Here is a 57,671-nt window from a genome sequence, read left to right on the forward strand (position 1 = left end):
TCGGGTGCGAGCACCAATAGACGGCCGCCGAGAGGTGCACCTGGAAAGGGTGCCCTGGCGAGGGGTGGGGTGAGAGTAGCAAATAGGGTGGCCGCCGGCGTCGTTGTTGTGGTCCGCACCCCGTAACGCCGATCGCACCCGTAACCGCTGGTGCATTTTGCGGCTAGGGGTGCGAAGCCAACGCCGAAGGGGTGCGCTTGGCGGAATCGGGTGCGAGCACCAATAGACGGCCGCCGAGAGGTGCACCTGGAAAGGGTGCCCTGGCGAGGGGTGGGGTGAGAGTAGCAAATAGGGTGGCCGCTGGCGTCGTTGTTGTGGTCCGCACCCCGTAACGCCGATCGCACCCGTAACCGCTGGTGCATTTCGCGGCTAGGGGTGCGCAGCCAACGCCGAAGGGGTGCGCTTGGCGGAATCGGGTGCGAGCACCAATAGGGCCCGGAAGGTGCATCGGAAAGGGTGCGTCTGGCGAGGGGCGGGGTGAGAGCGGCAAATAGGGTGGCCGCCGGCGTCGTTGTTGTGGTCCGCACCCCGTAACGCCGATCGCACCAGTAACCGCTGGTGCATTTCGCGGCAAGGGGTGCGCAGCCAACGCCGAAGGGGTGCGCTTGGCGGAATCGGGTGCGAGCACCGGTAGAGGCCCGCCGAGGGGTGGACCTGGAAAGGGTGCCCTGGCGAGGGGGCGGGGTGAGAGTGGCAAATAGGGTGGGTGCCGGCGTCGTTGTTGTGGTCCGCACCCCGTAACGCCGATCGCACCGGTAATCGCTGGTGTATTTTGCGGCAAGGGGTGCGCAGCCAACGCCGAAGGGGTGCGCTTGGCGGAATCGGGTGCGAGCACCGCGCCAAAGGGCGCAAACCCCGCCGGACAAAGCTTGGTAGGAACGCCAAAGGCCGGGCGCCCTGCGGTGTGCGTCCGAGCAATGAAGGAGCAGCAAGCCGAGGTGCCCGGCCGTGGGCGCTCAAGCGGACTAACCCAGCAACGCCCTTCGCAGCACATCCAGGCCTACCGAGCCTATGTTCAGGGCTTTGCTGTGGAAGGACTTGAGATCGAATTCCCCCCGCCCCTCCAGGTCCGTCCTGATCTGTTCCCAGAGACGTTGGCCTACTTTGTAGGAAGGGGCCTGTCCCGGCCAGCCGAGGTAGCGGGCGAATTCGAACTGAAGTTGGCCCTCGCTGATATCCAGGTTGGCCTTGAGGAAGTCGAAGCCCTTCTCCGGGGTCCAAGTGCCGGAGCCCCAGCGTTCGGGAACCGGCAGCTCCAGGTGGACGCCGATGTCGAACACCACGCGTGCCGCGCGCATGCGCTGGCCGTCCAGCATGCCCATGTGGTCGCCCGGGTCCTTGAGGTAGCCCAGCTCGAGCATGAGTTGTTCGGCGTACAGCGCCCAACCTTCACCGTGGCCCGAGACCCAGCAGACGTTGCGGCGCCAGTTGTTCAGCAGCTCGCGGCGGTACGTTGCCGTTGCCACCTGCAGGTGGTGTCCCGGGACTCCTTCGTGGAACACCGTGGTGGTTTCGGACCACGTAGTAAAGGTGTCTTCGCCTGCGGGAACGGACCACCACATCCGGCCTGGCCGGGAGAAGTCGTCCGAGGGGCCGGTGTAGTAGATGCCGCCGTCATCGGTGGGGGCGATCATGCATTCAAGGGTCTTCATGACGTCCGGGATGTCGAAGTGTACGTCCGCCAGTTCGGACACGGCGCGATCTGAAAGTTCCTGCATCCAGGCTTTGAGGGCATCGGTGCCCTTGATTTGCCGGGCGGGATCGTTGTTCAGGATGCTCTTGGCTTCCTCGATCGACGCACCCGGCTTGATCTGCCCGGCAACCTTTTCCTGTTCACCGATGAGCCGGTCCAATTCCTGTACACCCCAGGCGTACGTTTCTTCCAGGTCCACCGCTGCACCCAGGAATGACCGGGAGGCAAGGGCGTAACGTTCGCGTCCAACGGCGTCCTTTTCCGGGGCCATCGGGAGGAGTTCGTTCCGCAGGAAGGCGCCCAGCGAACTGTACGCCGAACGCGCGGCGGCTGTTCCGGCGTCGAGCTTGTCCTGAACGTCGGCGGGCAACGGGGCGTCGCCAATCCGGGCATTGGCGGCCAATTTGGCAAAGAATCCGTCATCGGCGGCGTAACGGCTGGTCTGCTCGATGACGATGCGGACCTGCCGGGCGGCGGAGACCTTCCCGGAGGCAGCGGCTGCCCGAAGCGATGAAATGTAGCCCTCGATCGCGCCCGGCACGTTGGCCGCGCGGCCGGCGATGTGCCCCCACTGTTCCGCCGTGTCGGTGGGCATGAGGTCGAAAATGGCGCGGATGTCCTGGGCCGGGGATGCGATGTTGTTCAGGTCCGCCGCGTCCCAGCCGGAGGCGTGGATCTCCAGATCCAGGCCGAGACGCTCGCGCATCGCATCAAGCGTTACGGCATCGGTTTCGTCAGCGGGCTCAAGTGCAGCCAAGGAGTCCAAGGCCTCCCGTGCAGCCTGGGCGTGGGCAGCCGCCCCGGCCGGCGAATAGTCCTGGTACTCCGTCTCGTGGCCGGGCAGCCCAAGCGTGGTGGCGAAGCTGGGATTGAGTTCGATCAGCTTTTCTGTGTACGCGTCAGCGACGGCGTCGATGGCAGACTTCGGGCGTACGGGGGTGTTTGCAGTAGTCACCCACAGAGCCTAACCGTGACGAACGCCACGTGAAAGGGTTGTTGAACTTATTTGCAACGTGCCGCGGGGAATCAGCCCCGGCTGCGCCGCCACGCGCCCGGACCCGGTGTTGGGTCAAGGCGCAACTGCTGGCGGCGCACCCAGTGCCTGACGTTCGGCTTGGACGGCTCCGCTTCCTGTGGAGCGCCAAGGGAAACCACGACGGCGGCAATCGCCGCGAGCTCTTCGGCCGTCGGTTCGCCCTTGACCACCGAGAACAGGGGCTGCGCGGGCTCCTCGGCCGGCGAAGGGGTCTGTGCGGTGGTCACAGCGGGATGTTTCCGTGCTTCTTGGTGGGCAGGCTCGCACGCTTGTCACGCAGGGCGCGCAAGCCACGAATAATCTGCAGGCGGGTATCCGAAGGTGCAATGACAGCGTCAACATAACCAAGCTCAGCGGCCTGGTACGGGTTGAGGAGTTCTTCCTCGTAGCCCTGGATGATCTCTGCACGGCGGGCCTCGACGTCTCCTCCGGCCTCGGCCACGGCTGCGAGATCGCGGCGGTACAGGATGTTCACCGCGCCCTGGGCGCCCATGACTCCGATTTGGGCGGTGGGCCAGGCAAGGTTGAGGTCGGCGCCGAGCTTCTTGGAACCCATCACGATGTACGCTCCGCCGTACGCCTTGCGGGTGATGACGGTGAGCTTGGGAACAGTAGCCTCCGCGTAGGCATAGAGGAGCTTGGCGCCGCGGCGGATGATGCCCTGGAACTCCTGGTCCTTGCCGGGGAGGAAGCCCGGGACGTCCACGAGGGTGATGATGGGGATGTTGAAAGCGTCGCAGTGGCGGACAAAGCGGGCGGCTTTTTCCGAAGCCGAGATGTCCAGCGTTCCTGCGAACTGCATGGGCTGGTTGGCCACGATGCCAACAGTGTGGCCTTCAACGCGGCCGTAGCCAATGATGACGTTGGGGGCGTACAGCGACTGCATCTCCAGGAAGTGTGCGTCGTCCACGATCTGCTCAATGACCTTGCGCATGTCATAGGGCTGGTTGGCCGAATCCGGAATCAGCGTGTCCAGGGCGAGGTCGGCGTCGTCGAGTTCCAACTCCTGGTCGTGCTCAACGACCGGAGCCTCGGAGAGGTTGTTGGAGGGCAGGAAGTCCAGGAGTTCACGGACGAACTCGATCGCATCGGCTTCATCGGATGCCAGGTATGTGGACGTGCCGGTAGTGGCGTTGTGCTGCCGGGCACCGCCCAGGGTTTCCATGTCCACGTCTTCGCCGGTGACGGTCTTGATGACGTCCGGGCCGGTGATGAACATGTGGGAGGTCTTGTCCACCATCACCACGTAGTCGGTCAGGGCAGGGGAATAGGCCGCGCCGCCGGCGCACGGACCCATGATGAGGGAGATCTGGGGGACCACGCCTGAGGCGTGGACGTTGTTGCGGAAGATGTCCGCGAACATGGCCAGGGAGGCGACGCCTTCCTGGATGCGTGCGCCGCCGCCGTCGTTGATGCCGACAACCGGGCAGCCGTTGCGGAGGGCGAATTCCTGGACCTTGACGATCTTTTCGCCGTTGACCTGGCTGAGGGAGCCGCCGTAGACGCTGAAGTCCTGGCTGTAGATGGCAACCAGGCGGCCATCCACGGTGCCGTATCCGGAGACGACGCCATCGCCCAGGGGCTTCTTCTTTTCCATGCCGAAGGCGGTGGAGCGGTGGACGGCCAAGGCGTCGAACTCGACGAACGATTCGGGGTCGACCAGGAGGTCGATGCGCTCACGGGCGGTGTTCTTTCCGCGTGCGTGTTGCTTCTCGATTGCTTCCGGGCCGGAAGGCTGCTCTGCCCGTGCCTGGCGGTCGCGGAAGTCGGCAATCTTTCCCGCTGTCGTTGTCAGATCGTGGCTCATCAAGTGTCTCCGGCTCTGTAGCTGATATTCGCTGGCGCAGTCCTGAGTGCGGACAAGTAGCTGACTTAAGTAGCTTCCGTACAAAGAACAGGCCCCGCAGGCCAGTCTAGTGACGCGTTTGCCGCGAACCGCTGTAGAAACCCTACAATTTTCCGCGTCGTAGCCAAATCCATCACTATGTTACCCGCCGGTAACATAGTTGGGCTAGAGTGTCCCCATGACTTCAAGCAACGATGCTTCCAGCACACTTTCCCAGAGTGGCAGCCCCTACGTCGCCACGGGTTCGCTCAAAGGCAGGACCATCCTGATGTCAGGCGGCAGCCGCGGCATCGGCCTGGCCATCGCCACCCGTGCCGCACGCGATGGCGCCAACATCGTCCTCATGGCCAAGACCGGCGATCCGCACCCGAAGCTCGAGGGGACGGTCTTTACCGCTGCAGAGCAGCTGGTCGCCGCTGGCGGACAGGCCCTGCCGCTGGTCGGGGACGTCCGCAATGATGACGACGTCGCCGCCGCGGTTGCCGCCGCCGTCGAGCGTTTCGGGGGCATCGACGTCGTGGTCAACAACGCTTCCGCCATTGACCTGTCCCGCACCGATGCCGTCGACATGAAGCGGTACGACCTCATGCAGGACATCAATGTCCGCGGCACGTTCCTGTTGTCGAAGTTGTCGTTGCCGGCGCTCAAGGAGTCGGGCAACGGCCACATCCTGACGCTTTCCCCGCCGCTGAACCTCGACCCCAAATGGGCGGGCATGCACCTGGCCTACACCATGGCCAAGTACGGTATGAGCCTCACCACCTTGGGGCTCGCCGAAGAGTTGAAGAACGACGGCGTGTCGGTCAACTCGCTGTGGCCGTGCACCTTGATCGACACCGCTGCGATCCGGAACATGCCCGGTGGCCGGCAAATGGTGCAGGCGGCCCGCGGGCCGGAGATCATGGCCGACGCAGCGCACGCGGTACTGACGGGCCCGGAAGCTACAGGGAACTTCTACACCGATGAGGAAGTCCTGCGCGCCGCCGGCGTCTCGGATTTTGCGCCCTACAGCCTCGGTGCCCCCGAAGACCGCCTGGTGCCGGACATCTTCCTCTAAGCCGATTTACAGGTTCTTTTCAGGGCATCAGGCCTTCCCGGCCGGTGCAACTGGATAGGATTCAGCTATGGATGCCGAACAGCCCAACAGCAGCGAACCGCACGTGCCCTCCAGGGGCGTGGAACGGCCCGCGCTGGATCGCGAAGCGCTGCAACAACCAGACTTCCTGTCCGCCACTGGCATCTCACAGTTGAATATTGTCGACTCGACGGGCTCCACCAACGCGGACCTCGTGCGGGCAGTGAGCGTGGAGCCGAAAAAGTGGGGCGACCTCGCTGTATTGACGGCCGAACACCAGACAGCGGCCCGCGGACGCCTGGACCGGCACTGGGAAGCTCCCGAGCGCTCTGCGGTGTCCGTCTCCATCGTGCTGCGGCCCGTCACGTCCCAAGGCATGCCGGTTCCGACGCAAAGCTACTCGTGGTTGTCACTGCTGGCAGCCGTCGCCCTGCGTGAAGCGCTGCAGGAAACCGCCGGAGTCACTGCCGAGATCAAGTGGCCCAACGATGTCCTGGTCAAGGGCCGGAAGATCGCCGGTATCCTTGCCCAGATGACCGGGCTCGGGGACGGCTCCGTCCCGGCGGTGGTCCTGGGCGTCGGGCTGAACGTATCCCTCGCCGAGGACGAGCTGCCGGTTCCCACCGCGACGTCCCTCGCCGTCGAAAGGGCCACGACGACGGACCGCACCGCACTGCTGAAAAGCTACCTATCGCGTTTTGCCAAGCTCTACCGCAGCTTCTGCAACTCCGAAGGGGACCCTGCGGCCGGTTTGGCCGGCGGAGCGTCGCTGCATAAGCGGGTTGAATCGGCCATGGTCACCCTGGGGCGGGAAGTCCGGGCACATCTGCCCGGAGATCTCGAACTGGTGGGGCACGCATCCCGCCTGGACGAGCACGGTTCCTTGCTGGTGGTTGACCATGGTGGCCGGGAACATGTCATCACTGCAGGCGATGTGGTGCACCTGCGTGCCACAGAAAGCGGTTATGCGTAAAGAGTTGCTTCCGGGGGAGCAGGTCATCACCATTACGCGTCAACAGGCCCGCTCCCTTTTCTTTCCCGCGCTGGCCTTCATCGTTGTTCCCGCACTCGCCGCGTACGCCTGTGCATGGATCGTCAAAGGCAACGCACAGCGCCTGGTTCCCTTCATCACAGTGGATTGGACGCCCTGGCTCATGGGTGCCTGCGTTCTGCTGGCCGCGTGGGTCCTGGCGGCGTACAGCCTCAAGCGCGTCCTGAAGTGGCGATCCATCCGGTACATCCTGACCAGCAGACGCATACTTGCCAGATTCGGAATGTTCCGCCGGAATGATTGGCAGGTTTCCCTGGCCTCGATTCGCAACGTGGGCGTCCATCAAAGCCTCATCCAACGGACATTGCACTCGGGGAATATATCCTTGGATACCGGGCACTCCGGAGCAGCGTTGCTGACCGATGTTCCTGAGGCCGGCAAATTCAGGGGCTTCATTCTTGACGCGATGGACGAACTCCCGAAAGGTGAGGTTGTTGAGGGTGAACTGCTGGACGACTATGAAGAATTGCCGTGGGAATTGAGAGAAGGTGGATGGGATGAGCGTTGAGGATCAGCAGTCCGGCGAGGACCTCGACCAGGAGTTCGACGCCGTACCCGGACCTTCGGACGCAGGACCGGAACCTGACGTGGACGACGACGCTGAACCCGGCTCCTCGCCTGCGCCAGTACCCACGGGTCCGCCGACCGGCGTGATGTCGGCAGAACGGCTCGCCATCAAAGCACTGGAATCGAAGCTGCTTGGTGGTGAACGCAAGCTCCGGCGTCGTGAAGTGGCGGCCGGCGCGGGCGTATCCATCCTGTCTGCGCGCAAGGTGTGGCGGGCGTTGGGATTCCCGAACTTCAACGATGAGGACGTAGCGTTCACTGAGCGCGACCAAGCTGCCCTGTCCCGCATCCTGGACCTTGTTCGGGCAGGTCTCCTGACTGAAGAAGCTGCCATCTCCGTGACCCGGTCCATCGGCCAGATGACGGACCGCATGGTGGTCTGGCAGATCGAGGCCCTGGTGGAAGACATGGTCTCGGAGCAGGGCATTCCGGATGCGGTGGCCCGTAAGCAGTTGGTGGGCCGTTTGCCATCCTTGGTGGACTCCCTCGAAGAGATCCTGGTCTACTCCTACCGCCGCCAGCTCAACGCCGGCATTCAGCGGTTGGCTGTGCGGGCCGAAGCCGGGTTGCAGGCCAGCGAGGAAGGCCGCGAAGGGGACGAGGACGACTCCCCGTTGCCCTTGGCGCGCGCCGTCGGGTTCGCCGACCTCGTCTCCTACACCAGCCTCTCCCGGCGAATGAACGAAAAAACCCTGGCCCAGCTGGTGCAGCGCTTCGAGAACAAATGTGCCGAAATCATCTCCGTTGGGGGTGGGCGACTGGTCAAGACCGTGGGCGACGAAGTCCTCTACATTGCCGAGACGCCGGCTGCCGGGGCCGAGATTTCCCTCGCCTTGGCACAGGCCTTCACCGAAGATGAAATCCTGCCCCAATGCCGCGTGTCCATGGTGTGGGGGCGGATCCTGTCCCGGCTCGGCGATATCTACGGACCCACGGTGAATCTGGCCGCGCGCCTCACGACGCTGGCCCAACCCGGAACTGTACTGGTGGATGCCATGACCGCTGCGGCCCTGGGCCAGGATGATCGCTTTGTGCTGGTGCCCCAAAAGTCGGAGAACGTGCGCGGCTTTGGTGAGATCCACCCGGTCATGCTGGCCAGGGGACGCGGCAAGGGCCTCGTCTTGGATTAAAGGGCCGGTTACAACACGGGAACTGTTGCGCGCGTCCTGCTCCATGTTTCGAAGCCTTGGCTAATCGATGGATTAACCCGCTACTCTTAGCTTGTTTGTGTCGTGATGGCCGGAGTTCGGTGCTGGCTGCCTAAAAGTGGGGAATGTGGATGGCTCTGACCGATGGGTCCGGGAATCGCCGTGTCAAAATTCGACGGCGGCGGGTTATCACAGCTACCGCCTTCACAGCCGCGGCCGCAGTCCTGGTGACCGGCGCGATCCTCTATCCCGGATTCAAGACCACCGAGGTGGACCTTAACGACGGCGGCGTCTGGGTCATCAGCAAGTCCAAGGGTGCCGCCGGGCGGCTCAACTATCCGTCCAAGTCCCTGGACGGCGCCGTTACCCCGGCCAGCAAGGACTTCGACATTCTGCAGCAGGCCAGCGACGTTTTCATCGACGACGTTGATGGCGCCACCATCAACCCGGTCAGCGCGGCCAACATGCGGTTGGGCGGCGACCAGAAGCTTCCCGGTTCGGCCGACGTGAGCTTCGGCAACCGGGTCCTGGCCGTCACCGACCCTTCCAAGGGCAAAGTCTGGGCACTCACGGCGGGGTCAGTGGGTGGATTCAGTGACGAATCCGAGCCCGTGCTGGAGCAGTCCACCGGCATCGTGTCCGTTGTCGGCAAAGACGACACCATCCATACCGTGGACCCGGAAACCGGCAGCGTGACGGACACCAAAGTCGATGCCAACGGCCAGTCCGTGGACTCGCAGGTCCGCAAGGATGACGCCCTGAAGGCCCCGGGAGACCTCCAGCTGACCGCCGTGGGAGACAAGGCGGTTGTCCTCAACGAGGCCACAGGAAACCTCGTCCTGCCCGGCGGAGCCACGGTGCACTTGGACGACGCCCGTGACGCAAAGCTGCAGCAAAGCGGAACCTCTGCGGATTTCGTGGCCATTGCCACCACCAAAGCACTGTTGCTGCAGCCGCTCGATGGAAGCACTGCCAAGACCATACCGGCCGACGGACAGGGCGTTCCGGCAGCGCCTGTCCACCTGGGCAGTTGCACCTACGCGGCCTGGTCCGGAGCCAACAAGTACCTCCGCGAATGCACCAACCAGGCTGACAGCCGCCGCGCCGACGTGCCCAAGGCGAGTGCGTCGCCGTCGTACGTTTTCCGGGTCAACCGCGATCTCGTGGTCCTGAACGATGTCAACTCGGGCAACGTCTGGATGGTCAACCAAAACATGCAGTTGGTCAACAACTGGGACGACGTCATCCCGCCGGAGCAAACCTCGGACGACGCCGATAAGGACTCTGCTGACGAAGTCCAGCAGACGGTCCTTCCGGACCGCAGCAAACCGAACACCCCGCCGGTGGCGAAACCCGACGCTTACGGCGTGCGGGCCGGCAAGACAACCCTCCTGCCTGTGCTTGACAACGACGCCGACTCCGACGGCGATGTCCTGACCGTTTCGGCTGACCAAGCACTTAAATCCGGGGCGCTGGCGCCGGTCTACGGTGGGACGGGCTTCCAGATCACTGTTCCCGCCGGGCAGTCCGGTTCGGAGTCGTTCAAGTATTCCGTGGACGATGGCCGCGGCGGCACCGCATCCACGAACGTGGACCTCAGGATCGTTCCACCGGGAGAAAATGCTGCCCCCCAGCAAAAACCAAACAGGAATAATGCGTTGGTGGTGCAGGCCGGCAAGATCGCCAACCAATACATCCTCAGTGACTGGATCGACCCCGACGGAGACGACCTCTTTGCGGTGTCTGCCGCCAGCAGTGATCCCGCCGACCAGGTCCGGATCAGGCCGGACGGGCTGCTGACGTTCCAGGACTCGGGTGCGGGGCCAGGGAAGAAGACGATCTCCGTTACGGTCTCGGACGGAACACTGAGCACCGATGGGCGCATCAGCGTTGATGTCCGGGCCCCGGGAGCCCTGCCACCCATCGCGAATGCCGACCACGTGGTGGCGGTCGCCGGCCAGGACACGGTGATCGCTCCACTCAAGAACGATTCCGACCCCCAGGGCGGCACCCTGCGCCTTGCCCAAGCACAGCCGGACGACCAAGCCACGGCAGTGATTGGTCCGGACCAGCAGACGTTCACGTTCAACTCGACCAGCGTCGGCCCGCACTATGTCACCTACATGGTCACCAACGGGCCAGCGAGTGCCCAGCAGCTGGTGCGCGTCGACGTCGTGTCCGGCAGCAACGACGGCGCTCCTGTCGCGGTCCGGGACATCGCCCTGCTGCCCAGCGGTGGCAGCACGGTGGTGGACGTGCTGGGCAATGACTCCGACCCCGCCGGTGGGGTACTGGTTGTCCAGTCCGTGACGGCAGCGGATGGTCTTCCTGTCTCGGTGGCGGTCCTGGACCACTCTGTCGTCAAGATCACCGATATCCATGCGACGGGCCAGCTGTCCCTGAAGTACACGATTTCGAACGGCAAGGCCTCGGCAACGGGCGACATCTCCGTGCAGGTCGTCCCGGCCCCCAGCAAGCTCCAGGCGCCGCAAGCCAAGCCTGATGAAGTGTCTGTGCGGGTAGGCGATGTTGTCACCATCCCTGTGTTGGAAAACGATTCCGATCCCAACGGTGGCGAACTGAAGCTCGACGCCGTCCTGGCGCAGCAGCCGGACGTGGCGGACGGACGGATGTTCGTCGCGGGCAACTACCTGCGCTTCATCGCGGGCGAGGTTCCCAAGACGGTGTACGCGATCTACAAGGTCAGCAATTCCTCCGGCCAGACCGACTCCCAGCAGGTGACTATCCGCATCCGCGCCAGGGATGACGCCACCAACACCCGTCCCGAACCACGCAACCTGACGGCGCGGGTTGTGGCAGGCATGACCGTCAAGATACCGGTTCCGCTGGACGGCATCGATGCCGACGGCGACTCCGTGCAGCTCATCGGCGTGGACAAAGCACCGGCCATGGGCACCGCAGTGGTGCGGGACGGCTACATCGAGTTCACGGCCGGGGGAAAGTCCGCCGGTACGGACACCTTCAGCTACCGGGTCCGCGACCGGATTGGCGCCGAAAACACGGGGACGGTGATTGTGGGCATCGCTCCGGCTGAGGCAAACAACCAAAAGCCGATCGCCGTCGACGACGCCGTTGATGTCCGTCCCGGCCGCCGCATCGCGGTGGATGCCTTGAAGAACGACTCCGATCCCGACGGCGACCCCATCGCCCTGGTAAATTCCTTCGAAGCCAACCCCGGCCTTCAAGTGGAGGCCGCCTCGGGCAAGGTCCTGCTGACCGCGCCCGGCGCAGCCGGTACCGAGAGCATCAGCTACCGGATCCAGGACGACAAGAAGGCCGAAGCCAGCGCTGTGGTCCGCGTCCAGACAAGCCCGACGGCGCCCCTGCACGTGCCGATTGCCGTGGACGACCGCGTCACACTGGCGGAGACGCTGGGCAAGACAGCGGTCGACGTTCCGGTCCTGAAGAACGACTCGGATCCCGACGGCGTAGCTGAGGATCTCACCATCACGTTGCCGGACGGGAATCCGAATGCACGCGTCGGTACCTCGGGGAACGTCGTGGTGACTCTCGTCCCGCAGGACCAGCTCATCCCATACACCGTCACCGATATCGACGGCCAGTCCGCTACGGCCGTGATGTGGATCCCGGGCCAGGGCCTCCAATACCCGACCCTGGCCAAGACTGATCCCGTGGAAGTCATGTCCGGCAAGGACGTCACGTTGTCCCTGCAGGAGTACGTCCGCGTCCGGGAAGGCCGCCAAGCGCGCATCACGGTGGCTGACAAGATCCGCGTCCAAGGCGGAGATCCCAGCAACGTCATCTCGGGCGACGGAAACGCATTGCGCTATGCGGCACAAGCCGACTACGTCGGTCCTGGTTCCATCACCTTTGAGGTTACGGACGGCTCTGGCCCGGATGACTCCCAGGGCCTGAAGTCCACACTGACCATCATGACCAAGGTCATTCCGGACCCCAACGCCAACCACCCGCCTACCTTCAGTGGCGCTTCGGTGGAGGCGCCCAAGGGTGAGACCACCGACGTCGAGCTGGCCAACCTTGCCAAGGACGTGGACGAGCGCGACCAAGGCAACCTGAAGTTCGAGCTCGACGGGGAACAACCGACTGGTTTCCAAGCCAAGGTTGAAGGAACCGTCCTCAAGATCAGCCCCGACCTTTCCCTCAATCCGGGCGCTGTAGGTACTTTCCCGCTCAAGGTCACCGACGGCCGTTCCGATGCCGTGCGGGCAACCGTCACCGCCACCGTTGTCTCCTCGAACCGGCCGCGTCCGGTAGCGAACGACGACTCCGTGGACAAAGCCAACGCTGGCCGTTCGGAAACGGTCAATGTCCTCGCCAACGACTTCAACCCCTTCAACGATGCCCCCCTGACCATCGAAAACGCTGCGGTGGAAACAGGATCTGCCGCCGGCCAGCCAACGGTCTCCGGTGACTCGATCACCGTTACCCCGGCCGAGGGCTTCAAGGGCGTGATGGTGGTCCGGTACACGGTGCTGGATAAGACCAAGGACCCCTCAAGGCAGGCCACGGGCCGTGTCCGTATCACGGTGCGTGACAAGCCGGACGCTCCCTCGGCGCCCGTGGCCACGGATGTGCGAAGCCGGACCGCTGTGCTCAAGTGGACGCCGCCGTCGGACAATGGCGCAGCCATCACCAAGTACACCGTGAAAGCGGCGGGCTTCGAGCAAGTGTGCCCCACCACCACCTGCACGCTGTCCGGGTTGACCAACAACGTGAAATACGTGTTCACCGTTTTCGCCACCAACGAGGTAGGCGATTCGCCGGCATCAACGGCCTCCAACGAGATCAAGCCGGATGAGAAGCCTTCACCGCCCGATGCCCCCACCGTCAAGGCGGGTGACAAGAACATGGCGATCACCTGGACCCCGGCCAAGACGGAGGGATCACCGGTGAAGCACTACAACTTGGAAATCTCGCCGCCTCCGGCCAACGGTATCGCCGTGAAGAACGAGGTCACAGGCCTCAGCTACACATGGCCCGGCCTCACCAATGGCGTGAAGTACAAGGTACGGGCCCAGGCAGTGAATGATCTCGGGCCCTCGGACTGGGGCATGTACTCCATTGAGGACAACCCGGCAGGGCTTCCCGGCGCTCCCGCGGCCCCAACCACCGCTGTGGTGCAGTCGGTGGGAACCCAAAACCAGCTCCGTGTCGATTGGACAGAACCGGACATCAATGGTGATCCGATCAAGGCGTATTACGTCACCATGAGCGGTGGTAACGGAGTGCCCCAGACGCAGACGATCCCCGGCAACGTTCGCTCCGCAGTTTTCACCGCGCAGAATGACGAGAAAGGCTACACATTCACGGTGCAAGCGGAGAACAAAGCCGGAAAGGGCAGCGTCAGTGCACCCTCGGCGCCACGGCGTGCCACCGGCATGCTGGGCCGGGTTAACAACGTCTCAGCGACACCCGCCAATACCGGGGGAGCCGGCCGGGCCGTGACCATCAATTTCACAGCCCTTGACCAAACTCAGCGCAACGGATCCGCCCAAAGTGAAGTGAGCTACCGCTACGTCGCCAGTACCGGACAATCGGGTCCCATCAGCCCCGGGCAAACGGTCAGTGGCTTCACCAATGGGCAGGCCACCACCATCACTGTCAACGCTGTATCTACTGTGGCACCCAGTTCGAATCCCAGCGCTCCGGCGACCACCACACCGTATGGTTCGCCGGGCACGCCGTCGGCCTCCGGCTCCAACGGCGGCCAGAACCAGACCACCCTTACCTTGAACTGGTCCTCGCCTTCCACGGCCGGCAACGACGTTGCCGCGACCAAGATCCGGATCACGGGCGGTGGAACGGACACCGGGTGGATCAACGAATCCGCCTCAGGCAGCCGCGTGGTGAACACGGGCGGCTACAACCAGACGCGCACTATTGAAGTCCAGACCTTCAACTCCGTGGGCCAGGGTGGACCAGTGGCTTCGGCCAGTGCCCAGAGCGGTCCGCAGAAGACATCCTGGGACGCGACCCTGCCCGCAGGAAGTTTCAGAACGTGCACCGACACCGCGCCATCCGGTCAGACGTCGTGGGATCCGAATACGCCAGGCCACCGATGTGACGGCGTGGTCTATGGCACCCCATGGCAGTACGAGTCGAATGGTTCCTTTACGGTCAACTGCTACATCAACCGCAGCACCCCGTACCTGAACTACGCCGCCTGGTACCGCCTGACCAGTGGACCGAACGCTGGCCGCTTCATCGCGCAGGGCAACACCACCTTGGGCGATCCCGGACCCCACCAGATTCCGCAATGCTGAGGCCATCAGCTGCGCGGTGCAGGGAAGTTGTCCCCATCGCCTCCCACGGCGGCGGCACTGTACGCTGTCACAGCCAATGGATAGCCCGCTCCCGGGTTTCCTTGGCTGGCCGCGGGGCGCGTGGGATAGTCTTAGGGACTGAAAATTCCGCCGCCGTTCGGGGGTACTGCGGATTGTACGGCTGTCGGCACTCGCCGGTTGGCCTGGAAGCCACGTGGGGGCGGCTGAAAACAAAGGGAATTCTGGGGCTGTGACAACTTTCTTCGGCAAGCTGGGGCTGAAAAAGCGTCAAAACAAGAAAATCATCACGGGCACCGCTGCGACTGCGGCGGGCGCTGTGCTGATCGCCGGGGCTGTGCTGTACCCGGGGTTCAAGACCACAGAGGTGGACTTGAACGACGGCGGTGTGTGGGTCGTGAGCAAAACCAAGAATGCAGTAGGGCGGCTGAACTATCCGTCCCGCGTCCTCGATGGCGCCGTGACGCCCGCCACCACCACATTCGATGTCCTGCAGCATGAAGGCAACGTGTTCGTCGACGACGAGTCCGGCTCCACCATCAACCAGGTCTCCGCCGCCAACCTGAAGCTCGGCGGCGACAAGCAGCTCCCGTCGTCGTCACAAGTGAGCTACGGCTCCACGGTCCTCTCCGTGACGGATCCTGCCCGGGGCAAAGTGTGGGCGCTTTCTCCCTCCACCGTCAACGGCTTTGACGAGGAGGGGACCGAACCGGTCTTGACGGGGGATCAGGGCCTGGTCTCAGCGGTCGGCGCAGACAACCGCATCTACACTGCCGACCCCGGCAAGGGAGAAATCTCAGTCATTACCGTTGACGCCGACGGCCAGCGCACCAACTCCGAGGTCACGAAGGTGGAAGAGCTGAAAGGCGCCGGTGATCTCCAGCTTTCCGTGGTGGGGGACAAACCGGTAGTCCTGGACGCTGCCTCAGGGAACCTTTTCCTTCCTGGCGGCCGCAGACTCCAACTGCAGGACGCCCGCGAGGCCAAGCTCCAGCAGACCAGCGAGGACAGCAGCTACGTGGCCCTCGCCACCCGCAAGGCACTCCTGAAGCAGCCCCTCGACGGGTCCACAGCCGCCACTGTCAACGCCGACGGTGAGGGAGTACCCGCAGCCCCTGTCCAGGTCAGCAAGTGCGTCCACGCCGCTTGGTCAGGCGCGAACAAGTACATTCGCGACTGCGACAATGACGCCGATGACAAGAAGAACGACGTCCCCAAAGCCAGTGCTTCGCCGAGCTATGTCTTCCGCGTCAACCGCGATCTCGTGGTGCTCAACGATGTGAACTCGGGCAGCGTATGGCTGGTCAACCAGAATATGCAGCTGGTCAACAACTGGGATGATGTGGTCCCGCCAAAGAACCAGTCCGATGACCAGGACCAGGAGTCCGCGGACAACAACACCATCAACGTCCTGCCGGACCGCACCAAGCCAAACCGTCCGCCGGAAACCAAGCCGGACGAATTCGGCGTCCGCCCGGGCCGGACCTCCATTTTGAGCGTCCTGGACAACGACTCAGACCCCGACGGCGATGTCCTCACCGCATCGGTGGGTCCCAACGGCCCCAAGATGGGCGCCCTGGAGAATATCTACGGTGGCTCCGCCTTCCAGATCAAGGTTCCTGCGGATGCCAAACCGGGAACGGAAGTCTTCGACTACAACGCCGCGGACGGACGCAGCCTGTCGGCGGGCGGCAAGGTCACCCTCCATGTGGTGGCCCCGGAAGAGAACAAGCCTCCGTTCTTCAAGCGCGGTGAGCCCACCACCATGTTGGTGGAACAGGGGAAGTCCGTCAGCCAGAACATCCTGACAGACTGGATGGATCCTGACGGCGACGACCTGGTCCTGCTGGACGCCAAGACGGACAACGACCAGGACCAGGTGAAGGTGCGCCGCGACGGCCTGCTGACGTACCAGGATTCCGGGGCAGCACCGGGCAAGAAGAACGTCACAATCACTGTGTGGGATGGCCGCGCCACAACTACCGGACGAATCGTGGTCAATGTGCAGCCGCCGGGCGCCCTGGCACCGGTGGTCAACGCCGACCACGTGACAGCCGTGGTGGGCCAGGACCTGGTCATCGCACCGTTGAAGAACGACGTCGACCCCAACGGCGGCGCGCTGCGCGTGGCCCACGTCGAGGCCGCCGGGCCGGCCGAACTCGGTCCTGTGACCGACGGCGGCACCTTCACGTTCCGGAGCACCACGCCCGGGCCCATCTATTTGACGTACATCGCCAGCAACGGCCCGCAAAGCAGCCAAGGCCTCATCCGAGTGGATGTCGAGTCCGGCAAGGACGCGGGTGCTCCTGTCGCAGTCCATGATGTGGCCTTGCTTCCCGTAGGCGGCAGCGTGCTGGTGGACCCGTTGGCCAACGACTCCGATCCTTCCGGAGGCGTGCTGGTCCTGCAGTCCGTGACGGTTCCGGATGGCTCCTCCGCTTCCGTCAGCGTGATCGACCACAGTGTCCTGCGTGTCACGGACGTCCTTGGCTCCAAAGATCCGTTCGTCTTCAGCTACACCATGTCCAACGGCCGCACCTCAGCCACCGGAACGGTGGGCGTCGTACCGGTGCCGGCACCCGCCGTCGTGGAGGCTCCCCAACCCAAACCGGACGAGGTGAACGTACGCGTGAACGACGTCGTCACCATTCCGGTCCTGGACAATGACACACATCCCCAGGGTGAAGAGCTCTCAGTGGATCCCGTCCTGGCCCAGACCATTGCCGAAGAAGACGGTAAGGCGTTTATCTCCGAGAAGACCCTGCGCTTCATCGCCGGTCCCACGCCCAAGACAGTGCGTGCCATCTATAACGCCGTCGATCCGCAGGGCCAGAAGAGCGCGGCCGCGGTGACTATCCATATCCTTCCGCTGGAAGGCACCCAGAACTCGCGTCCGCAGCCGCAGAACCTGACGGCCCGCGTTGTGGCCGGCGGCAGCGTCCGGATTCCTGTTCCGCTGGACGGCATGGATCCCGACGGCGACTCCGTCCAGCTCACCGGCATCGACAGCACGCCCACCACGGGAACGGCGACGGCGGGAAGCAGCTTTATCGATTTCGTCGCCGCCGGTGACGGCGCGGGTACGGATACGTTCCGTTACAAGGTGATTGACCGCCAGGGTGCGGTCAACACCGGAACGGTGACTGTGGGCGTCGCTCCCCGCGGGGAGAACAACCAGAAACCGGCACCCGTCGATGACGAAGTGAAGGTTCGTCCCGGCCGGCAGATCGCCGTCGATGCCATCGCCAACGACACCGACCCCGACGGTGACATCATCCGCATTCTCTCTGACAGCCTCGAAGCCGATGCCGGCCTGGACGCCCATGTCAGCAAGACCAGTGGACGCGTCCTGGTGACGGCGCCGGCGGCAGAGGGCACCGTGAACGTCCGCTACTCCGTGGCAGACGACCGTGACGCAGTCGGACAGGCCAGCATCCGCGTGGTGGTCAAGAACGACATCCCGCTCCAGGCACCGATTGCCCGTGACGATCGCGTGACATCGGCCCAGACGCTCGGAAAGACGGCCGTGGACGTTCCCGTGCTCAAGAACGATGAAGATCCCGACGGTGTGGGGGAAAACCTCAAAATCAGCACCGAAGTGACCACTGCGCGTCCCGGGCCTGAGGGCAACGTCATTGTCGAGCTCACTGAGCAGCCGCAGTTGGTTCCCTACACAGTTGAAGACGTGGATGGTCAGAAGTCCACAGCCATCATCTGGGTTCCCGGCATCGGCCAGCAGGTCCCCACCCTTGCCAAGGACGAGGTCATCGAGTTGGTCTCGGGCCAGTCGGTGACGGTCGACCTTGCCGAATGGGTAAAGGTGCGCGAGGGCCGTTCGCCCCGGCTGACGCAGACCGACCGGATCAAGCTCATCGGCGCCGACGGCTCAGATCCGGTGGCGAACGGTGGTACTGGTCTGAAGTACAGTGCCGGTGCCGAGTACGTCGGTCCTGGCTCGATCAGTTTCGAAGTCACTGACGGAATCGGTCCGGACGATCCCAACGGACTGAAGTCGACGTTGAGCATCCGGACCAAGGTGTTGCCGGATCCCAACAAGAACAACCCGCCTGTCCTGCTCGGCAGCGACGTGGACGTGCCGAAGGGTGATTCCGCGAGCCTGGATCTTGAAAAACTCACCTCGGATCCTGACTCGGACGATGTCCAGAACATGAAGTATGAGCTGACAGGCTCTGCCACGAGCGGCTTCAAGGTGTCGGTGGATGGCAAGACCCTGAAGGTTTCCGCGGATGATTCCGTGCAGATCGGACAGTCAGGCACTGTACAGGTGAAGGCCAAGGACCGCCGCGGCCTGGAGGCCGTTGCAACCTACAAGCTCTCACTCGCGGCCTCCAACCGTCCGAAGCCTGTTGCCAACGACGACGCCGAGGCGGACGCACAGTCCGGCAAGCCCGTAACGGTCAACGTCCTGGCCAACGATTCGAACCCGTTCCCGGACACGCCGTTGAAGATCGTTTCAGCCGTCACGGAGACAGGTCAGGGCACGGCCGAAGCGGGCGGCGACAACGTCACTGTCACCCCTGCTGGTGGTTTCACCGGCACCATGGTGGTCGCCTATACGGTGCAGGACAAGACGGGCGAGATCTCGCGCTACGCCACGGCCCGCATCCGTTTGACTGTCAAGGACAAGCCGGCGGCGCCCAGTACACCCCTGGCCCAGAGCGTGGGCGACCAAACGGCATTGCTCACTTGGAACGCGCCGGCCGACCGTGGTTCGCCCATCACCAAGTACACGGTGTACGGCGAGAACGGCTTCAAACAGGATTGCCCCGCCAACACGTGTACGCTGACCGGCCTGACCAATAACGTGAAGTACCACTTCGCCGTCACGGCCACGAACGCCATCAACGAATCCGAGCGTTCGCCGGTATCTGCCGAGGTCCGTCCCGACGTCAAACCGGACACCCCCGTTGCTCCCACGTTGAAGTTCGGCGACAAGCAGCTTTCCGTCGCCTGGGTTCCTCCGGCGAGCAAGGGTTCTCCCATCAAGTCCTATGATCTTGAGATTTCTCCTGCCCCGGCAGGTCAGAATCCCCAGATCCAGAACCTGACGGGCAACAGCCACGTCTGGACAGGGCTGACGAATGGTGTTGCCTACAAGGTCCGGGTCCTGGCCCGCAACGATGCCAAGGAACCGTCGGAGTGGAGCACCTACTCGGCCTCGGAGACGCCGGCGGGTGTGCCGGCCACACCGGCTGCCCCGTCCGTTGCCGGTGCCGGTTCCGTGGGCAGCCAGAGCCAGTTGCAGGTCAGCTGGGCGGCCCCGAACAACAATGGCGACGCCGTGTCCACCTACACGCTCACCACGTACCGTGGTGGCGCGGCAGTTGGTTCCCAGGCCGTGGCAGCTACCTCCCAGAACGTGACAGTGGATAACTCGGAAGCGGACTACTCATTCACGGTCTCGGCCACCAACAAGGCCGGCGTCAGTGGCGTAAGCCAGCAGTCCAATGCCATCCGTGCCGCGGGCAAGCCTGGAATGGTGGGTGCACCCTCGGCAGCCCTGGTGGAGACCAACGCCGACGGCGGTAAGATCCGTGTTGCGTTCAACCCGCTCTCCGCGGCGGAACGGAACGGTGCCAACGCCAACGAGATCAGCTACCGCTACGCCCTGACCTCCGGGTCCGGCACTGGTGCGATCCCCGCCGGTGGCGGAGTTGTGGCAGCCCCCAACGGAGCCGACACAGCCGTGGTCGTGTGGGCCATCTCCTCCCGGAACCCCACGCCCGGTGACCGCAGCCCGGCGTCGAACACTGTGAATCCTTACGGCCTTGCCTACGCTCCGACCGTTACTGGCAGCAAGAGCAGCGGGGTAGGGGACAAGACGGTGTCCTGGACATGGAATGCTCCCAACGGCAACGGCCGGCCGGTTACCGGCTACCAGTACAGCCTCGACGGCGGGGCTTGGCAGAACACTGACCAGCGGAGTTTCTCCAAGACCGTTGGGTTCAGCGAAACACACACCCTGCAGGTCCGCGCCGTCAGCGGTGGACAGGCAGGACGGGTTGGAAGCGACACTTCACGCAGCGGGGCTGAGCCGCCGCCGCCACAGCCCCCGGCAGGGGAGATCAGGGCGCACAACAACACCTGCCCCGGGAAGCCAGGACAGGCGGATACATACAACCCGAGCGGTCCGAGTTGTGGCGTTGGCTGGGTCTCCAACTCGGAAGGGTGGTTGAACGTCAACTGCACCAAGGACATCTACAACAACGGCACGCCCTGGTACCGCGTCACACAGGGCAGCCACCCCGACTGGTTCGTAAAGTCCACGACTGTGGATCTGCGCGGAACCAAGCCCGGCGGGTGCTAGCCACTTCCGGCCGGCACCAACAACAACTTCATCCCACCACCGAACACAAGGAACAGGATCAACCGATGACCATGACAAGCGAGCAGGCCGCGTGGTTTGCAGAAACGTTCGAGAAGCTCGTTGCCAACGTGGGCCAGGCCGTCCTGGGCAAGGAACACGTCATCCGGCTGACCTTCACTGCGATGCTGGCCGAGGGCCACGTCCTCTTCGAGGACGCACCGGGCACGGGTAAGACCTCGCTGGCCCGGGCCTTGGCCGCAACGGTCCAGGGTTCGCACAACCGCATCCAGTTCACCCCGGACCTTCTGCCCTCCGACGTCACCGGTGTGACCATCTACGACCAGAAGACGCAGAAGTTCGAGTTCCACAAGGGCCCGGTCTTCAGCAACATTGTGCTGGCCGATGAAATCAACCGAGCCTCGCCGAAGACCCAGTCCGCCCTGCTCGAGGTCATGGAAGAGTCCCGCGTGACCGTGGACGGAACCACCTACGAGGCCGGACGGCCGTTCATGGTGCTGGCGACGCAGAACCCGATCGAGCAGGCCGGTACCTACCGTCTTCCCGAAGCCCAGCTTGACCGCTTCCTGATCAAGACCTCCATCGGTTACCCGGACCACGCTTCCACCGTGCGCCTGCTGGGCGGCTCCAACCTGAAGGACCGCTCGAAGGACCTGGCAGCCCTGATCACCACCCAGGCCGTGGCCGACATGGCGGACCTCGCGGCGACAACCCACGTGGACACCGCAGTGCTCGAGTACATTTCGCGTCTCTGCGAGGAGACCCGCAACGCCTCCGAAACCCGACTGGGCGTATCGGTGCGTGGCGCGCTGGCCATGGTCCGTGCCGCCAAGGTGTGGGCAGCGGGTCAGGGCCGGAACTTCGTGCTGCCGGACGACGTCAAGGAACTGGCGCCCGTGGTGTGGACGCACCGTCTGGTCATGGATCCTGAGGCTGAATTCTCGGGTGCCACACCGGAGGTTGTGCTCGCGCGCGTCCTCTCCGAGGTGGCTGCTCCGCAACAACGCGCCACAGCCTAAGCCACCACAGCCCCAGCATTACCCTTCCTCGCACCAGTTCGAACAAAGGCCCCCACATGTCCTCCAGCAAACCCCTGAGCCGGGCTGCTGATTCGCTTAAGCGCGCCACGTCAGCGCTTGGCGGCACCCTGCGCCCCGCGCGTGGTTCCGGCAATGACGCGGGCAAACGCCCGGGCAGCCCGAAAAAGCCCGGTAACGCCAGGAAACTGCACCCCGCGGCCGTGTGGGCCGAGGCCGCCGGAGCGGCAGGGGAGATTCTTGCCCCGGCGTGGGAGAAGGTCCGCGCCCTCTGGCTGCGCTATGTGTGGCCGGTCCTCTCTGTCGTCAGCCTGCTCGGCTGGGTGGTGCTGGCGGCGTCGATCGGGCTCTGGTGGGCCGGGCAGGCATGGGGCTGGCAGGAAGCCAAGTCAGCGGCTTTGGTGGCGTTCCTGCTGTTCCTGCTGGCCATCGGCTTTATTGTGGGCCGCTCGGCGTATGGCGTGGTGCTGGACCTGGCCCGCACCCGTGTGGCGGTGGGCGACGAAGCCGTGGGAAGTATCGCGGTCTCCAACGTCTCGGCACGCCCGTTGCTGCCTGCAGCGCTGGAATTGCCCGTAGGCGCCAATACGGCCGTGTTCCACCTGCCCCGCATGAAGCCCGCACAGGTGCACGAGGACCTGTTCACCATCCCGACGGCCCGCCGTGCCGTCATCGTGGTAGGCCCGGTACGCTCCGTGCGCGCCGACCCGCTCCACCTGCTGCGCCGACGGGTGCTTTGGACCGAACCCGTGGACCTCTTCGTGCATCCGAGGACAGTGGCGCTTGGCGGTTCGGCTGCAGGGTTCATCCGTGACCTCGAGGGCATGCCCACCACTGAACTTTCCAGTGCCGATGTTTCGTTCCACGCGCTTCGCGATTACGTGCCCGGCGATGACCGGAGGCACATCCACTGGAAGACCACGGCCCGTACCAACAAGCTCATGGTCCGCCAGTTCGAGGAAACGCGCCGCGCCCACTTGGCCATTTCGCTGTCCATCAATACGGATGAGTACGAGACCGAGGCAGAATTCGAGATGGCGATCTCGGTGGCCGGCTCCATTGGCCGACAGGCGATCAGTGAACAGCGTGACTTGGATGTCCTGACCCAAAAGGGTCCGCTCCGCTGTGAAACCGGCCGCAACCTGCTGGACGACATGACCCGGATAGTCGGGACACCCATGCGCAAGACCGCCGTCGACCTTGCGCGGACCCTCGCCGATACCGTCCCGAATGCCTCCGTGGTGTTCTTCGTGGTGGGCAGCCACGTCACCGCTACGCAGCTGCGTTCGGCCGCGGCCTCGGTCCCGCCCGGGGTCCGCAGCCTGGCCGTCCGCGTCCAACCCGGCGCCGCGCCGTCGAGGGCCAACATCGCGGACCTGACGGTCCTCACTGTCGGCGACCTCGACGATCTCGCCATCGTCCTGCGAAAGGCGGCAGCATGAGCACCGCGCCCAACGTCCGCGTCCGCCCGCGTGCGGAGAAGTCCGCGAAGGCCAATGCCCGCAAACGCGCTGCTGGTGCATCCATGTTCGCTGACGACCGCCCTTTGTGGCATTTCCTTGTCGACTGCGGCGCCCTGGTGGTGCTGCTGTTGCTGGGCGTCCTCGGCTTCACGCTGAGCTTCGGCGGCGACGCACACTTCCTGGTTGCAGGACTCGGAGGGGTGGTCCTCGGGCTCGGCATCGCCGTCCTCAATGCCCACCTGCGCCTTGGTTTGCTGATCACGGCGGCGGCGACCTTTGGTGCCTACATGCTGTTCGGCTCTGCGCTGGCGGTTCCGGATTCTGCGGTGCTGGGCTTCCTGCCGTCCTTGGATTCCCTGCGCACGCTGCTGCTGGGCATTGTTTTTTCGTGGAAGGACATGCTCACTGTCGGCGTTCCCGTGGGCACCGCCAACGGAACGCTGATTGTGCCGTTCCTGAGCGCGCTGCTCATGGCCTTGGCCGCCGGGCTTCTGACCTGGCGGTTGAAGAGCCCTTATTGGCCCTTGCTGCCCGTGTTGGTCCTCTTTGTCACCGGCATCGCCTTCAGCACCAGTTCAGGATTCCTGAACGTTGAGCGCGGCGTTTCCCTGACCATCATTTCGATAGTCTGGGCGACGTTCCGCCGCGAGGTGCTCCGCCAGAGCAGCACCAGGACCGTCTCGGCCAACAGGCCCGATTCCGACGCCGGTACGGCCCGCCGCGGCCAGCTGCGCCGCCTCGGGACTGCTGCAGCGGTCATCGCCGTCGCCGTGGGCCTGACAGCGATTGCTTCGCCCCTGGTAACGGCCGGCGATGACAGGAAAGTGTTGCGCAACACCATCGTCCCGCCGTTCGATCCCAGGGATTACATCACTCCGTTGGCGAGCTTCCGCAACTTCGTCAAGGACGAAAAGGACACCACCCTGTTCACCGTCAAGGGCCTGCCAAAGGATGCCCGCGTGCGGTTGGCGGCCTTGGACGCGTTCAACGGCTTGAACTACACCATGGACCCGAACAGCTCCGGCAACTTCAGCAAAGTAGGCGACGCCAAGTCGCTGAATACGCTGGCCGATTCCGGGAGCCCGGTGCAAGGCACCAACTACACACTGGACATCACGGTTGAGGATTACCAGGGCTACTTCGTCCCGGGCGGACGCCACACCACCGGAATGAGCTTCGCCGACACAACCGGGGCAGCCTCGGGGCTCTACTTCAATGCGGGCACCGACACCGCAGTGACCACCAGGGGCCTGGGCAAGGGCGAGAACTACACGGTCCAAGTGTCCGATCCCGGGACGTTGGAACACGGACAGCTCACCCAGTACGACTTCGCGAAGCTTACGCTGCCCGAGGCCCAGGAGGTACCTCCGATCGTCGCCTCGCAGGCCAACGAATTGTCAGCGGATGCACCCACCGCGATCGACCGTGTCCGGCAGATCGAGGCGCACTTCCAAAAGAGCGGTGCGTTCAGTAACGGCCTGGTAGCTGAGGGACAGCTTCCCAGCCTTCCCGGCCACAGCGCGGCACGTGTCCGCAACATGCTCTCGGCCAAGCAGATGCTGGGCGACGACGAGCAGTACGCGGTGTCCATGTCCCTCATGCTCCGCCACTTGGGTATTCCCTCACGCGTTGTGATGGGCTTCTACCCGGATCCCAAGAGCCCGGAAAACGGCGCCGGCGACGTGAAGATTACGGGCAAGGACGTGCACGCCTGGGTGGAGGTGGCTTTTGACCGGGTCGGTTGGGTTTCCTTCGATCCCACTCCGCCCAAGGACAACGTGCCGATCCCGCCGGACCCGCAAAACAAGTCCAAGCCCAAGCCCCAGGTACTCCAGCCGCCACCCCCGCCGCAGGAGCCCGCGGACCTGCCGCCGGACTCCACCCCGGATGCCCTGGACGCGGATGAGAAGAAGAACAACCCGTGGCTCTTCTGGGGACCACTTCTTGCCGCCATCGGCGTGGCACTGATTCCGTTGGCGATTCTTGCCGTGCCGTTGCTGCTGATTCTGCTCCTGAAATCACGACGCCGGAAGGCTCGTTTCCGTGACGGCCACCCCGCCCAGCGGGTCGGCGCCGGATGGAGCGAGGTATTGAGCCTTGTCACCGACATGGGTGCCTCAATCGACACCAAGTCCACCCGCCGCGAGTCGGCCTCGGTGATCGCTGAAGCGTTCCCCACTGCCGGGAACACCACAACCATGCTTGCCCACCGTGCTGACGCTGCGGTGTTCGGGGCAGGGCAACCGAGTGAGTCGGAGGTCAAGGAGTACTGGGAAATCGTGGACACATCGCTGACCGACATCACCGGAAGCGTGGGCTTCTGGAAGCGGCAGCAGGCACGGTTCTCGCCGCGGTCGTTGCTGGCGGACGGCCGGGCGGCCCTGCGTCGTCGACAACAAGGTCCAGCCCGGAACCAAACTCCGGGTGAGCCAGGGGCGCGGCGTCTGAAGTTGCCCTTCACGAAGGACAGCACCGATGAGCAGTGACACGGAACTTTGCCCGGCCTGCCGGCATGCTGTCCGCCCCGGGGCTGCCTTCTGCAACCAGTGCGGATCGCCGCTGAACAACCGTGGAGCCCGCAAGGAGGGCAACATCAACCATGCCCAGAGGGCCGCGTTGGAGTCCGCCAACCGGCAGGGCCTGGCCGATCCCGGTAGTATCTCCGTAGTGTCGGCGCCAGCGTCGCCGGCGCATCCGGGGACAAGCACCGCTCCGGACAGGACACCTGGGCCAGGGGGAGGGACCACTATGACCACCAAGCTCCACCTCGTTCCCGCTTCTGCGGGGAAAAGGCTGGGCGCGGCAGTGTTGGACTGGTTGGGACCCGTGGCCGTCCTTGCCACGACGTTTGCCATCGGCATCGCGGGCATCACCCAGACGCGCCGGAACGGCTTCATCGTCTACGACACCGGTCTGCTGGTTCTCCTCGGCAGTATTGGCCTGGCTGTGACGGTGGTTTACATTTTCGTGCTGCTGGGCCTCGAGGCGAAGTCGGGAAACACCATCGGCAACCAGCTCATGGGCATCCGCAGTGCTGACGCCGACGGCTATGCTCCCGGCGCCGGCGCCGTCTTTGTCCGGGGCATCCTGACCGGTGCGGTCCTGATCGTGGGTTTCCTGGCCGCTGTGATCCTGTCGGCCCTGGGCCTCCTGGGACTTGTTGTATGGATCGCGTTGCCGCTGATGGTGCTCGGGGTGGTCTGGGCCATCCTGGTGGTGGTCTCCAACGCCTGGGACTCCGAGGGCAAGCTACGCGGCTGGCACGACAAGGCAGCCAAGTCCTTGGTGTTCGACGTCAACGCGGGCCGCAATCCGGTAACGACCGGAGGTCTCCAAGGTCCATACAGTTTCGCGCCCATGGACCTGCCGCCGGTACAACCGGTGGTCTCCCCGGTGCCGTCGGGACGGGCGTCCGGCGCGGCGCCGCTCGCGCCGACGCAGACAGCGCCCGCACAGGTGAATCCTGCTCAGACGACTCCCGCCCAGGTGACGTCCCCACATCAGGCGGCATCGGCGTCGTCCGCGCCGGCAGTGCAGCCCTCACATGACCCCAACCAATGGCGGCCGCCGACGCCTCGCCAAGCGCCTGTGACGCCCCAAATTCCTGTCCCGCCCCAAGTTCCGGCCGCGCAGCAGGTTCCGGTGGCGCCACAGTTGAACACGGTTCCCGCGCCCGGCATGGCTGCCCATCCTGACGACGACGTCGAACGCACCCAGATGCGTGCTGGTGCGGCCCGTGCACAGGCAGTCCTGAGGATCCGGGTCGACGACGGCCAGGACATACAGCTGGGCGGAAGCGTCCTTCTCGGACGGAACCCCGCTGCGCAGCCCGGAGAAGTCGTCGAGCAGCTCCTGCCGGTGTCAGATCCAGGCAGGTCCATCTCCAAAACCCATCTGCACCTGCGGGTGGATGGGGATGGCGTGTGGGTCACTGACCGCAACTCCACCAACGGCAGTGCAGTCACCACCCCTGACGGCTTGCAAACCAGGCTGACCCCGGGCGAGGCATCCTTCGTCCGGCCAGGTTCCACAGTTCATTTCGGGGACCGTTCCTTCCACCTAGGACAAGCATGAATTCACAGCCGGCCACCAACGCCAACGCCGACGCCGTCCCAACCGCGGGCGGGTCCTCGTTCCGCCTTAGCTACGGCTACGGAACGGACCGGGGACTGCGTCGGGAGCTGAACGAGGATTCGTTCATTGCTGCCGACCCGGTGTTTGCCGTCGCTGACGGCATGGGTGGCCACGAGGCAGGCGAGATCGCCAGCGGCATGTGTGTGCGCACTTTGGGCAGCGCTCCCGAGCTGGCCTCAGGGCTGCGTACCGCTTCCGCCGCGGACCTGCAGGCGTGCCTGCTGAAGGCGGACGCCGCCATCCGGGACGCAACCGGTGCCCGTGCCGGGACCACGCTCTCCGGCGTGGTCGTGGTGGAACAGATGGGTTTGCCCTACTGGCTGGTGATGAACATCGGCGATTCCCGCACGTACCGGCTGAGCCAAGGTGAGTTCGCCCAGATCAGCGTGGACCACTCCGAAGTCCAGGAGCTTGTCGATTCCGGGGACATCACCTCGGAGCAGGCTGCCGTCCATCCTCGTCGTCACGTTGTCACGCGTGCCTTGGGCACCGGGGATGAGACCGAAGCGGACTTCTGGCTCCTTCCCATCCAGGAGGGCGACCGGATCATGGTCTGCTCGGATGGTCTCAACGGTGAACTGGGCGATGAGCACATGTTCCGCATCCTCAGCACCGTGGCCCACCCGCAGGACGCCGTGGACGCACTCATCCAGGCAGCGCTGCGAAGCGGCGGACGCGACAACGTCACCGTGATTGTGGTTGACGCCAAAAACGTACTGAACGACGCCGGTATCGCCATTACGGCGCCCCGCCCGGAAGTCGGGACAGACGTTGAGGAGGATACGCTTCCCAAGGCCTGGGTCAACGGCACCGACCACGAGGAAGACGCCGATGGCAAGCAGTAGTCTCCTCTCCCACACGCGGTACCGGCACGGCGAGTGGTTCGGCGTTGTCCGCAACGGAACAGCTGTTCTCCTTGGCCCGGACACACCCCATGCCTTGATTGACACTGTGTGGGAGTTGCTGGCCACATCGCCAGAAGCCCACGAAGTCCTGCATGAGGTCACCGAGGCTTTTGGAGTCTCGCTCAGCAGGATCCCGCCGTTTGGAATTATCGATTCGAAGGACGCGCTCCGGGTCTTTCTCCGGGGTGACCTCGAATTGGTGGTGCAGTTGGCCGGCCACCAGGAACACCTGACCGGCCGTGACGTCACCACCTGGACTGAACGCCGCATCGCAGGAGCTACCTTCCTGAGCGTCCACATCGGCGCAGAGGCAGCTGAAGGGGGCCGCCCACGTTTGGATACCCTCCCGGTGAAGGACGGCGTGGTGTTGTTGGCTTCCTTGGAGGCCGGAGGACGGGGTACTGCCGTGGAAGAGCCTGCGACGGCGGAACCGGCCTCGGAGCCTGCAGCTGCGGAGCCTGCAGCTGCGGAGCCTGCCGTGCAGGCACCGGCGGCCTCTGTCTCGGACGAAACGATGATCGGATATCACGACGCCGATCTCGGCCTGACGATTGCCCCCGGACAAGCGCCGGTCATTGAGGGGATCCAGGCCAGTGCGTCCGCTCCTGACGACGAATCCGCGTCCGCGGAACCGGACGCGCCAGGCGACGCCCCGGAAGAACCCGGGGAGTCCGTTTCCGAGGACAGCGGAACCGGTGAAGCTGTCGAATCCGCTGCCGGGGAGCCTGCTCCAGCTGAAATGGCAGGGGACCTGGCGGCGAATGATCACGAGGTTCCGGTCCACACCAGCACCACCGATCCTTTGAGCCCCTCGCTGGAAAACACCACGAACTACGACCATCTGTGGGACAAGACGGTGATGCGCAACATCGAGGACGCTGCAGTCCGCCTTGACAACGATTCCGATGACCACGATGCGCCCGCCACCTACGCCGCTGCCCCACAACCGGCGTCGGCTCCACAACCGCCGTCGGCTCCACAACCGCCGTCGGAAACAGAACAAGCCGCCCCTGAACCGTTGACGCTTGCGCCTGCGCCGACGCCGGAAGCCGGTCAGTCCGTTCCTCCGGCCACATCCGGCGGCCTGATCGATTCGGTGCCCTGGCTCCGCAGCACGCCATCCACGCCGCCGGTGCCCCAACCGGCACCGCAGGTTCCGGCTGCCTGGACGCCTGCACCGGCACAGCCGCCCGCGGGTGCTGCGGTGGACGAGGACTCCGACCATGATGGCCAAACCATCATGAAAAGCAGCCTCCCCGCCGCCAATGACGCCCAGCCCGCCGGGGCAGCTGCGGAGACTCCGGCCGTGAGCGGCCCGAGCGTCCTGGCCAGGGTCTGTTCACAGGGGCACGCCAACCCGCCGACATATCCGCTGTGCTCGGTGTGCGGAGTTCCGATCAGCGGGGATGCCATTAATGTTCCGCGCCCACGACTTGGCCGGATGCGGCTTTCCACCGGGGAACTCATCGACCTGGACCAGTCGCTCATCATAGGCCGCCAGCCCTCGGTTTCCCGTGTCCAAGGTGGCACCATGCCCCGTCTGGTCCAGGTGGAGAGCCCGGGCGGAGATATCTCCCGCTCCCACGTGGAGGTCAGGCTGGAAGGTTGGCACGTGATGCTGTGCGATCTGAAGGCGACCAATGGCACGGTGCTCATCCGCGAAGGCCAAGCACCCCGCCGGCTTGCCCAGAATGAGATGGCAATCCTGCTGGACGGCGACATAGCCGAACTGGGCGACGACATTTCATTGCGTTTTGAGGAGATTCTTTGAGTTCCAAGAGGCCCCCCGCGCCGCCTCCACCCATCCCGGGTTTCAAATACATCAGCCTGCTTGGCTCGGGTGGCTTTTCCGACGTCTACCTTTACGAACAAGACCGGCCGCGCCGGAAAGTAGCCGTCAAGGTGCTGTTGTCCGATCTCAAGACCGAAGGGGCGCGCCGCCGCTTCGAGTCCGAGGCCAACCTCATGGCGCAGCTGTCCTCGCACCCATACATCGTGACGATCTTCGAAGCGGAGATCACCGAGACCGGACACTCGTACCTGGCCATGGAGTATTGCTCCCGGCCCAGCCTCGACGTCCGGTACCGGCGTCAACGCTTCAGTGTCGACGAGGTCCTTGCCGTCGGCATCCAGGTGGCGTCCGCCGTCGAGACCGCCCACCGCGCCGGAATCGTCCACCGGGACATCAAGCCCGCCAACATCCTGGTCACCGACTACAACCGTCCGGCATTGACGGACTTCGGTATTTCCGGCACCATCGGCGCCGATTCCGAGGACGACGCCGGGATGTCCATTCCGTGGTCGCCGCCCGAGCAGTTCCGCGGTGGCGCAGTGGATGGTGTACCTGTTGATGTCTGGGCATTGGGCGCCACGCTATACACGTTGCTGGCGGGCCGCTCACCTTTCGTGCTTCCCGGACAGGACAATTCGCAGCGGGAACTGATCTCCCGCATCACCAACGCGCCTCTTCCCAGGCTTGGCAGGGCCGACGTTCCCGAATCGCTGGAGCTTGTGCTGGCTACGGCCATGGCCAAGTCTCCGGGGTCCCGCTACTCCTCGGCGCACGCCTTTGCCTTGGCATTGCAGCGCATCCAGACCGAGCTGAACCTGTCGGTGACCCCCTTCGAAGTGCTCGAGGAACCGGGGCACGGGGACGAGCAGCACCCTGATGACAACGTCGAGGAAACCCGGGTCCGGAGCATAGCGTCGATCGATCCGGACGCATCCGGTACGGCCACAACCGGCTCGGCCCCTACCTTCCCGGCGCGGACTTTCCCTTCCACTGTTCCGGCCAACACGTCGCAGGCTGCCAACGCGTCGCAAACCACCCAAAGGCCCGCGGGCTGGCAAGCCCCCGCGCAGCAGACACCCCCACAACAAGCGGTCCCGCAATTCCCTGCCCAGCAGGCGGCGGGGCCCGACGCAGACCCCGGTGAATCCACGGTTCTTCGCGGCTGGCAGCCATCGGGCCGGCAAGCGAACGTTGACGATACCGTCAGCCGCTCCGCGTCGAGGGCAGCATCCGAAACAGGGGAAGAGGCGCCGGTTGTTGACCACAGCAAGCGCAATCTGTGGCTCGCAGTGACTGGCGCCGCGGTGTTGGTGGTCGCGATCGTCGTCGGGGTGGTCCTGGGCGCCAACGCGCAGCCGAAGGTCGCACCGACTGAGGCAGCGACCGTGAAGCCGGCGGATCCCCTCGGCGACGGTGGGGTGCCGGAGGTGGAGGGCCTGACCGGCACGCGGGACCCTGCCAAGCCGGACTTCGCCGACTTCCGCTGGACCAACCCCCAGCCCAAGCCAGGTGACACCTACAAGTGGCGGTACCGGACAGCCCTCATCCCCGAAGGCGACTACGAGTCCGTCAAGGAGCCGCACGCACGGGCCGTGATCGCCGGGGACGAGAAGCTCTGCATCCAGGTCATCATTGTCCGCGCCGACGGAACAGCCTCGCCAGGGGAGAAAGGCTCCGTCGCCTGTGTGGAGTAACTCCCGGCAAACGCAACAGACACACCGCCCACTGAGGAGGCACAGATCATGGGGGATCTAGCAATAGATTTCTGTGGGGAATGGTACGAACCATCCGACGAAGACATCTTTGACATCGGCCGTGAAGGCGATCTCGAAGTTGACGACAACCCGTACCTGCACCGCCGCTTCCTGCAGATTGCCCGTTACGACGGCATCTGGTGGTTGAGCAACGTTGGCAGCATGCTCTCCGCCACGATCGCGGACGGCTCGGGGGGCATGCAGGCGTGGCTTGCACCGGGCGCCAGGATCCCGTTGGTGTTCAGCCACACCAACGTCATCTTCACAGCCGGCCCCACCACCTATGAGTTCGCGGTGCACCTGAAGACACCGTCTTTCCGGCACGAGGCCCGGGACGAGGACCAAGCCGGGGACACCACCATCGGCCCGGTGGTTTTCACGGACTCGCAAAAAGCGCTCATCGTTGCCCTGGCCGAACCCATGCTGCGCCGGGAGGGCACCGGATTCAGTGCCATTCCGTCCTCCGCGGAAGCGGCAAAGCGTCTTGGCTGGGCCCTCACGCGATTCAACCGCAAGCTCGATAACGTGTGCGACAAATTGGACCGCGTGGGCGTTGTGGGCCTGCGCGGCGGAGCCGGAAAACTTGCCACCAACCGCCGGGCCCGCCTGGTGGAGCACGCTGTGACGTCCCACTTGGTGACGCCGGCAGACCTGCATCTTCTTGAGAAAATGAGTGGAGTCGACGAAGGATGAAGTTCCGCCTGACATTGCGGCGTGACCCTGCGGAAGCCAAGGACCTCGCCGTCACGGTGGATGGCCGCGCCACCGTGGCCGATATTGCCACCGAACTGTGGGCCGCCGACCCCGCACGCAAGGGGACCGAACCGCCGTCGAGCCTGTCCATCAGCGTGGACGAAGCGTTCGTTGGCGGGGGCCTGTCCGGCCACGTCCTCAGGCCCACGGACAACCTGCTGGAGTCGGGTCTTCGTCCCGGCTCGAAGGTTTCGCTGGCCCACGTCAGCGAGGAATTCGCCTCCACTGGCCACGGGACCAACAGGGGACCTGCGGCGGCGACGTTGCGCGTGATGTCAGGGCCCGACGTCGGCCGTGAATTTTCGCTGCCGTTCGGCACCAGCTACATCGGCCGGGACCGGGACGCGGATATCCGTCTCTCGGATCCGCTGACCTCCAAGCGCCACGCCCGCATCACTGTGGGGGAGACCGTGGAAATCGTGGACACGAACTCCGCCAATGGACTCCTCATGGACGGGCTTCCGGTCACTCGGGCAACGCTGGCGTCCTCTGACACCGTGACGCTTGGCGATACCACAGTGGGAGTCGTCTCCCTTTCCCGCAACCACGGCGGCGGCCCGTCCTCTCCGCTGGTTGACTTCAACCGTTCGCCGCGCGTCCTGCCACGGTTCGAATCACCCAAGCGGGTCCCGCCGGCCGGCCCCAAACGGCCTGAACACCAACCGTTCCCGTACATCATGCTGGTGGCGCCGCTGCTGATGGGTGGTGTGCTCTTCGCGGTGACGCAGAACCTGCTGTCAGTGCTGTTCATGGCCATGATGCCGTTATTCATTGTGGGTCACTACGTGGACCACAAAATGCAAAGCAAGCGGCAGGTGAAGGAAGGCCACAAGCAGTTCAAGGCCTCCATGCTGGCCTTCCGGGAGGACATCGACAGGCAGCAGAACATCGAGCGTGCCGTCCGGCTGCAGGAAGCACCTTCGGTGAGCGACACCGTGGACGCGATCTACAAACTGGGCCCATTGTTGTGGACCAACCGTCCCGAACACCAGCACTTCCTGGGTGTCCGCTTCGGCTTGGGCTCCGCGCCCTCGCGCATCCCGTTCGATGAACCTGCGGCCAACGAAACGGAACCGCAGTACATGCGCGAAATCCAGGAATGCCTGCAGCAGGTCCGCGTGATCGACGGCGTGCCCATCGTGTCGCAGCTGCGCACCTCCGGTTCCTTCGGGGTCGCCGGCGACCGCAGCGTGGTCGATGACGTGGCCCGCGGCATGGTGCTCCAGCTGGTGGCCCTCCATTCGCCCGCGGAGGTGGTCCTGACCGCCCTCACGTCGCCGCGTTCGCGTGAGCGCTGGGATTGGTTGCAGTGGCTTCCGCATGTCGGTTCGGGCCACAGCCCCCTCTCTGGCGACCATCTCGCCGCCGGCCCGGGGGCGGGTGCTGCCTTGTTGTCCCGCCTGGAGAATCTCGTGGAAGAGCGCGAAGCCTTGTCCAAGGAGCCCGGCCCGCAGCCGCGTCCGGCACTCAAGGACGAAAGTGAAGAGATTCCCGCCCCGATGGTTCCGGCCGTGCTGGTGATCGTGGAAGACGACGCTCCCGTTGACCGGGGTCGTCTCACGAGGCTGGTCGAACGTGGGCCCGATTACGGCGTTCACGTGATGTGGGTGGCGGCGAACGTGCAGTCACTGCCTGCCGCCTGCCGCGACTTCCTTTCTGTCGACGGCGACCACGGCACCACCACCGGCCAGGTCCGCTTGGGCCGCCACACCTACCCGGTAAGCTGCGAAAGCCTCGACGCCGATCTTGCCACCCAGCTTGCACGCATGATGTCGCCACTTGTCGACGTCGGAAACCCGCTCGAGGACGACTCCGACCTCCCGCGCGCCGTCTCCTACGCCACCCTGATCGGCAAGGAATTGATGGACAACCCGCAAGCTGTGGCTGAGCGGTGGCAGGAAAACAACTCCGTGCATGCCACGGCCGTTCCCAACCGCAAGGACAACGGCAGCCTCCGTGCCCTGGTGGGTTCCAAAGGTGTGGAGCCGTTCTACCTTGACCTTAAGAACGAGGGGCCGCATGCACTGGTGGGTGGAACCACCGGCGCCGGTAAGTCCGAGTTCCTGCAGTCCTGGGTGATGGGCATGGCTGCCGCGTACAGTCCGGACCGTGTGAGTTTCCTTTTTGTGGACTACAAGGGCGGCGCGGCCTTCGCGGACTGCCTGCATCTGCCGCACACCGTGGGTCTGGTCACGGACTTGTCTCCGCACCTTGTCCGCAGGGCGTTGACCTCGTTGCGGGCCGAACTGCACTACCGCGAACGGCTCCTGAACCGGAAGAAAGCCAAGGACCTCCTGGCGCTCCAGCGCGAAGCCGATCCCGAGGCCCCGCCGTACCTGATCATCATCGTGGACGAATTCGCGGCCCTCGCAACAGAAGTTCCCGAGTTCGTCGACGGTGTTGTGGACGTCGCAGCCCGCGGCCGTTCCCTGGGTCTGCACCTCATCCTGGCTACGCAGCGGCCGGCCGGTGTCATCAAGGACAACCTGCGGGCCAACACCAACCTCCGTGTCGCCCTGCGCATGGCCGATGAAGTGGACGCCGTGGACATTCTTGGCGTCCCCACCGCAGCGTACTTCGATCCGTCCATTCCAGGCCGTGGAGCGGCCAAGACGGGCCCTGGCCGTATCCAGGGCTTCCAGACCGGATACGCCGGTGGCTGGACCACTGACAAGCCCCAGCGTCCCCGTATCGACATCGTGGAGATGGCTTTCGGCTCAGGAGCGGTGTGGGAACCGCCGCTGCAGGCACAGGTTGAAGAAGAACCCGCAGGACCCAATGACATTGCCCGGATGACGGCGAACATCATCCGCGCAGCCGACGTCCTGTCCATTGCGCCGCCGCGGAAACCGTGGCTGAACGAACTCGCCGTGACCTACGATTTCTCCAAGCTCCCCAACCCCCGCACTGACGAGCGGCTGCTGTTGGGTGTCGCCGACGATCCTGCCCACCAGGACCAGCCCACCGTGTTCTACGAACCGGATAAGGACGGCAACATGGCCGTCTACGGTACAGGTGGATCCGGCAAGTCGGCGGCATTGCGGGGTATCGCCATCGCTGCGGCCGTGACTCCCCGCGGTGGTCCGGTGCACGTGTACGGCATCGACTGTGGTTCGTCAGGCCTGAAGATGCTGGACGGGCTTCCGCACGTTGGCGAAATCATCAACGGAGACGACGTCGAGCGTGTGGGCCGGCTGCTGCGCTGGCTCAAGGAAGTGGCTGACGACAGGGCAGCGCGATTCGCCGAAGTCAGGGCCTCCACCATTGTCGAATACCGGCAACTGGCCAACCGTCCGGACGAGAAGCGCATCTTCATCCTGGTGGACGGCATGTCCGCTTTCCGTGAAGGCTACGAGTACAGCAACCTGTCCGCGCTGTGGGACATCTTCCTGACTCTCGCTACGGATGGCCGTCCGCTGGGCATCCACCTCGTCGTGAGCGGTGACCGTACCAACTCCGTGCCGGCGTCGCTCCTTGCCTCCATCCAGAAGCGGTTGGTCCTGCGCCTCAGCTCCGAGGACGACTACATGACCCTGGACGTCCCCAAGGATGTCCTGAACGCTGCTTCGCCACCCGGGCGTGGTCTGCTGGACGGGCTGGAAGTCCAACTCGCCGTCCTCGGCGGGAACTCCAACCTGGCCCTCCAAGCACGCGAAGTGGCCAAGCTCAGCCAGGCCATGGTCCGCCAGGGCCTTGAGCAGGCCCCGCAGATCCAGCGCTTGCCCGAACTCGTGGACCTGGACATCTTGCCCACCGGTTCTCCCGACAACCCCGTGATTGGTGTCGACGACGAATCGCTGGGTTCTGCGGCCATCGCCGCCAAGGGTTCGCTTCTGCTGGCAGGGCCTCCGGGCTCCGGCCGGACGGTTGCGCTCGTCACCCTGGCGTACGCCTTGCGGCGTTCGAACCCACGCACCGACCTGATCTACATAGGTTCCCGCCGCTCGGCCGTGGCCTCCTTGAACATCTGGAGCCGATCGCTGGTGGGCCCCGATGAGGTCTCCGATGTCATTGACGACCTCATCGACAAGGCCTCCGATAACCCGGGCAGCATGGCGATCTTCATCGAAGGCCTGACCGAGTTCACGGACACCCTCGCGGAGTCGGGAGTGGGCCGCTTGGTGACCGCTGCCATCAAGGCAGACCAATGGGTGGTGGGCGAGTCCGAAACGTCCACCTGGTCCCAGGCATGGTCCTTGGCGCAGCCCTTCAAATCGGGGCGTCGGGGACTGCTGCTCAACCCCGGGGACGTGGAGGGCGACACCCTGCTCAACACCTCGCTGGGCCGCATCAGCAAGGACTTCATTCCCGGCCGTGGATACATCGTGGGCCGGGGCAAGGTCCGCAAACTGCAGATCGCCATGCCACCGGAAAACCGGAGCTAGGAGGCTGGTGGGCCAGAATGTCTGACGGTTGCGGCAAGATAGAGCTGTGAGCACACCAGAGAATCCGGATCCGGTCGAAACCACAACCCAGGAGGCGGCTGCGGCCATCGTCGCAGAAGAAGGGACCCCGCCGTCGGGGTCCCTCAGGGAAGAGTACGAGGAACTGGCGGACCTCGTCCGCAAGTACCGGTATGCCTATTACCAGGAAGACTCGCCCACAGTTTCCGACGCCGAGTTCGATGAACTCTACCGCCGCTTGGAAGAACTGGAAGCCCTCCACCCGGAGCTGGTTACCAATGACTCGCCCACGCAGGAAGTAGGTGGCGAAGTCTCCTCGGCCTTCGCCGCAGTGGAACACCTGCAGCGGATGTACAGCCTGGACGATGTTTTCTCGTTGGAGGAGCTCGAGGCCTGGGTCCGCAAGGCTGAAGCGTCGGTTGCAAAGCTCGGAGATTCCGTCCCGCCCATCGAGTGGCTGACGGAATTGAAGATCGACGGACTTGCGGTGAACCTTCTGTACCGGGACGGCAAGCTTGTCCGGGCCGCCACGCGTGGCGATGGCACCACCGGTGAAGACATCACCCACAACGTGCTCACCATCAAGGAGATCCCGCGGGAACTGAGTGGTTCCGGCTACCCCTCCGAAGTCGAAATCCGCGGTGAGGTGTTCATCCCTTCCAAGGCCTTCGTCGAGTTCAATGAGACCCTGGTGGCCGCAGGCAAGGCTCCGCTGGCCAACCCCCGCAACGCTGCTGCGGGTTCGTTGCGCCAGAAGGACCCGGCTGAAACGGCAAAGCGACCCCTGAGCATGTACGTCCATGGCATCGGAGCCCGTGAGGGACTCGATGCCAAGAGCCAGTCCGGGACGTACAAGCTGCTGGAACAGTGGGGGCTCCCGGTCAGCCCGTACCTCAAGGTTTTGGAAACCTTCGAGGAAGTCCTTGACTTCATCGCCCACTATGGGGCGCACCGCCACGACCTTCAGCATGAAATCGACGGCATCGTGGTCAAGATCGATGACTTCGCCACCCAGCGCGCCCTGGGCTACACCTCACGCGTGCCCCGGTGGGCTGCTGCGTACAAGTACCCGCCGGAGGAAGTGCACACCAAACTCCTGGACATCGCCGTCAATGTCGGCCGGACGGGACGCGTGACGCCTTTCGGCTTGATGGAGCCGGTGAAGGTCGCGGGTTCAACAGTGGGCATGGCCACCCTGCACAACCAGGATGTCGTCAAAGCCAAGGGCGTGATGATCGGCGACATCGTGATCCTCCGCAAGGCAGGCGATGTTATTCCGGAAATCGTGGGCCCGGTTCTGGCGCTGCGGGACAAACAGGATCCTCCGGTGCGCGAATTCGTGATGCCTACCGAATGCCCCTCTTGTGGAACTCCGCTGGCCCCGGCCAAGGAAAGCGACGTGGACATCCGTTGCCCCAACGCCAAGTCCTGTCCCTCCCAGCTCCGTGAGCGTGTCTTCCACCTGGCCGGCCGCGGAGCTTTCGACATCGAGGCCCTGGGCTGGGAAGCGGCCATCGCGCTCACCCAGCCTGCCGAGCCGGAGATTCCGCCCCTCACCAGCGAGGCCCGGCTCTTCAGCCTGACGCGCGAGGACCTGCGGGATGTCCTGATCAGACGCGAAAAGCGGTCCAAGGGCGTGGGAACAGGCCAGTACGAGCTCGTGCCGTACTTCTACACCAAGGGAACGGCCAAATCGCCGTCCAAGCCCACGGCCACCACGGAAAAGCTCTTCGTGGAGCTGGAGAAGGCCAAGAAGCAGCCCCTGTGGCGGGTCCTGGTGGCGCTGTCCATCAGGCACGTGGGTCCCACGGCGTCACGGGCATTGGCGACGGCGTTCGGCACCATGGAAGCCATCCGCAACGCCACTGAGGAACAGATCGCACACGTCGACGGCGTGGGGCCAACCATCGCAGCTGCCCTCAAAGAGTGGTTCGCCGTGGATTGGCACAACGAGATCGTGGACAGCTGGGCTGCGGCCGGGGTGAGGATGGAGGACGAGCGTGACACCTCCGTGCCGCGCACCCTCGAGGGCCTCACGGTGGTCGTCACGGGAACCTTGCCCAACTTCAGCCGTGATGAAGCGAAGGAAGCCATCATCATCCGCGGCGGCAAGGCCTCCGGCTCCGTCTCCAAGAACACCAGCTACCTGGTGGCCGGTGAAAGCGCCGGCACCAAGCTGGACAAGGCCGAGCAACTGGGCGTTCCAGTGCTGGACGAGGACGGCTTCCGCGAGCTTTTGGCCAATGGGCCGGCAAAGCCCGGGGCAGACACTGAGGCCGATGCTGCTGCCGGAACCGGGGCCGCAGCGGAGGCAGAAGCCGAATGACGGAGGTCACTGAACTGCTTGCTGTCGCCAAACGTGCGGCGGCCGCAGGGGCCGCCGTGCTGGCCCAGCGATCCGTCAGCGGTACAGCGGGCGACGGCCTGCAGACCACCAACAAGGGCGAGGCCGGCGACTGGGTCACCGCTTTTGACGTAGCTGCGGAGAACGCGGTCCGTGAAGCGATCCTGGCCGAGCGGCCCGGCGACACCATCACGGGGGAGGAACATGGGACCACGCGGCCCGCAAGCCCCTCGGGGTACCGCTGGTCCATTGACCCGCTGGATGGCACCACCAACTTCATCCGGAACATCGTCTACTACGCCACCTCTGTCGCCGTGGCCGATTCCGACGGCGTATGGCTGGCTGGCGTCGTCCACGCACCAGCCCTGGGGCGTGTGTATTCGGCAGCCCGTGGCCACGGAGCCCACCTGGAAACGGCAGGTGAAACCACTGCGCTGGCGGGCCCGGTTCCCGGGCGGACCGGGCTGATCCTGGCTACGGGCTTCAGCTACGATCCCGGTACCAGGGCGGACCAGTCAGCGGGCCTGGCCCAACTCATGGATGGTTTCGCTGATGTGCGTCGGCTGGGTTCTGCGGCATTGGATCTTTGCCTGGTAGCTGATGGGACCTTTGACGCGTACGGTGAGCGCGGCTTGAACGAGCACGATTTCGCCGCGGGCGCCTTGATCGCAGAAGAGGCCGGCTGCTGGGTGCGAAGGCCCCGTTTGACCAGCCCCTTGGACGGCGGCCCGAGCACGGAGGATCGCCTCGCGGCCTGGATGTGTGCTGGAGCCTTGGAACTTTCCGGCAAGTTCCCCCTGTGACTGGCAGCCCGTGATCAGGACGCTGGCCATTGCCAATTACCGCTCCATCCGGGACCTTGCCATCGAGCTCCACGGCCTGGACGTGGTGACCGGAGCCAACGGCAGTGGAAAGTCGTCGCTGTACCGGGCGCTGCGTTTGCTGGCGGAGTGCGGGGGAGGGGATTCGGGCAATGTGGTGGGCGCCCTGGCCCGGGATGGCGGTTTGGCGTCGACGCTCTGGGCTGGACCTGAGAACATCAGCGATGCCATGCGTCGAGGTGAGGTGCCCGTCCAAGGCACCGTCCGCAAGGCGTCCGTGAACCTGAAGCTGGGCTACTCCGGGGACGACTTCGGCTATCTGGTGGACCTTGGCATGCCCGTTCCGGGAGGGACGGGGTTTGACCAGGAGACGGGCCGTCCACGTCCCTCTGCGTTCGCGCTCGACCCCGAAATCAAGCGGGAGCAGATCTTCTCAGGTCCGGTGGCCAGGCCTGGATCCTTGCTGGTGGACCGTAAGGGCGGTTTGGCCAAGCTCCGTGGCGCCGATGGTGAATGGACGGAGCTGTCACGGCGCCTGGATGCCTTCCAAAGCATGCTCACCGAAGTTTCGGACGAGGACCGCGCGCCGGAGGTGTTGCGGGTGCGGGACTCCGTGCGGTCCTGGCGCTTCTATGACCACTTCCGCACGGACCCGGATGCTCCCGCCCGTCAGGCGCAGATCGGGACCCGCACCCCTGTCCTGCACCACAGCGGCAGGGACTTGGCGGCCGCCCTCCAGACACTGCGTGAGGTGGGCTTCGAGAAAAAGCTGGATGCCGCCGTCGAACACGCCTTCCCGGGGAGCCGGCTGGACATTGCGGTGAACGACGGCAGGTTCAGTGTGGAGCTCAAACAGCCGGGCATGCTCAGGCCGATGAAAGCCGGAGAGCTCTCCGATGGAACTTTGCGGTTCCTTCTGCTCACTGCCGCGCTGCTGACTCCGCGGCCGCCGGAACTCATGGTGCTCAACGAACCCGAAACCAGCCTCCACGTTGACCTGATGCCGGCGCTGGCCGGACTGATCGTCCAGGCCAGCGCCTACAGCCAGCTGATCGTGGTGACACATTCCGAAGCCCTGCTGACGGCACTTCGGGAGACCGGATCTGCCCATGAGCACGAGCTCTATAAGGAACTGGGTGAAACCAAGGTCGAAGGCCTCGGAGCGCTCGAAGGGCCATCATGGAGCTGGCCCAAGCGCTGATCAACCCACCTGCGGGGTTGGCCTAGAAGGCAGAACCAATGGACGTCAGCTCCTGGGCGGCGCTTCCGGCATAGCGGTTGCCGGGCCGTTCCAGTCCGTAGTGTCCACGCAGCGTGGTGGCTGTGTACTCGGTGCGGAAGAGGCCGCGCTGCTGCAGGATCGGCACCACCTGGTCCACGAAGATCTCCAGGCCGGAGGGAAGAACGGGCGGCATGATGTTGAAGCCGTCAGCTGCCCCGGCCTGGAACCATTCCTGGATCGCGTCCGCCACTTGTTCCGGGGTGCCCGAGAACGTCCGGTGCCCACGGCCTCCACCCAGCCGCCCGATCAGCTGCCGGACGGTCAGCTGCTCACGGCGCGCCAGTTCAACGATCAGCGTGTAGCGGCTCTTGGCTCCCTCGATCTCGTCCTCGGAGGGCAGGTCCGCGGGAAGCTGCCGGTCCAGGGGCAGGTCCTCGGGTGCAAGCCGCAAGGTCCGGGCCAGCTGTTCGCGTGCGTACTCGGGCTTGATCAGTTCATCAAGCTCACGGTCCAGCCGAAGGGCTTCGGCCTCGGTCGAAGCGATGACAGGGACGATGCCGGGCAGGATCTTGATGCCTTCCGGGTCCCTGCCTGCGGCTGCCGTTCGTGCCTTCAAATCTGTGTAGAACTCCTGTGCGCCGGCCAGAGTCTGATGGGCTGTAAAGACAGCTTCGGCATACTGGGCCGCAAGGTTCTTTCCGTTCTCCGAGGACCCGGCCTGGACGATCAAGGGGTGGCCCTGGGGTGAGCGGGGAACGTTGAGGGGACCGCGGACCCGGAAGTGCTTTCCTTCGTGATCGATGACCCGGATCTTTGTGTCGTCCCCCCAAACGCCTTCGGCCTTGTCCGCCAGGATGGCGTCGTCCTCCCAGCTGTCCCAGAGCTTCTGGGCTACGTCGATGAACTCGGCGGCGCGTTCGTAGCGGACAGCGTGTGCCGGCTGGTCGTCCACGCCGAAGTTCCGCGCGGCGTCGGGTCCTGCGGTGGTCACGACGTTCCAGCCTGCACGTCCTCCGCTGACCCAGTCCACGGAAGCGAAGCGGCGTGCCAGGTTGAAGGGGTCGTTGTACGTTGTGGAGGCGGTGGCGATCAGTCCGATCCTCTGGGTAGCGGTGGCGATCGCCGTCAGCAGGACGGTGGGTTCGAGCTTTCCGGCCGGACGGCGTCCCACTTCGCCAAAGAGGACGGGGGAGTCGGCGAAGAAGATGGAGTCCAGCTTTCCCCTCTCCGCCGTTCGGGCAAGGTGCTGGTAGTGCTCGATCTTGGTGGAGGCAAAGGGATCACTTTCCGGAAGGCGCCACGAGGCTTCGTGGTGTCCGGTGCTCATGAGGAAGGCGTTGAGGTGCAGCTGGCGCTCTGGCGGGGTCATGGTTTCTCCTGGGTTCGGGACGGTTCGGCGCGGGTGTGTGGCAACTTAAGCACGTCGTCCAAGACCACCGCCAGCATCCCGACATGTGGCCGAAACAGCGCGAAACCGGGGTTCACCGGACGCAACGGGGCGGCATTCAACGCCACGGGAAGCAATAGAAAGCAGCCCACTGGGTCCCGCCGGAGGTACCTGACCGGGCCCACCGCCGTGGGCGTCTTGCGGGACTGGCCGCCGGCGCAGGTGATAGTTCCATCACGGAAAGGGGTATTTGGCGCACGTGGCACGCAAGCCGCGACTACCATTGGTAGGTGCTTTCGCCGATTACCGTCCGTCCCGCCCTGCCTGAAGACTACGACGCCGTTGCCCGCATTACGCAGGACTCCTACGTGACGGCGGGGTACTACGGCGACGCCGACCACCCGTACTTGCAGAAACTCCAGGATGTCGCCGGGCGCGCTGAGCATGCAGAAATCCTGGTGGCTGAGCGCAACGGCCAGGTGATCGGTTCTGTCACGGCAGCTCCGGCCGGCGGTGGTTTCTCCGACATCGGTCTTGAGGACGAGTTGGAATTGCGGACCCTGGTGGTAGATCCGGCAGTCCAGCGCTCAGGTGCGGGCCGCGCCTTGGTGCAGGCCGTCGTCGAGCAGGCGAAAGCCTTGGACGGCATCAACGCCGTATCGCTGACAACCGGGGCCACGTGGGAAAGTGCCAACGCGCTGTACAAGCGCACGGGCTTCGACCGCGCTCCGGAGCGTGACTGGTTCGTCCCCGGCACCGACATAAAACTGTTCGTTTACAGGCTCGAGCTCGGGCAGTCATAAAGTTTCCTTCGAAGCGCCGGTCACCGGACCGGGCGCAATGACAGGAAGGCGCAGCATGCGCAAGACATTCGGCACGGGATCGGTGTGGGAGCAGACCCTTGGCTACTCCCGTGCGGTCCAGGTGGACAACACCCTCTTCATTTCCGCAACGGCTGCTTCCGGACCCGACGGCATCGTTGGCGATGACTTCTACACGCAGACCAAGTACATCCTGGAAAAGCTCGGCGCTGTCCTGGAGGACGCCGGCTTCTCCTACGACGACGTTGTGCAGTCCAAGTTGTACCTGACGGACATCAGCAAGTGGGAAGACGCCGGCCGTGCGCACGGAGAGGTCTTCGGCGAGATCCGCCCGACACTTTCCCTGGTGCACGTGCTGCCGTTCCTGGATCCGCAGATGCTGGTGGAAATCGAGCTCGTGGCGCAGAAGTCCGCCTAACCCCTCACCCAACTGAGTAACAGTAACTGCTCCACTGACTCGTCATTGGAGCAGTTGCTGTCACCTACTTGGGTCAGCCCGGGACGCCGTAGCGGTGTTCCGGGCGGCCGGTGCTTCCGTAGCGCAGTTGGATCTCGACGGCGCCATCATCGGCCAGCGAGGACAGGTACCTTTGCGCTGTGGCGCGGGAGACGCCCACCCGCTCTGCCACTTCGGCCGCCGAGTACTGCTCGCCCGGGACCAGCGATTCCAGCACCGCGGCTTCGGTGGCGGAGCGCGGTTTGGCGGCGGGGGCCACGTCCCCGGGAATCAGGGAACGCTTGGCCCGCTCTATGGTGGTCTGGTCCACGGCGGTTTGCTGCCCGAGGATCCTCCGGTAGCGGGCATACGACCTGAGCTGCTGCGACAGGGACTCGGCGGTAAAGGGCTTGAGCAGGTAGCCCAACGCGCCCCTGCGCAGCGCAACCTTGATGGACTGGGCGTCGGAAGCGGCTGTGAGCATCACTGCATCCACATCCAATTGCCCCAGGAGATCCAGGCCGGACCCATCGGGAAGGTAGACATCCAGCAGCACCAGATCGGGGCGCAGGCTATGGATGGCCTGCAGGGCCTGGGACACGGATCCGGCCGGGGCCAACGCCATGAAGCCCGCCACCGAGTCCACATATGCTGCGTGGAGCCTTGCCACGTGGAAGTCATCATCCACGATCAGCACCCGCAAATCCTCAGCCATCGTTGTCCTCCGTCATCGTTGCGCCCTGGACGCTGCCGGGCCCATTGTCCATCACGCCGGGGATGCTGGCCATGAAGACTGCGCCCGGCCCTCCCATCGTGCCCGTTTCCAGGACGCGGACGTCACCGCCGCGTCGCCGCGCCAGCTGCCGCACCAGAGCCAGCCCCAATCCTTGTCCGGCACCCGGGCGCGACGTACGGTCCGCCGTCGTAAATCCTTCAGTGAAGACCTCTTCGGGGTCCAGTTCTCCCAGCCCGTCCCCGGAGTCCGCCACCACGATGTGGAGCGCACCGCCGTCGTGGCTTTGCTCGTCCAACAGCTCAATGTCCACCCAGCGTTCATCGCCGGAACCGGCGACGGCGGCACTCACCGCGTTGTCGATCAGGTTGCCCAGCACTGTGGTAACGTCCTGGGGATCGGCCACGTGTCCACGGACCAAGGTTTCTGGGCCGACACGCAGGGCCACGCCGCGTTCGGAGGCTTCAACTCCCTTGGCGCCGACGAAGGCCTGAAGGTACGGATCCTGCAGGAGTTCGGCTTGCTCCACGGGGAACTTCAGGGGCCCGGTGGCCGAGATCCTGGCCAGGTACTCCTTGGCGGAATCGTGCTGGCCGATGCTCATGAAGCCGGCGATGGTGTGGAGCTGGTTGGCGAATTCGTGGCGCTGGGCCCGGAGCGCAGTGGACATGGTTCCCACGGCATCCAGTTGCTGCGTCAGTTGCTGCAATTCGGTACGGTCGCGCAGCATGACCACCCAGCCGAGGTCTTCCTTGCGGTGCCAGGCTTTGCGTGCGCTGGCTACAAGGACTCGTCCGCCGGCCACGATTTCCACGGCTTCGGCGTCCTGCGCCGCTGGCTTGGTGAGCCATTTGAGTTGTTCAGGGACGCTCGCCGAGGCCCAGTCCTGGCCCGTAGCATCGGGCATGTCCAGAAGCCTGGCCGCGGCAGCGTTGAAGACGGAGATACGTCCGTCGGCGGCGATGCCGATCACGCCGTCGTCCACCCCCTGGAGCACCGCCACCTGGTCGTGGACCAGGGTGCTGATCTCTTCAGGCTCCAATCCCAGGGTGAGCCGCTGGAGTCGTCGTCGGAGCAAGAAGGAGGCAAGGACACCGGCCAGCAGGGCGCCGCCCGCGGTAAGGGCAATGGGTGCGATGTCCCGGACCAGGCTCTTCGTCAGCGACTCCACGGAGTACCCCACGCTGACTTCGCCCACGATCATTGTGGAGCCGGGGGAGTAGACGGGGACCTTGGCCCCGGCAGAGGGCCCCAGCGTCCCGGTATTGCGGGTGGTGATTTCCTCGCCCGCCAAAGCCACGGACGGATCGGTGCTGACCCTCTCGCCGAGCCGGGCCAGATCCGGATGGGCCAGTCGAAGACCGGTTTCGTCCGTGATGACAACGAAGAGTGCGCCGGTCCTGACCCTGGCCGCCTCCGCCGCGGCTTGAAGGGGGCCGACAGCGAGGACATCAGGCGGGGGTGTGCCCTCCTCTTTGCTGATGGCCTGCACATCGGCCCGGACATCCGGGTCGGCCGCTACTGTCCTTGCCAGGGTGAGGGCCTGGTTTTCGGCTTCGTCGCCAATGCGTTCATAGACCAGCCACGCGTGGACGGCCCCACTGAGCAGCACCACCAGCAGCACCACACCGAGCTGGAGGAGAAGGGTCTGGGTGGAGAAACGCATACTGACTCTGCTGTTACGGGGCACCGTCACTCCTTTCCTCCAGATCCATTGAAGCATTGAGCACAATGCGCAAAACGTTCGCAACGAGCAGTATTCCCAACAATTCCCACAAACCCGTGCCCGTGACGGACGCCACCCTATTGTCTGTAGTGCGCATCACACCGACGTGGCGCCATTCACAGTAGTAAGGAGCCGGCCGTGCTGGTTTTGCTTGGATTCGCAATGATTGCGGTATTCATGGTCCTGATCATGACCAAAAAGTTGACGCCCGTCCTGGCGCTGATCATTGTTCCCACCGTCTTTGGCCTCTTCGCCGGCGCAGGTCTTGGGATCGGCCCAATGGTCATGGACTCCATGAAGTCCATGACATCGACGGCGGCGCTCCTCATGTTTGCCATTATCTACTTCGGCCTCATGATCGACGTCGGACTCTTTGATCCGCTGGTGAAGTTCATCCTCCGCAAGCTGGGCAACGATCCCGCGAAGGTGGTCCTCGGCACCGCGATCCTGGCAGCTGCTGTCTCCCTCGACGGCGACGGCTCCACCACCTTCATCCTCACCACGGCCGCCATGCTCCCTGTGTACCTGCGCCTGAAGATGAGCCCTGTGGTCCTCACCTGCGTAGCCGGCCTGGCCAACGGCACCATGAACATCCTGCCGTGGGGCGGACCCACCGCCCGCGCCGCTACTGCCCTGAAGCTGGACGTCAACGACGTCTTCGTCCCGATGGTCCCCTCGCTCATTGTCGGCCTGATCGTTGTGCTGGTCTTCTCCTGGCTGCTCGGCCTGCAGGAACGCAACCGCCTCCGTACCGTAGCTCCCGAGATCTGGGGCGACGTCGCCGATCCTTCCGAGGCGTTCGACGGCGGCAACGGCCGCGGCGGCGCTGTTGCAGCCGGTTCCGGTGCCGGTGGATCAGGCAAGGGCGGTTCCCGCTTCGGGGCCGGCCCAAGTAAAACCGCAGGCAAGCCGGGCACCGGTGGAGGCGCCGGCGTCGTGGTCCTGGAACGCACAGAAGAACTGGTGGACGAACACGGCACCGCCATGGCCGACACCGCGCTGGACCCCAACCGCCCCACGCTGCGTCCCAAGCTGTTCTGGTTCAACCTGGCCCTCACCCTTGCCGTCATGGTGACGCTCGTTGCCAACATCATTCCGTTGCCGTTCGTCTTCATGGTCGGCTCGGCCATCGCGCTCCTGGTGAACTTCCCCAAGGTCAAGGACCAGGGTGCGCAGCTGATTGCGCATGCACCATCGATCGTTGCCGTGGTCAGCATGGTCATGGCCGCCGCCGTCCTCACCGGCGTGCTGAACGGTACGGGCATGGTCAAGGCGATGTCCGAATGGCTGGTCCAGATCATTCCCGCAGACATGGGCCCGTTCATGGCGGTCATCACCGGCCTGCTGAGCATCCCCATGACGTTCTTCATGAGCAACGATGCCTTCTACTTCGGAGTCCTGCCGGTCCTCAGCGAAACCGCAGCGCACTACGGCGTTGGAGCCGCAGATATGGCCCGCGCGTCCATCACCGGACAGCCGTTCCACCTGCAGAGCCCGCTGGTCCCGGCAATCCTCCTGCTGGTCTCACTGGCCAAGGTTGAACTGGGTGACCACCACAAGAAGGTTCTCTGGCGCACCGCGGTCATCTCGATCGTCATGCTGGCCGTCGGTGTCTTCACGGGAGCCATCGGCATCGGCTGACAGCCATCAGCCACCGCCGCGCGGGAATGCCCGCGCGGCGGTGGCACCACAGCCCATGATCAGCCTGCCGGGTTAGTTGCCTGGCAGGTCTGGTCATTTGCTGTTTGGCTGGGAATGCTTCCCTGGGCCGGAGCCGGGGCAGGCTTGTCGCCGGAGGCGAAGTCTTCACCGGCGTAGAGCTGGACGCCCTGGATGCCGGTGACCTCCTGGACACTGGTGGCCGGCAGTCCGAACATGGCTGCGATATCGGTGGCGACGTCATCAAAGCCGGCTTGGTAGTAGACCATGGTTTGCGTCCGTGGCTGGGCCTGCAGCCGTGTCGTGTTGGTGTAACCGGCAGCAGCCAGGGTCGCAGCAATGGCGTTGCTGCGGCCCGTCACGGAGGTTCCGTTGGCAACGGAAACCGGCTGGAGTGCCTTGTCGAAGGACGGCTTGGCCGGGGCGCTGGATGCATCTGCCGGGGGAGTGGTTGCTCCCTGGCTGAGGTCCGCGCTGTGCTGGAGGGCAGAGAAAAGCTGGGAGGCGGCAGGCTCTGCCAACGCCAGCCTGTTGGGGTCTGATGGCGCAGGAACCGTGGGGACAGTGATGAAGTTGACCTTGGCGGGGTCGATGTTCTTCAGGCGGTCAGCGATGGTCAGCAACGCCGGAACCGAAGACAACCCTGTGTCCACGGTGAGGTTGCTGGTCATGGTGTCCGCAATGTCCAGTACTTTTTGCGGGTTGGTCAGTGTTCCTTCGGATTTGAGCTTGCGGACCAGCGAACCCAGGAAGGCCTGCTGGGCCTGGATGCGGCCAAGGTCGCCACCGTCAGCGAAAGCGTGGCGGGTGCGCAGGAACGCAAGCGCCTGGTCGCCTTGCACCTGGGAAGTTCCCTTGGGCAGCCGAAGTCCGGAGTCGGGATCGAAGACGGCGGAGTTGACGCAGACGTCCACGCCTCCCACCTTGGTGGAGAGCTCCTTGACGGCATTGAAATCGGCCATCATGAAGTGGTCGATTTCCAGGCCCGTGAGTTTGTTCACGGTATCCACCGCACAGCCGATGCCGGCTTCGGCCATCGCACTGTTGATCATGGCGTCCTCGCGGGCCGCATGTTGCTGGTTGTTGGCTTGGTCCTTGCATTCGGGAACGTCGACCATGAGGTCCCGGGGAAAGCTGATCACGTTGACGTTGTTGTTGTCCGCGGAGATATCCACCAGCATCATTACGTCCGATTGGCCGTAGCCGGATGACTGGTCAGCAGTACCGTACTGGCTGTTCTTGCCGCTGCGGGTGTCACTTCCCAGGACCAGGATCTGGAGCCGGTCCTTGCGGTCATCCACCGGACCCTCGGTGCGGGAACCTCCGGCACCCAGGGCGCTCGTGGAAATGTTGGACTGCAGCCGCCACAGCCAATATCCGCCGAAGCACAGCACTCCAAGCAAGACTGCAGCCATGACGATGACGCCGAGCCTCAGCCAGCGGCGGCGTCTGCGCGGTGGTGTACTGAGGCTGCCATCAACCAGCTTCCCCTGCCCGGGGTAGGCAGAAGCAGCTGGATCGGGTCGGTTGGGGTCGGGACTTTCGTGACGACCTTGCACAGGGCCGGCCTTTCCTCGGGGTCAGAAGCGGCCTATCCTACGGACCGAATCTGGGAACTTCCTCTATCAGCTGGCTCCACGGCTGTCCTGAGCTGCACGTCCACCGGGGTCTGCGGCGCGGAGCTGCGGTGGGCCTTCACCTTTAATGTCTCTCTGCTGACGGTCGTCATCCCGTTGTTCTTGCTCGATGCCGTACCGGGGATCCTCCTGCGCCTCAACGGCCAGCTGCTGGACCATGTCATGCCCACCCAGGCCATGGCGCCATGGTTCGCCCGCAGCGACAAACGCGAGGCCCGTGGTTTCGATGAACTGACGGATGAACAACTGGAGGAACTGAACGCCCAGCACCTGAACCGGCGCTGAAGCCGGTGCGCAGCCAAGTAGACTGGTTCGGAAAACCAATTGAACTTTGCAGGGGAGATCCATGGCTGCGATCAACCGTGACGACGTCGCGCATCTTGCGCGTCTGGCTCACATTGAAATGAGTGCCGAAGAACTGGACAGGATGGCTGTTGAGCTTGCCGTCATCGTGGATTCGGTGAAGAGCGTGAGCGAGGCTGCCGGTGACGACGTCCCGGCCACATCCCACCCGATTCCGTTGACCAACGTGTTCCGCGAGGACGTCGTGGGGCACACGTTCACGGCAGAGCAGGCATTGTCCGGCGCACCGGACGCCTACGAGAACCGTTTCAAGGTCCCGGCAATCCTGGACGAGGACTGATCACCATGACTGAGCTGAAAAACGAACTCATCCACCACTCCGCCGCCGACCTCGCTGCCAAGCTGGCCGCCCGCGAAGTTTCCGCCGTCGAAGTGACTCAGGCGCACCTTGACCGCATTGCCGACGTCGATGGTCAGGTTAATGCCTTCCTGCACGTCAACAGCGAAGAGGCTTTGGCTGTTGCCGCGGAAGTGGACGCTGCCCGCGCCGCCGGTGGCGAAGAACTGCACGCCCTCGCCGGTGTACCGATCGCGGTCAAGGACCTCATCGTCACCATCGGCCAGCCGACCACCGCTGGTTCGAAGATCCTTGAAGGCTGGCACAGCCCGTACGACGCCACCGTGGTGAAGAAGCTCCGCGCAGCAAAGATGCCCATCCTGGGCAAGACCAACCTGGACGAATTCGCCATGGGTTCCTCTACGGAACACTCGGCCTTCGGACCTACCCGCAACCCGTGGGACCTGGACCGCATCCCCGGTGGTTCGGGCGGTGGCTCCGCTGCCGCCGTCGCCGCTTTCGAAGCGCCGCTGGCGCTCGGCACGGACACCGGTGGATCCATCCGCCAGCCAGGAGCCGTCACCGGAACCGTGGGCATGAAGCCGACGTACGGTGCTGTTTCGCGCTACGGGGCCATCGCCATGGCGTCCTCCCTGGACCAGATCGGCCCGGTGTCCCGCACGGTGCTGGACTCCGCCCTGCTCCAGGAAGTCATTGGTGGTCACGATCCCTTTGATTCGACGTCCCTGACCGACCCGTTCAACAACCTCGTTGCCGCTGCCCGTTTGGGCAACGTTGCCGGCATGAAGGTCGGCATCATCAAGGAACTGCACGGCGAGGGCTACCAGGCTGGTGTCGAGAACCGCTTCAACGAGTCCCTTCAGCTCCTGAAGGACGCAGGCGCGGAAATCGTCGAGGTTTCCTGCCCCAACCTCAAGTACGCCCTGGGCGCGTACTACCTCATCATGCCTTCCGAGGTCTCCAGCAACCTGGCCAAGTTCGACGGCGTCCGCTTCGGTTTGCGCGTGCTGCCCAAGGACGGTCCCATGACCATCGAACGCGTCATGGGTGCCACCCGTGCCGCGGGCTTCGGCGATGAGGTCAAGCGACGCATCATCCTCGGTACCTACGCCCTGAGCGCCGGCTACTACGACGCCTACTACGGCTCGGCGCAGAAGGTCCGTACGCTGATCCAGCGTGACTTCGACGCCGCCTTCGCCCAGGCGGATGTCCTCATTTCCCCGACGGCGCCCACCACGGCGTTCAAGCTGGGGGAGAAGCTGGATGACCCCTTGGCCATGTACCTCAACGACGTCGCCACGATTCCTGCGAACCTCGCAGGCATCCCGGGCCTGTCCCTGCCCGGCGGCCTTGCCGATGAGGACGGCCTGCCCGTCGGCATCCAGTTGCTGGCCCCTGCCCGCGAAGATGCCCGCCTGTACCGCGTGGGTGCGGTCCTCGAATCCATCCTTGAAGAGAAGTGGGGCGGCCCGATGCTGGCACAGGCACCGGCACTCGGCTCAGCTTCAACCACCGCCGGAGGTTCCAACTAATGTCCGTCGACGCAATCCTGAGCTTCGAAGAGGCCATGGAGAAGTACGATCCCGTCCTGGGGTTCGAGGTCCACGTTGAACTCAACACCAAGACCAAGATGTTCTCCTCCGCCCCCAACGTCTTCGGCGATGAGCCCAACACCAACGTCAACGAGGTTGACCTCGGCATGCCCGGCGTCCTTCCCGTGGTGAACAAGGCCGCCGTCGAATCTTCGATCAAGATCGGCCTTGCCCTGAACTGCAAGATCGCCGAGTCCTGCCGTTTCGCCCGGAAGAACTACTTCTACCCGGATACCCCGAAGAACTTCCAGACCTCCCAGTACGACGAGCCGATCGCCTACGACGGTTACCTCGACATCGAACTCGAGGACGGAACGGTCTTCCGTGTGGAAATCGAACGTGCCCACATGGAAGAGGACGCCGGCAAGCTGACCCACATGGGCGGCGCCGCCGGCCGTATCCAGGGTGCAGACTACTCGCTGGTGGACTACAACCGCTCCGGTGTGCCGCTGGTGGAAATCGTCACCAAGCCGATCGAGGGCGCCGGAAGCCGCGCACCCGAACTGGCCAAAGCGTACGTCGCCGCTGTTCGCGAGATCGTGAAGAACCTTGGCGTCTCCGATGCCAAGATGGAACGCGGCAACGTCCGCTGCGATGCCAACGTTTCTTTGCGCCCGCATGGCCGTGAACGCTTCGGCATCCGTTCGGAAACCAAGAACGTGAACTCGCTGCGCGCCGTCGAGCACGCCGTCCGTTACGAAATCCAGCGGCACGCCGCCGTCCTCGAGTCCGGCGAACCGGTCATCCAGGAGACGCGCCACTGGCACGAGGACACGCGTTCGACGACGTCGGGCCGGCCCAAGTCCGACGCTGACGATTACCGCTACTTCCCGGAGCCGGACCTGGTTCCGGTGGTTGCCTCCCGGGAGTGGGTGGAGGAACTGCGCGCGACGCTTCCCGAGCCTCCGGCAGAGCGCCGCAAGCGGCTCAAGGAAGCCTGGGGCTATTCGGACCTGGAGTTCCGCGATGTCGTGAACGCCGGTGTCATGGACTCGATCGAGGAAACCATCGCAGCCGGTGCCTCCGCCGATGTGGCGCGCAAGTGGTGGATGGGTGAGATCGTGGGCCGCGCCAAGGTTGCCGATGTCGAGCCCGCCGAACTCGGTGTGACTCCGCAGCTGATTGTCGAGCTCAACAAGCTCGTCGAATGCGGCAAGATCAACAACAAGATGGCCTCGCAGGTCCTTGACGGCGTTCTTGCCGGCGAAGGAACGCCTGAGGAGATCATCGAAAAGCGCGGCCTTGCCGTGGTTTCGGATGACGGTCCGCTCCTGGAAGCCATTGACGCTGCACTGGCTGCCCAGCCGGACGTGGCCGAGAAGATCCGCGGCGGCAAGGTACAGGCCATCGGTGCCATCGTCGGCGGCGTCATGAAGGCCACCCGTGGCCAGGCTGATGCAGGACGGGTACGCGAACTCATCCTCGAGAAGCTCGGGGTGGACGGCTAAGCAGCCGGACACCCAATTGGGTCGCAGTTGTTGCCGTTCCGAATTCCCGGAAAGGCACCAACTGCGACCCACTTTTTGTTGGTCCGGGCGCACAATTAAGCCATGGCCACTCTTTCGCCGGGCCTTCGCAAGGCCCTTCTAGCCGGCGGGATCGCCGTCGCTGTGACCGGTGCCGGGAGCGCGGCAGTGTGGGCCGGCACCCAGCCCGGCCCCACGCCGTCGGACACGTCCTCCAGCACCCCCGCGCCAAGCCCCTCCGGGTCAGCCAAAGCCGGGCCCAACCACGCACGCGGCCAGGGGATCCACGGAGAGCACGTCCTCAAGCAGCCGGACGGGAGCTTCCGCACCGTTGTGACCCAGGCGGGAACCATAGAGTCAGTCAGCGGCTCCGACATCACCGTGAAGAGCGAAGACGGCTTCACGCAGCGCTATGTCATCAACGGCGACACGAAGATCAGCAAGGTTCCCACCGATGCCGCGCAACTCCGGAACGGCAAGGGCAAGCACCCACTGCCGTCGGCCACAGCGGCTGAGCTGAAATCCGGAGATGCCGTGCACATCAGCGGCACGAAAGCCGGAGGTGCGGTCACCGCTGACAGGATCGTCTCCGGAGAACTGCCGGCAGGCGTCAAAGGCCACGGCATGAAGCGCGGCCACGGGCCCATCCAGTCGTTCACAGGCTAGCTTTCACGGCCGACGCACCCCTTTCCGCCGCGCGCGCCAGTAGCTCATCGGCCTCGCGCCCTTTTGCGCCCTTCGCACCCGTGGTTACAGGTGCGCGCCGCGCAAAGTGGCGCGATGACGGCCGCCTGATTTTCAAGCAGTGATGAAAACTGATTTCTATGAGCAGTTTCAATCATCTTCTTGCAAAAGTCTGATAGCTCCTTTATGGTTTGTTAAACGGTTAACGAGCGTGGCGCGAATCACAATGACGGATTCGCGCTCAGCACTTGAGGAGACAGCATGAACTCGACGACGGAACAAGCTCCGGCATTGCCCGAAGCCCGCCGAGTCCCACCCGGCACGGGTGGAAACGCCCTCGAAACCGGTGCGAAGAAACGAAAGACGAACAAAGCCCCGCAGAAGAGCTTCCGGTCCCGTCTGCGGCGGGACAAGCAAATGCTCCTCATGATGGTGCCGGGCGTTTTGTTCCTGCTGCTGTTCTTCTACATCCCTATCCTTGGCAACGTCATCGCCTTCCAGGACTACCAGCCGTACCTCGGCATCGGAGACAGCCTCTGGGTGGGCTGGCAGAACTTCGTGGACTTGTTCGGCAACCCCGACTTCATCCACGCTTTCTGGAACACCCTGTACCTGGCCGCCTGGCAGCTGGTCTTCCTGTTCCCCGTGCCGCTGGTCCTGGCACTGATCGTGGACTCCCTCATCAGCACCCGGGTCCGGAAGATCTTCCAGAGCATCGCCTATTTGCCGCACTTCCTGTCGTGGGTGCTGGTGATCGCGTTCTTCCAGCAAATGCTCGGCGGGGCCGGCTTCGTCAACAACCTGCTCCGGGATTGGGGCATGGAACCCATTCCCTTCATGACCAACCCGGAAACCTTCCCCGTGATGGTGGTGGTCCAGATGATCTGGAAGGACGCTGGTTGGGCCATGATCATCTTCCTGGCAGCCCTGGCCAGCATCGACGCCTCGCTCTACGAGGCAGCGGCCGCCGACGGCGCCGGGCGGTGGCGGAGGATGTGGCACATCACCCTTCCCGGGCTGCGTCCCGTGATCGTCCTGCTCCTCATCCTGCGCATCGGTGACATCCTTTCGGTCGGCTTCGAGCAGTTCATCCTGCAACGGGACGCTGTCGGAGCAGGTGCTGCCGAAGTCCTGGATACCTTCACGTACTACACCGGCGTGGTGGGAGGCGGCTGGAGTTCGGGAGCGGCGGCCGGTCTGGCCAAGGGCGTGGTCAGCGCCCTGCTGATCTACGGCGCCAACAAACTTGCCCACCGCTTCGGCGAAGACGGAATCTTCGCAAAACAAGTGCGCTGAAAGCCACGCTGAGCCGCGCGCCCGCCGGACAAGGAGAAACCCATGGCAACAACACTTTTTGCAAGGAAACCCCGGGAACTGACGTATAACCCCAAGCGCCCGGTATGGAAGGAAAAGCCTTCCGCCCTCTATCAAACGGTCAAAGCAGTAGTCCTGATCGTCTTCAGCTTGTCCATCCTCACACCGATCCTGCTGGTGGTCTCAACATCCCTGGCTGATACGGAACAACTGGTCAAGGCCGGCGGGTTCGTGCTCTGGCCCGAGCGGCCCACGCTGGAGGCCTACGCCACCATCTTCAAAGGCCCCATGGTCCTGCAATCCCTCGGTGTCAGCATTCTGATCACAGCAGTAGGCACCATCCTGGCGCTCTTCGTGACCATCACCATGGCTTACGCCACCAGCCGTGCGGTCCTCTTTGGCAGGCCCGTCATCCTTGCGGTGCTCTTTACCCTGCTCTTTGCGCCCGGGCTGATTCCATCGTTCCTGATGATCCGTCAACTGGGGCTGCTGGACTCCCTGTGGTCGCTGATCCTTCCCGGAATCTTTGGAGCCTTCAATTTTGTGGTCATGCGCTCGTTCTTCATGAACATCCCAGGCGAACTGATCGAAAGTGCCAGAATCGACGGCGCCAACGACTGGCAAATTTTGTGGCGCATCGTAATGCCGCTGTCCAAAGCCGTGATCGCCGTCGTCGGACTGTTTTACGCAGTGGGCTTCTGGAACTCGTTCTTCAACGCCCTTCTCTACATCAACGACCACAGCAAATGGCCCATCCAGCTGTTGCTGCGGAACTTCGTGGTTCAGGGGAGCGGGGCGGCAGACCAGCTCGGCATCACCACAACGCCCCCGCCGCAGTCCATCCAGATGGCCGTCGTCGTGGTGGCCCTGGTCCCCATCCTGATGGTCTACCCCTTCCTCCAAAAGCACTTCGCCAAGGGCGTCATCACCGGCGCCGTCAAGGGCTGAGCCCGACAACCTCCTACACACACCAATGCACGTAACCAGAAAGGGTTATGCCATGACGAGCACTACCTCACAGGCTGGATTCAGCCGCCGCGGTTTCCTTGGCCTTGCAGGCCTGGCCGTGACCGCCGTCGGTTTGTCCGCCTGCGGTGGTGGCGGGGCCGGAAGCAACGGAGGCGCCGCAGCCTCCGCCTCGGTCAAGTTGCCCACCTACAAGGAATTCACCGGCGTCACGCCGGACATCGCAGGCAACGCCCAGGGCCTCCAGGCCGGCTATTTCAAACTGCCCACCCCTGTGCAGTCAGTGAAGACGCCCCCTCTGAAGGGGAAAGTCACGGGCCTGACGGAAACGTTCGAGACCATGAGCCCGGGCCTGAAGGACAACCCCTTCTGGCAGCGCCTCAATGCCAAGCTGGGCGGAGACCTGGAACTGCAGATCGCCGAGGACATCGGTGACGGCTATCCGGCCAAGTTCGCCACCGTCCTGGCCAGCAACGACCTCCCGGACATGATGTGGGTTCCGCCGAACCAAGGCATTCCCAACGTGGGTCCCATGCTGGAGGCGAAGTTCCAGGACCTGACGCCCTTCCTTTCCGGTGACGCGGTCCTTGAGTACCCCAACCTGGCCGCCCTTAAGCCCGATTCCTGGAAGACCGCCGTCGTCAACGGCAAGATCTGGGGAGCGCCCATCCCAAGTACCCCGTTCGGGCAGGTGTACCTGGGCAACCACGACATGTGGGCCAAAGTGGGTGGCTTCGAGGCTTCAAACGCCGATGAGTTCCTGGACAAAGCCAAGGAACTGACCCGTCCGGGTGACCAGCAATACGCCCTGGAGCCTGCCTACATCAATGCCCTGCACATGGTGACCGAGTGGTTTGGTGCCCCGAACAGCTGGGCAGTCAACAAGGACCGCACGCTGACCCACCTCTACGAAAC

The 57,671-nt window shown here is 64.3% G+C and carries 36 protein-coding genes (1 of these 36 only partly in view); 29 read left to right on the plus strand and 7 right to left on the minus strand.

From position 1 onward, the window contains the following. Positions 1-965: 965 nt before the first annotated feature. The 3 genes from ACFUOZ_RS13810 to ACFUOZ_RS13820 all read right to left on the minus strand — a co-directional run bounded on the left by ACFUOZ_RS13810 (position 966) and on the right by ACFUOZ_RS13820 (position 4,536). Positions 966-2,648 carry a DUF885 domain-containing protein gene (locus tag ACFUOZ_RS13810; protein ID WP_377549056.1) on the minus strand — a complete coding sequence of 561 codons (1,683 nt, stop codon included), beginning with the start codon at positions 2,646-2,648 and terminating at the stop codon, positions 966-968. A gap of 71 nt (positions 2,649-2,719) precedes the next feature. Further along, positions 2,720-2,956 carry an acyl-CoA carboxylase subunit epsilon gene (locus tag ACFUOZ_RS13815; RefSeq protein WP_377549058.1) on the minus strand — a complete coding sequence of 79 codons (237 nt, stop codon included), beginning with the start codon at positions 2,954-2,956 and terminating at the stop codon, positions 2,720-2,722. After that, positions 2,953-4,536 (minus strand): acyl-CoA carboxylase subunit beta, encoded by a 1,584-nt coding sequence (locus tag ACFUOZ_RS13820; protein ID WP_377549061.1) that lies wholly within the window; start codon positions 4,534-4,536, stop codon positions 2,953-2,955. Before ACFUOZ_RS13820 ends, ACFUOZ_RS13815 begins: the two co-directional genes overlap by 4 nt. Positions 4,537-4,753: 217 nt before the next feature. On the opposite strand from ACFUOZ_RS13820, the gene ACFUOZ_RS13825 reads away from it, so the two are divergent. The 18 genes from ACFUOZ_RS13825 (at position 4,754) to ACFUOZ_RS13910 (ending at position 41,653) form a co-directional block, all read left to right on the plus strand. Continuing rightward, the gene (locus ACFUOZ_RS13825; RefSeq protein ID WP_377549063.1) at positions 4,754-5,632 is read left to right on the plus strand and encodes an SDR family oxidoreductase; all 879 of its coding nucleotides are present in this window, start codon (positions 4,754-4,756) and stop codon (positions 5,630-5,632) included. Positions 5,633-5,699: 67 nt separating this feature from the next. Further along, complete coding sequence (locus ACFUOZ_RS13830) at positions 5,700-6,623, plus strand: biotin--[acetyl-CoA-carboxylase] ligase (protein ID WP_377549065.1); 924 nt, start codon at positions 5,700-5,702, stop codon at positions 6,621-6,623. Then, positions 6,616-7,209, plus strand: coding sequence for a PH domain-containing protein (locus ACFUOZ_RS13835; RefSeq protein WP_377549067.1), 594 nt, complete (start codon positions 6,616-6,618; stop codon positions 7,207-7,209). The genes ACFUOZ_RS13830 and ACFUOZ_RS13835 overlap by 8 nt, the downstream gene beginning before the upstream one ends. After that, entirely contained in the window at positions 7,199-8,398 is a 1,200-nt protein-coding gene (locus ACFUOZ_RS13840) for an adenylate/guanylate cyclase domain-containing protein (protein WP_377549069.1), read from the plus strand. Before ACFUOZ_RS13835 ends, ACFUOZ_RS13840 begins: the two co-directional genes overlap by 11 nt. A gap of 149 nt (positions 8,399-8,547) precedes the next feature. Further along, positions 8,548-14,682, plus strand: a complete 6,135-nt coding sequence (locus ACFUOZ_RS13845; RefSeq protein WP_377549071.1) for an Ig-like domain-containing protein — start codon at positions 8,548-8,550, stop codon at positions 14,680-14,682. 250 nt (positions 14,683-14,932) lie between these two features. Then, on the plus strand, positions 14,933-21,028 hold the full coding sequence (locus ACFUOZ_RS13850) for an Ig-like domain-containing protein (protein WP_377549073.1): 6,096 nt from the start codon (positions 14,933-14,935) through the stop codon (positions 21,026-21,028). Positions 21,029-21,093: 65 nt separating this feature from the next. Further along, complete coding sequence (locus ACFUOZ_RS13855; protein WP_144662001.1) at positions 21,094-22,065, plus strand: MoxR family ATPase; 972 nt, start codon at positions 21,094-21,096, stop codon at positions 22,063-22,065. Positions 22,066-22,121: 56 nt separating this feature from the next. Then, a complete protein-coding gene (locus ACFUOZ_RS13860) occupies positions 22,122-23,525 on the plus strand; it encodes a DUF58 domain-containing protein (protein ID WP_377549075.1) in 1,404 nt (467 codons plus the stop codon). Continuing rightward, positions 23,522-26,032 carry a transglutaminase family protein gene (locus ACFUOZ_RS13865; protein WP_377549077.1) on the plus strand — a complete coding sequence of 837 codons (2,511 nt, stop codon included), beginning with the start codon at positions 23,522-23,524 and terminating at the stop codon, positions 26,030-26,032. The genes ACFUOZ_RS13860 and ACFUOZ_RS13865 overlap by 4 nt, the downstream gene beginning before the upstream one ends. Further along, the gene (locus ACFUOZ_RS13870) at positions 26,022-27,620 is read left to right on the plus strand and encodes an RDD family protein (protein WP_377549079.1); all 1,599 of its coding nucleotides are present in this window, start codon (positions 26,022-26,024) and stop codon (positions 27,618-27,620) included. Before ACFUOZ_RS13865 ends, ACFUOZ_RS13870 begins: the two co-directional genes overlap by 11 nt. Then, positions 27,617-28,525, plus strand: a complete 909-nt coding sequence (locus tag ACFUOZ_RS13875) for a PP2C family protein-serine/threonine phosphatase (RefSeq protein ID WP_377549081.1) — start codon at positions 27,617-27,619, stop codon at positions 28,523-28,525. Before ACFUOZ_RS13870 ends, ACFUOZ_RS13875 begins: the two co-directional genes overlap by 4 nt. Further along, positions 28,512-30,356, plus strand: a complete 1,845-nt coding sequence (locus tag ACFUOZ_RS13880; RefSeq protein ID WP_377549083.1) for an FHA domain-containing protein — start codon at positions 28,512-28,514, stop codon at positions 30,354-30,356. The genes ACFUOZ_RS13875 and ACFUOZ_RS13880 overlap by 14 nt, the downstream gene beginning before the upstream one ends. Continuing rightward, complete coding sequence (locus ACFUOZ_RS13885) at positions 30,353-32,071, plus strand: protein kinase (protein ID WP_377549085.1); 1,719 nt, start codon at positions 30,353-30,355, stop codon at positions 32,069-32,071. Before ACFUOZ_RS13880 ends, ACFUOZ_RS13885 begins: the two co-directional genes overlap by 4 nt. 48 nt (positions 32,072-32,119) lie before the next feature. Beyond that, positions 32,120-32,824 carry a hypothetical protein gene (locus tag ACFUOZ_RS13890; protein ID WP_377549087.1) on the plus strand — a complete coding sequence of 235 codons (705 nt, stop codon included), beginning with the start codon at positions 32,120-32,122 and terminating at the stop codon, positions 32,822-32,824. Next, entirely contained in the window at positions 32,821-37,269 is a 4,449-nt protein-coding gene (locus tag ACFUOZ_RS13895) for an FtsK/SpoIIIE domain-containing protein (RefSeq protein ID WP_377549090.1), read from the plus strand. The genes ACFUOZ_RS13890 and ACFUOZ_RS13895 overlap by 4 nt, the downstream gene beginning before the upstream one ends. A gap of 46 nt (positions 37,270-37,315) precedes the next feature. Then, positions 37,316-39,613 carry an NAD-dependent DNA ligase LigA gene (ligA, locus tag ACFUOZ_RS13900; RefSeq protein WP_377549092.1) on the plus strand — a complete coding sequence of 766 codons (2,298 nt, stop codon included), beginning with the start codon at positions 37,316-37,318 and terminating at the stop codon, positions 39,611-39,613. Next, positions 39,610-40,434 carry an inositol monophosphatase family protein gene (locus tag ACFUOZ_RS13905; protein WP_377549095.1) on the plus strand — a complete coding sequence of 275 codons (825 nt, stop codon included), beginning with the start codon at positions 39,610-39,612 and terminating at the stop codon, positions 40,432-40,434. Before ligA ends, ACFUOZ_RS13905 begins: the two co-directional genes overlap by 4 nt. Positions 40,435-40,444: 10 nt before the next feature. Then, a complete protein-coding gene (locus ACFUOZ_RS13910; RefSeq protein ID WP_377549097.1) occupies positions 40,445-41,653 on the plus strand; it encodes an AAA family ATPase in 1,209 nt (402 codons plus the stop codon). A 22-nt stretch (positions 41,654-41,675) separates the two neighbouring features. On the opposite strand, the gene ACFUOZ_RS13915 is transcribed toward ACFUOZ_RS13910, so the two are convergent. Then, a complete protein-coding gene (locus tag ACFUOZ_RS13915; protein WP_377549099.1) occupies positions 41,676-43,043 on the minus strand; it encodes an LLM class flavin-dependent oxidoreductase in 1,368 nt (455 codons plus the stop codon). Positions 43,044-43,351: 308 nt separating this feature from the next. On the opposite strand from ACFUOZ_RS13915, the gene ACFUOZ_RS13920 reads away from it, so the two are divergent. Together ACFUOZ_RS13920 and ACFUOZ_RS13925 are read left to right on the plus strand one after the other, a co-directional pair. Beyond that, positions 43,352-43,864 carry a GNAT family N-acetyltransferase gene (locus ACFUOZ_RS13920; protein WP_377549101.1) on the plus strand — a complete coding sequence of 171 codons (513 nt, stop codon included), beginning with the start codon at positions 43,352-43,354 and terminating at the stop codon, positions 43,862-43,864. A 55-nt stretch (positions 43,865-43,919) separates the two neighbouring features. Then, the gene (locus ACFUOZ_RS13925; RefSeq protein WP_262277928.1) at positions 43,920-44,300 is read left to right on the plus strand and encodes a RidA family protein; all 381 of its coding nucleotides are present in this window, start codon (positions 43,920-43,922) and stop codon (positions 44,298-44,300) included. A 73-nt stretch (positions 44,301-44,373) separates the two neighbouring features. Here ACFUOZ_RS13925 and ACFUOZ_RS13930 read toward each other — a convergent pair whose 3' ends face one another. Next, entirely contained in the window at positions 44,374-45,033 is a 660-nt protein-coding gene (locus ACFUOZ_RS13930; protein WP_377549104.1) for a response regulator, read from the minus strand. Next, positions 45,026-46,717, minus strand: coding sequence for an ATP-binding protein (locus ACFUOZ_RS13935; protein WP_377549106.1), 1,692 nt, complete (start codon positions 46,715-46,717; stop codon positions 45,026-45,028). The genes ACFUOZ_RS13930 and ACFUOZ_RS13935 overlap by 8 nt, the downstream gene beginning before the upstream one ends. A gap of 198 nt (positions 46,718-46,915) precedes the next feature. Here ACFUOZ_RS13935 and ACFUOZ_RS13940 point away from each other — a divergent pair, with 198 nt between their 5' ends. Then, positions 46,916-48,418, plus strand: coding sequence for a CitMHS family transporter (locus ACFUOZ_RS13940; RefSeq protein ID WP_377549107.1), 1,503 nt, complete (start codon positions 46,916-46,918; stop codon positions 48,416-48,418). Positions 48,419-48,477: 59 nt separating this feature from the next. On the opposite strand, the gene ACFUOZ_RS13945 is transcribed toward ACFUOZ_RS13940, so the two are convergent. Then, complete coding sequence (locus ACFUOZ_RS13945) at positions 48,478-49,851, minus strand: LCP family protein (protein WP_377549109.1); 1,374 nt, start codon at positions 49,849-49,851, stop codon at positions 48,478-48,480. Positions 49,852-49,980: 129 nt separating this feature from the next. On the opposite strand from ACFUOZ_RS13945, the gene ACFUOZ_RS13950 reads away from it, so the two are divergent. The 8 genes from ACFUOZ_RS13950 to ACFUOZ_RS13985 form a co-directional block, all read left to right on the plus strand. After that, positions 49,981-50,358, plus strand: a complete 378-nt coding sequence (locus tag ACFUOZ_RS13950) for a hypothetical protein (protein WP_377549111.1) — start codon at positions 49,981-49,983, stop codon at positions 50,356-50,358. Positions 50,359-50,419: 61 nt separating this feature from the next. Beyond that, on the plus strand, positions 50,420-50,716 hold the full coding sequence (gatC, locus tag ACFUOZ_RS13955) for an Asp-tRNA(Asn)/Glu-tRNA(Gln) amidotransferase subunit GatC (protein ID WP_144662020.1): 297 nt from the start codon (positions 50,420-50,422) through the stop codon (positions 50,714-50,716). A 5-nt stretch (positions 50,717-50,721) separates the two neighbouring features. Then, positions 50,722-52,266 carry an Asp-tRNA(Asn)/Glu-tRNA(Gln) amidotransferase subunit GatA gene (gene gatA / locus ACFUOZ_RS13960; RefSeq protein ID WP_377549113.1) on the plus strand — a complete coding sequence of 515 codons (1,545 nt, stop codon included), beginning with the start codon at positions 50,722-50,724 and terminating at the stop codon, positions 52,264-52,266. After that, on the plus strand, positions 52,266-53,774 hold the full coding sequence (gatB, locus tag ACFUOZ_RS13965) for an Asp-tRNA(Asn)/Glu-tRNA(Gln) amidotransferase subunit GatB (RefSeq protein ID WP_377549116.1): 1,509 nt from the start codon (positions 52,266-52,268) through the stop codon (positions 53,772-53,774). The genes gatA and gatB overlap by 1 nt, the downstream gene beginning before the upstream one ends. A gap of 102 nt (positions 53,775-53,876) precedes the next feature. Further along, the gene (locus ACFUOZ_RS13970; protein ID WP_377549118.1) at positions 53,877-54,458 is read left to right on the plus strand and encodes a DUF5666 domain-containing protein; all 582 of its coding nucleotides are present in this window, start codon (positions 53,877-53,879) and stop codon (positions 54,456-54,458) included. Between the two features lie 279 nt (positions 54,459-54,737). Next, complete coding sequence (locus ACFUOZ_RS13975; protein ID WP_377549121.1) at positions 54,738-55,772, plus strand: ABC transporter permease; 1,035 nt, start codon at positions 54,738-54,740, stop codon at positions 55,770-55,772. A 42-nt stretch (positions 55,773-55,814) separates the two neighbouring features. Then, positions 55,815-56,738, plus strand: coding sequence for a carbohydrate ABC transporter permease (locus tag ACFUOZ_RS13980; RefSeq protein ID WP_377549123.1), 924 nt, complete (start codon positions 55,815-55,817; stop codon positions 56,736-56,738). Between the two features lie 52 nt (positions 56,739-56,790). Beyond that, positions 56,791-57,671: the 5' portion of a sugar ABC transporter substrate-binding protein gene (locus tag ACFUOZ_RS13985; protein ID WP_377549125.1), read on the plus strand. 778 nt of this gene lie beyond the right edge of the window; 881 of the gene's 1,659 nt are visible here — the first part of the coding sequence; the start codon lies at positions 56,791-56,793; the stop codon falls past the right edge of the window.

It is taken from the genome of Paenarthrobacter sp. NPDC057355 (assembly GCF_042667405.1).
Taxonomy (GTDB): domain Bacteria; phylum Actinomycetota; class Actinomycetes; order Actinomycetales; family Micrococcaceae; genus Arthrobacter.

Excerpts from the sequence above, each read along its gene's own strand:
- ACFUOZ_RS13980 (WP_377549123.1), top strand. The coding sequence starts at position 55,815 with ATGGCAACAACACTTTTTGCAAGGAAACCCCGGGAACTGACGTATAAC.
- ACFUOZ_RS13865 (WP_377549077.1), top strand. The coding sequence starts at position 23,522 with ATGAGCACCGCGCCCAACGTCCGCGTCCGCCCGCGTGCGGAGAAGTCC.
- ACFUOZ_RS13925 (WP_262277928.1), top strand. The coding sequence starts at position 43,920 with ATGCGCAAGACATTCGGCACGGGATCGGTGTGGGAGCAGACCCTTGGC.
- ACFUOZ_RS13830 (WP_377549065.1), top strand. The coding sequence starts at position 5,700 with ATGGATGCCGAACAGCCCAACAGCAGCGAACCGCACGTGCCCTCCAGG.
- ACFUOZ_RS13895 (WP_377549090.1), top strand. The coding sequence starts at position 32,821 with ATGAAGTTCCGCCTGACATTGCGGCGTGACCCTGCGGAAGCCAAGGAC.
- ACFUOZ_RS13975 (WP_377549121.1), top strand. The coding sequence starts at position 54,738 with ATGAACTCGACGACGGAACAAGCTCCGGCATTGCCCGAAGCCCGCCGA.
- ACFUOZ_RS13945 (WP_377549109.1), bottom strand. The coding sequence starts at position 49,851 with ATGGCTGCAGTCTTGCTTGGAGTGCTGTGCTTCGGCGGATATTGGCTG.
- ACFUOZ_RS13835 (WP_377549067.1), top strand. The coding sequence starts at position 6,616 with ATGCGTAAAGAGTTGCTTCCGGGGGAGCAGGTCATCACCATTACGCGT.
- ACFUOZ_RS13825 (WP_377549063.1), top strand. The coding sequence starts at position 4,754 with ATGACTTCAAGCAACGATGCTTCCAGCACACTTTCCCAGAGTGGCAGC.
- ACFUOZ_RS13875 (WP_377549081.1), top strand. The coding sequence starts at position 27,617 with ATGAATTCACAGCCGGCCACCAACGCCAACGCCGACGCCGTCCCAACC.
- ACFUOZ_RS13935 (WP_377549106.1), bottom strand. The coding sequence starts at position 46,717 with ATGCGTTTCTCCACCCAGACCCTTCTCCTCCAGCTCGGTGTGGTGCTG.
- ACFUOZ_RS13905 (WP_377549095.1), top strand. The coding sequence starts at position 39,610 with ATGACGGAGGTCACTGAACTGCTTGCTGTCGCCAAACGTGCGGCGGCC.
- ACFUOZ_RS13930 (WP_377549104.1), bottom strand. The coding sequence starts at position 45,033 with ATGGCTGAGGATTTGCGGGTGCTGATCGTGGATGATGACTTCCACGTG.
- gatA (WP_377549113.1), top strand. The coding sequence starts at position 50,722 with ATGACTGAGCTGAAAAACGAACTCATCCACCACTCCGCCGCCGACCTC.
- gatC (WP_144662020.1), top strand. The coding sequence starts at position 50,420 with ATGGCTGCGATCAACCGTGACGACGTCGCGCATCTTGCGCGTCTGGCT.
- ACFUOZ_RS13870 (WP_377549079.1), top strand. The coding sequence starts at position 26,022 with ATGAGCAGTGACACGGAACTTTGCCCGGCCTGCCGGCATGCTGTCCGC.
- ACFUOZ_RS13890 (WP_377549087.1), top strand. The coding sequence starts at position 32,120 with ATGGGGGATCTAGCAATAGATTTCTGTGGGGAATGGTACGAACCATCC.
- ACFUOZ_RS13880 (WP_377549083.1), top strand. The coding sequence starts at position 28,512 with ATGGCAAGCAGTAGTCTCCTCTCCCACACGCGGTACCGGCACGGCGAG.
- ACFUOZ_RS13820 (WP_377549061.1), bottom strand. The coding sequence starts at position 4,536 with ATGAGCCACGATCTGACAACGACAGCGGGAAAGATTGCCGACTTCCGC.
- ACFUOZ_RS13970 (WP_377549118.1), top strand. The coding sequence starts at position 53,877 with ATGGCCACTCTTTCGCCGGGCCTTCGCAAGGCCCTTCTAGCCGGCGGG.
- ACFUOZ_RS13855 (WP_144662001.1), top strand. The coding sequence starts at position 21,094 with ATGACCATGACAAGCGAGCAGGCCGCGTGGTTTGCAGAAACGTTCGAG.
- ACFUOZ_RS13915 (WP_377549099.1), bottom strand. The coding sequence starts at position 43,043 with ATGACCCCGCCAGAGCGCCAGCTGCACCTCAACGCCTTCCTCATGAGC.
- ACFUOZ_RS13845 (WP_377549071.1), top strand. The coding sequence starts at position 8,548 with ATGGCTCTGACCGATGGGTCCGGGAATCGCCGTGTCAAAATTCGACGG.
- ACFUOZ_RS13860 (WP_377549075.1), top strand. The coding sequence starts at position 22,122 with ATGTCCTCCAGCAAACCCCTGAGCCGGGCTGCTGATTCGCTTAAGCGC.
- gatB (WP_377549116.1), top strand. The coding sequence starts at position 52,266 with ATGTCCGTCGACGCAATCCTGAGCTTCGAAGAGGCCATGGAGAAGTAC.
- ACFUOZ_RS13840 (WP_377549069.1), top strand. The coding sequence starts at position 7,199 with ATGAGCGTTGAGGATCAGCAGTCCGGCGAGGACCTCGACCAGGAGTTC.